We start from the raw sequence: 57,671 nt of genomic DNA, 5'->3' as shown, positions 1-57,671 counted from the left end.
GGAGCTTAACTTATTCAATGAACTTCTTATCGCAGCCAAGCAGCATGGCGTCTCGAAGATCATTTGCGAAGACGTGATATCGGATACGGCTTTAAGTTACCGCAAGCTGCTGCTGACCACCTATACGATGGCGTGGCGCTTGAAGGAGCAGCTCGGTAATCAAAAACGCGCAGCAGTCCTGCTGCCGAATGCGGCGGCACATGTCGTCACTTTGTTTTCATTGTTCCGATTAGGGATTACGCCGGCAATCTTGAACTACTCCTCAGGAAAGCAGGCCATGCTGGACGCATGCGAAACAGCTTCTGCGAAGGTGATCGTGACGTCCCGGGCTTTTATCGAGAAAGCGGGGCTTGCCGATTTTATCCAAAGCGCGGGCGGAGCTTACACCGTTATTTATCTTGAAGACGTTAAGATGAGCATTTCATATAAACATAGATGGTCAGGAATCCGCGACTATGTGACGAAGGCGAAAGGACCGGTCGGTGAGGAGAAAAATGAGGTCGTGCTGTTCACGTCAGGCAGTGAGAGCAAGCCGAAAGGGGTCGTGCTGACCCATCGTAATATTTTTGCCAATATTCAGCAGGCCAAGGCTGTGATTGCTTTCAATGCCTCCGATATTCTACTAGGGGCGATGCCGATGTTCCATTCCTTTGGATTAACGGCAGGGACGATGCTTCCGGTTCTTTCCGGCATGAAGATGGTGATGTATCCGAACCCGCTGCATTACAAAGTGATTCCGGAGATCGTGTATGACCGGAACATTACGATTTTGTTCGGAACATCGACGTTCCTGTCGGCCTATGCGAGAACCGCTCATGCTTACGATTTTGCTTGCTCGTTGAAATATGTCGTGGCTGGCGCCGAGAAGCTGAAAGAGGAAGTTCGTCAAATCTGGGCGGATAAATTCGGCATTCGGATTCTGGAGGGGTACGGAACGACCGAAACGGCACCTGTGATTTCGCTGAATACGCCGATGCACGTGAAGAAGGGAACGGTTGGCCGGGTGCTGCCTGGCATGGAGGTTCGAATCGAAAAGGTGGATGGCATCGAGCTTGGCGGCAATTTGCTTGTGAGAGGTCCCAATGTCATGAAAGGTTACTTGATTCACGGGCAGGGATTTGTCCCTGTACCGGAATGGTACAGCTGCGGGGATATTGTTCAGATCGATGAAGAAGGGTATGTGTCGATTCAGGGCCGGATGCAGTCCTTTGCCAAGATTGGCGGGGAAAAGGTGTCGCTGCCGATGGTCGAAGAGCTGGTATCCGCCTGCTTGGCGCCACAAGCGATGTGTGCAGCCATTTCTGTTCCGGATGCGCGAAAGGGAGAACGGATTGTGGTCTATCACAACAGCGGGGCGGAGCAGCTTCAGTCTCTTAGGGAAGCTATGAAACAGAAAGGCACCCCGGCCATTTATATACCTGCTGAGCTGCGTTATGTGGAGAAATTGCCGCTTCTGGGCAGCGGGAAAATTGACTATGCGACAATCAAACGCGGAGCAATAGGAGATCATTACGCATCATAAAGGAGAGAAACGTTATGAAAATGAAACCGCTTCAGACACTGTACTTGACGCAATTTCTTTCCGCTTTTGCCGACAACATGATACTTTTCATTACGCTGGCGATCATTAAACAAAATGTTTTACCCGACTATTATATCGGTGTTGTGCAGGCTTCTTTTCTCGTCGCGTTCGTCCTGCTTGCACCATTCGTCGGCGCTTTTGCCGATAAAAACTCCAAATCCCGCGTCCTTCTCATCGGAAATGCGATCAAAAGCATCGGCATTCTCGCCATGCTCCTGCACATCGACCCCGCTGTGAGCTATGGCATCGTCGGCATAGGGGCTGCAGTCTACTCGCCTGCCAAATACGGCATTCTACCTGCGCTTACGCATTCCGATCATGAGCTGCTGAGAGCAAACGCGCGTATGGAGGGCTACACGATCATGGCAATTCTGCTCGGTTCTGTCTGTGGCGGGATTTTGGCTAAAATGTCGCTTTCCGGCTCCATGATCGCCTGCCTCGCGCTGTACTTGATTTCTTTGCAAATGACGATGCAAATGCCAAAGCTGGAAGGAAATCCGTCCATCCGCTATGGCCGGGCAGCGAGAGCGTTCTTATCCGACTTGAAATTTTTGCTAAAAGACCGCGAAACCCGTTTCTCGCTCGTTGGCACAGGCTCATTCTGGATGACTTCCTCAGTCGTTCGTTTGGCGATCATTGCTTGGGTCCCGGCTCATCTTGGCATACATTCCGTCGATCAAATTTCTATGCTAGTCGCTGTAACCGGCGTAGGGATCATGATTGGTGCGCTAATGACGCCAAAACTCGTTCCCGCGAAACGCTATTATAATTCTTTTATATTTGGAATACTCATGATCTTCAGCATTTTGTTGTTCCCGCTCATTACCAATTTGTACGCAACGATAGGGCTGCTCCTTCTGGTAGGCTTCAGCGGCGGCGTGTTTATCGTACCTATGAATACCGTTCTGCAGGACCGGGGTCAGGGGATCGTGGGCGCCGGGAAAACAATTGCCATCCAAAATTTTGTGGAAAACGCCATGATGCTTGCAGGTGTGGGCATCTACACCCAAATTGCCAAAGACGGGTTATCTCCCGACCTGTCGATTACTGGAATTGCATGTATCTTAGCTATATTCGTAACGTATCTGATTGTACAACGGCAACGTTTGAAACTGTCCGTTTAACAAATTACGGTTATTGCCGCAGGCGTTAGCTCGACTTGCAGCGGAGTTGCTCCCGCAAATTCGCCATCCGCATGAATAAGCAAAGGCGTTTCCGTGCGCAGCGAGACCGACGTGCCCTTATAAAATGTAACGGCGGGATGCCGGGTATGTTTGCCTTGATAGACGGTGAAAAGGATAGGAAGCAGCCGGAAGCGCCCTATGCTTTGAATCACGACAATATCGAGGATGCCGTCGTAAGGCGAGGCGGAAGGGCATATTTGGATGGCGCCTCCGTAGAAAGGAATATTGGCGACGGCAGTCAGCCACATATGCGGCAGTTCATGAACCTTCCCATCCACCTCTAACCAAGCGGTGCAGGGCTTGTATGTTGCGAACACACGAAGAATCGTCAGGAAGTAGGATAGTTTGCCGAGGCCCAGGCGATTCAGAGTTTTTTTGTAGGCGGACTCGTTCGTTAGTTTGGCAACCATGCCATCGAAGCCCGCGCCGATGCTGTTTACGGCGATCCCGCCGTTCGCTGTGCGCAGGAGGTCGATTTGCACGCTGTTCGTCCCCTTCAAAGCGATGTTCAGCGCTTGGAGCGGGTGCTTGGGAATGCCGTAGGCTTTCGCAAAATCGTTGCCGGTCCCTGCAGGAATGACAGCAAGTCTGCTGTGTATTCCTGCTTTTTGCAGGTGCGCTAACCCTTGAGCCGCTTCATGTATTGTCCCATCCCCGCCGACGACGATCAGTATGTCAACCCGATGTTCTTGTATGATTGCGCTGGCGAGCTCTGCGGCTTCGCCGGCTTTTGTCGTTGCTTTGAACACATGGGGGATCTGATTCAGCTGTAGATACGCCTCGATTTCCTTCCAGATGTTAGCTCCTCTTCCATCACCAGAAAGTGGATTGACAATAAAACCTATCGATTGCATAGTAAAATATCCCCGATCCAGACCTAAAACGGCAGTTGTTTACTAGGAAAAAAGTTCGATATACATGCGGTTTTTGGCGAATTATGTCTTTACATAACGTTCACTTGTTTGTAAAATAAACCATAGGTAAATTAATTATTTCCATGTGAGGTAATCTAACGTTTGATTAGAGGATCTCCATTCGGGAGGAGCACGGGACATTGAAATTCAACACGATTTTGAATAGCAACATTTTAAAGAACACTAGAAATTTGAAAGCTAATCTGTCCGTCCTTCGAAACCTTAAACTTCGCTACAAACTACTCTTTATGAACTCAATTGCCATTTTATTTCTTCTGATTGTAGGTATTACGGGTTACTACTACATGGATAAGATGTCTGGCAATACTACTAGAATGTACGAGGAAAGTCTGTTATCTGTCAAATGGATTAATCAGCTTAAATCGAATCTTAATGAGACCCAATCTAATTTGCTGGAGATGATGCTTTCCGTTGATGTGAAGTACAAGGGCAAGCTGAAGGCTAAGCTGGATGAGAATAGCGCCACCAATCAGGAACTTGTCGCGAAGCTGGGAAGCATCCGGTTAACGGATGAGGAAAAGGCTGCCTTTCAAAGCTATGAAGAGTTGAATAAGAAGTACCGCGAGATCGTCACAACGACGATAGACCACGCTACGAAAAATAATCAAGTTGCCTATCAAGTGTACAACAATGAGGTATCGCCGCATAGTGCCAAAACCATAGAAGCACTCAATAAATTGGTGCAATTGAAAGAGTCCGCGGCAGAGAGTTTTCAGCTTACAAGCAGCAGAGACTCTGCGACCTCGCACTGGGTTATCGTCATGACGATAGCCGTTGCCATAATCATCATGACGGCCAATGCGCTGGCATTGAATATGATTATTACGACTCCGATTCGGAAATTACAGGAGCATATGGAGAAGGCGGCTAACGGTGATCTTTCCGTGAAAGGGGATTATCCTTATCGTGATGAGGTCGGCAAATTAACCGGATCCTTCAACAGCATGACTGAAAGCTTGCGCAGCTTGGTGGCTCAAATCGCTGATAATGCGCTGACACTTTCGGCAAGCTCCGAAGAGCTTTTGGCCAGCTCGGAGCAAAGCTCCCTTGCGGCCAAGCAGGTTGCGACATCCAGTCAGCAGCTTTCCGAGGATTTTGAGAAGCAGTTTGCCGGCGTGAATCAAGCCAACGAGGCTGTGCAGCAAATGCTGACAAGCACGAAGCTGATTGATGAATCTGCCCATGAAGTGGCTCATCTCGTCGGACAAGCCACGGCTGCTGCGCAGAACGGCAAACGATCCATCGTATCGATCGCAGGTCAGATGAACGAGATTTCCGATGCGGTGCAGGAAGTACATAGTGTCATTGAAGCGTTAGGGAAAAATGCTCATAAAATTGGCGAGATTGTCAATGTTATCAATGCGATTTCTACGCAAACCAATCTGCTGTCCTTGAATGCAGCAATTGAAGCTGCACGCGCCGGAGAAGCGGGCCGCGGATTCGCGGTCGTCGCCGGAGAGGTGCGCAAGCTTGCGGAGCAGTCCGCTTCGTCAGCGCGCAATATAACGAATCTGGTCTCCACGATTCAGAGACAGATCAACCACGCTGTAAGCTCCATGCAAGATGGAGCGGGCAAAGTGCAAGCCGGACTAACCATATCCGGCGAAGCGCAAGAATCGTTCATCCACATCGAAACCTCCGTTGACAAAGTCAACGTGAAGGTAGAGAGTGTGAACAAGAACATTCATCAACTTGTGGATGCCAATGTACGCATCGAACAAGTGATGAGCATCGTCAGCTCTGTTTCGGAAACAGGCATTTCCGTTAGTCAGGAGACATCCGCTGCAAGCCAGCAGCAAATGTCAACGACCGAGGAAATCGAGAACTCTGCCAAGTCATTGGCAGGACTTGCGGAGGAGCTGCAAATTTCGCTGCAGAAATTTACTGTGTAGAGTGGACCGCGGGCTTAGGCTCGCGGTTTTTTGTTGTTATAGTGTCCAGGGGCATGCTATAGGTCCGAACTCTTGACAACTTCACAATCTTCATGTATATTAGATAAATTGATTGAAATGAACCATATAAACACTTTAGACCAAACCTCATTTACCCCCATACGGACGATTAGCGAGTAGAAAGTAACCCCCTCTCCTTGTTTGTTATTTCTCCCAATGACGCAGTAAATTCAGCTCATTTTATGGTAAACCCGAGGCAGTGTCATCGTGTTTCGGCAGCAGGTGTTTGTTAAGCAATTCGTACTGGCGCGGTCATTGGAGCCGCAAGGATGGAAGAGAGGTAGGGCTTTCATTGTTTTGATTCCAACACATGAAATATGCTTTTTCATAGAGATCAATATATAGCAAGAGAAGTGCCGCTCATCTTTTAAAGTGCGTACAGTTGGCCTTTATCTATTGCTGGAAAATAAATCGTTCTCGTCCTGATTACAGGGCGGGGGCGATTTTTAATTTTCCGTACGATCATACATGAATAAATACGGGCATCCATGGTTCCATCGATGTATTTTCGATAAACTTTGTATGCAAGTCCTATGGAATGAGAGAAGGAGAAATGGTCATGCAGATGAAATTGTTTAAGTCATTGTGGGGGATGGAAGCGTACTCCTACCGAGAAGCAATCGCCAAAATAGCGGATGCCGGATTTTCAGGTGTAGAAGCGTCTGTTCCACGGGAGGAGCATCGGAAGGAGTTTGCACAGCTGCTGAAAGAGTACAATCTGGCGTATATCGCGCTTATTTCAACCTCCGAAAATCATGAGGACTCTTTCACGGCTAATCTCCATACGGCGGCCTTGCTGGACCCGATATTGGTTGTTTCCCACAGTGCCCGGGATTGTATGAGCGAGGAGCGTCAGCTGCAATTTTTCGAACATGCGATCGACGCAGAGAAGCAATATGGCATCCCTGTAGGCCATGAAACTCACCGGCACCGGGCCATGTTTACCCCATGGACAACGGCCAGACTGCTTCAAGCTATTCCTGATTTGAAAATAACGGCTGATTTCAGCCACTGGTGCTGTGTCTGTGAATCGCTCCTTGAGGATCAACAGGAGAATTTGCAGCTCGCCTTCGAGCGGACGATTCATATCCATGCGCGGGTAGGCTATGCACAAGGGCCGCAAGTTCCTCATCCGGACGCTCCTGAGTATAGGCGGGAGCTGGAGACGCATGAGATGTGGTGGGAACATATTTGGAAAGCCCGAATGAACAGAGGGTTCGCCTTTACAACGATAACGCCGGAATTCGGACCTCCAGGTTATATGCCTACGATCCCATTTTCGAATGAGCCTGTGTCCGATCTGTGGGAAGTATGCCTAAGCATGGCCGGCAGGCTTCGTAACAAGTTTGCTTGAATGTAAATACGGATTGTCACATACCCAAAACCTAGGCTGCCGCGTGCAGCCTTTTTGCTTCCCGTACGGTTATTTCTGGACGATTTCCCGCCTGATAAACTGGTGAAACCCATAATATTCCTTTACAATGAGAGCAACAAGATTAGGTGCAAAGGATGGATGAAATGGTTTGGAATATGAATTGGACGTTCCTGCTGCTGGCGATATTGTTCGAAACGGTAGGTACGACGGCAATGAAGATGTCAGCCGGATTTACGAAGATCGGTCCCGCGGTGGTGATGGGCATTTGCTATATTCTTTGCTTCACGCTGTTGACGCTGGCTTTGAAGCAGCTTGATGTTTCCTTGGCCTATGCCATTTGGTCGGGAGTTGGGACAGCGCTGATCACAATCATCGGCATTTGGTGGTTCAATGAGTCAGTATCTACGTTGAAGGTAATTTCCATTGTCCTGATCATTTTAGGCGTAATCGGCCTGCACATCAGCAGCAGCAGCGGAGATGAAAAGCAGTCTAACCCTGCACCGAAGCAAGATCTGCAATCCCAAGCTGCATTCAAAAAGGAGTGAAACCGATGAGCGAGCATCGATTTGATCTAGTAGCAGAGTGGACCGGCGGTTTGGACGGCACTGGCCGCATTCGGGCCGGCAACCTGGCTGCGGCGATTTCGGTGCCAAGCCAGTTGGACGGTCCCGGTATCGGCACGAACCCGGAGGAGCTGCTGCTGGGCGCGGCGGCAACTTGCTATCTCATCACGCTCGGCATGCTGCTGAAGCGTCAAGGGATTCTATCTCTGGAGCTGAAATCGGAGATATTCGTAGAAAACTCCCCGGCGATGAAGGTGAACCGCATCATCCACCGGCCGCAAATTTCAGTAGCAGCTCATACGCCTTCGGAGCAGTTGGATAAAATAAACAAAGCCGCCCATCGCGCAGAACAGACATGCATGATCAGCAAAGCTCTCAAAGGCAACGTGGAAGTTACGGTGGAACCCGTCATTCACTTCCATAACTGACTAGAGGATCTTATCCCCGCTGCATCCAAACCTATCCCTAGGTGACCCCAAGACACGTCATTTATAATGAAATAGAAGCGGTGAAAAGGCGCCAGCACGAGGATGGTGCCTGATTCGGTTTAGAAGGGGTTTGCCATACGTCGATGAATTTGAACAAAAAGGTGTTTATCGGGTTTTTATTTTTTATTATTATCCCTTTGTTCGTGCTCGGCACTGCTGTGTATACGGTATCGCAACAGCTGATTGAGAAGAAGTACGGCGATTTGACGGAAGTTACGCTGCAGGCGATTTCCCGCAACATTTATTACATGTTCAAGGAAGCGAATTATTTCTCTGACTTCTGGATGGTCAAGGACAGCATTCAAGGCATTTATCGAACGATCGACGAGGTCAGGCCGAATGAAGAAGCGCCCTCTTCGTATGATTTGAATACGTTTGATACGCTGCTGCGCGGCTCCATTTTGACTTATTCGCCGATCCAATCGGTCATGATCTATAACAATGCAGGCAAATCCTTCAGCGCGGGAAGAACGAGCGGAAATGTGCTGCCCTGGAAAACGCTGTCGAGCAGCACCGCTTTTGAGCATATAAAAGAACTGAACGGGAGCCCGATGTGGATCGGACCTTCTGAATATAAGGAGCTGGGCGCTGGGCGCGGGGAGTTTTATCAAGCGAGAATGGTCAAAGATTTCTGGACGATGGACAATCTCGGCTACATGCTGCTCAAATTCAGATTTAATGAGCTGGACCAAATTTTTAAATCCTTTAACACGAATGAAGAAAGCTCGAAGCGTTACTTGCTCGTAAATAAGAGCGGACTTATTTTCTATGACAATAAGCAGCATTTGGAAGGCGCCAACGTGCTTCAATTGCTGCAGGGCAAGCTGGATTTGCGGCAAGGCAATCAAAGCTTTCAAGCCAATTTTCAAAATGAAAAAAGTTTAGTTTCGCTCTATCATCTAAATATTAATCAGATGGGCGTACAGGATTGGAGTGTCGTGTCGATCACCTCATGGAAATACGTGGCCGGTGAAATTGAGACGATTATGAAGCTGGTCGCCGGGATTACGTTCGTCTGTTTGTTTTTTGCGCTGGTCTATAATTTAGTGTTCGTCCGCCGCATTGTGCAATTAATTTTGCGCATGCTCAATGCGATGAAAAAAGTAGAACGCGGAGACTTAACGACGCGCATGGAGGAAAGCGGCAAGGATGAAACAACGGCGCTAGCCAGAGGTTTTAACAGTCTTGTCGTGCGGGTCGAGGATCTTCTGGAAGAGGTCAAACGCCAGCAGGACCGCAAAAATAAGGCTGAGCTTATGCTGCTGCAGGCGCAGATCAAGCCCCATTTCCTGTTTAATACGCTGGAGTCCATCAATGTGCTCGCGATCCAAAACCAAGGCAAGAAAGTCAGTCAAATGGTATACCGGCTGGGCAATTTGCTGCGGATCGGGATGGAGAGCAGGGAAGAGATTTCGCTGAAGCAGGAGCTGGAGCATCTCAAAAGCTATCTGGAAATTCAAGAATTCCGCTTTGAAGATAAATTCCGCTATGACATTGAGGCGGATGCAGAGATTTTGGATTTCAGCATGTTAAAGCTCACCCTTCAACCGCTGGTAGAAAACGCTTTGCAGCACGGCTTTGAGCCTATCGACTATATGGGCGTTATTTCGATTAAAGTGGCCGATGAAGGCGAACGGATCGGATTGTACGTTTCGGATAACGGGGTAGGCATCTCCACCGAGAAATTAGCTAAGTTTCATTATAAAACAGAGCTGGAAACGCCTTTTCACGAGATATTGGGCGCCAACGTCAATGAAGAGCGAAGAGGACTTGGCGTCAGCAATGTAGCTGACCGCATACGCATTCAGTACGGTCCGCATTACGGCATGTTTATATGCAGTATGGAAGGACACGGAACGACGATAAAGATCGTGATTCCCAAAATAAAGGGGGCAGGCTTATGAGACTAAAGGCGATATTGGCCGATGATGAGCCTAACATTTTACGAAATCTGCAAGCGGTTATCCCGTGGGAAGAGCTGGAGATCGATATCGCAGGCACAGCAAAAAATGGGGTCGAAGCGCTGGAGTTGTGCAGCCTGCATGTGCCGGATTTGGTGATGAGCGATATTCGGATGCCCTTGATGGACGGGATTACGTTTGTTCAAAAGCTCCGTGAAATCAATGAGGCATGCAAAGTGTTGATGGTGACAGGCTATCAAGATTTCGAGTATGCGCGTTCGCTCATGCGGGTGGGGGTAAGTGATTATATATTAAAGCCGATTAACTATGAGGAGCTAGGCAATTGTATTCGTACGCTGGCAGGCGAAATCAGGGACTCCAAGGTTATGAAGCAGGAAGAGCAGCACAAGTGGGGCAAAATGAAAAATTTGGCCTACGAGAAAATCCTGCAGGATATTCTTATGAATTACTCCGAAATTTCCGCTTATTCGCTGCTTCCGATCGATAACAGGGACCTGGAAACGTTGAAGTATGGTTTCATCATGATCGATGTGGACGATTACTCGCAGAAATCGCTTCCTTGGTCGGAGCAAGAACGCAAACTGTGGAATTTCGCGGTCCGTAATGTTTTGCAAGATTCATTAGGGGATTACCAGGCTGAATTTTCCGTATTGCAGATGCGTGAAGGCGAATGGTGTTTGCTGATTCAATGGGACGATGCCGGCGACATGGAACAGGCCTGCAGGACCGGTGATGCCGGGGGGCAGTCCCGATTCTACGAAACAGCTCTTAAATTGCAAAAAGATGTCCGGGAATCCGTGAAGTTGAGCATTAGCGTCGGTTTCTTTCCGGATGCCGTCGGACTGCGCACACTCTCCGAAACGTACCGGAAGCTGCAGCGGTTCATGCAGCTGCATCTCGATAAGCAAGAATCCGTGCTGCCTTATAAGGAGTCCAAAGAGCCGTCGGATCCGAACAGTTCTTTATGGTATTTGGTCGAGGAGATTGTGACCGGTCTCAAGCAGTTGAATCGCAGCAAAACGGAGGATGCCTTAAACCGGCTAAAGCTGCTGCTGGAGGGCTTGCCAAGCAGCTCTTTTGCCAGAGCCTATCAAATGCTGCATTTTCTGATCCTCCATGTGCTTCGTGAATTGCGCGAGATGAATTCGCTCAATGTGCAGGAGGAGGAACAAGTTTGGAGCCTCCTCGACAAGAGCGAGAGCATCCCGCACCTGCATCAGGTCATGGTGCAGCTCGCAGCCATCGGACTGCAAGGCACCAACAAGAAGAAGAACAGCGAGCTGCTGATGACAGCAGCGAAGGAGTATATTCGAACGCACTATGCCAACGATTTCGGGGTTGATGATATTGCGAGCTTCCTCGGCATCTCTTCGAGCTATTTCAGCTTATTGTTTAAGCAGCAGTTCGGGGAAACCTTTGTCGAATACGTCACCAAGCACCGGATGGAGCTGGCCAAGTCGATGCTGCTGCACAGCGATAAGAGCATTACCGACATCGGAAAGTCGGTTGGTTATATCGAAAGGCGCTATTTTACAAAAGTATTCCAGAAGTTTACGGGCGAAATTCCGTCGGAATACCGGGAGAAGCGCATGAAGGCAAAGTAGAGAAGCCTAAGGGAGATCTAGGAAGATGAGAATAAGAACGTTGATCCAGGTAGCGGGGGTCGTGACCGCATCGTTCGTCCTGTCCGCTTGCAGCCGTATAAACCTAACCAATCCGAGCGGCGAAGCGCCCGGTCCCGGGGCTAAAGCAGAACCGGTCATGCTGACCATTCGTCACACGCAGGTCAAAGATACGCAGAAAAAGCGTTTGGCGATGCTGCAGGAGGTCGTGAAAAATACGGAGGCGAAGGTGCCGGGGCTGTCGATTACACTGGATGGTGTAGAGGACAAGGTGAATCGGTTTGAAAAGCTGCGGGCTGAGATGGCCACCGGCAATCCGCCGGAGATTTTCGACTTGTTCGGCGGAACGGATACGAAGGATTATGTCAAAGCGAACAGGCTGCTTGATCTGACGCCCATATTGAACGAACTGGGGTTAATGAATAAGTTCTACAGCTTTGAGGAATTTACAGTCGACGGCAAAATATATGGAATCCCGATGGCCGGATATGTCGAGGGCTTGTATTATAACAAAAAGATTTTGGCCGATCACCAAATCAAACCGCCTCAAACGTGGGAGGAGCTGCTTGCTGCTGCAGCCAAGCTGAAAGCTCAGAAAATAACGCCATTCGCGCTGGCGGCCAAAGATTCATGGGTCATTAACATGATGAGCAATACGATGTGGGTGCGCACGGCAGGGCCGAAGTCAGTCGAAGGCTTTCTGGACGGAAGCAAGCATTGGACGGACCCTGATGTTGTGGATGCTTTTGAGAAATACAATATGCTGGTGAAAAAAGGGTACTTCCAAGAGGGCAGCTTAGCCCTGTCCTATGCCGAGCAGCAAAACAAATTCAGCAGCGGCGAGACAGCTTTCATGTTTGACGGAAGCTGGGCCAATACGCCGCTGCTTGATCCGGAAAAGTCGGCCATTGTGAAGGACATAGGTTTCATGAGTTTCCCGGATATGGGCGGTCCAGGCGACGGCTATATCAATGGCGGTTGGTCTAACGCTTACGGCTTCTCGAAGAAAGCAACCCCGGCGCAGCTTGTTGCGATCAAGGAATTCATCAGGCAGATGTACACGGAAGAGATGCAAAAAAGACAGCTGGTCGAAGAAGGCATGCCGCCGGCCATGAAGCTGCAGGATACGAGCAATGTGAATCCGCTGATTATGCAAATTTTGGATGTGTTTGCAAGCAGTAAAGGGGCTTTCCCCGCCTTCGACTCGCGCATTCAAACGAAGGTCCGCGAGAAGCTGGAGCGCGGCATGCAGGAATTAGTCGGCGGAAGAACCGATCCTGTTACGCTGATGACGGAAATACAGAAGCAGCAGGATGCTTCGAATAAGGAAGAAACGCATACGAATTAGCAGGATGAACCGCATGCCTGAAAGATAAGCCATTTAAACAAAGGAGTGTGTCCGTTATGTTATCGTCATCCGGCAGCCTGCATCAACCGTTAACGCTGCGTCAAAAGGTCGGCCAATTGTTCGTTTGCGGCTTTGAATCACCGGAGCCTAATGCTGCGATTACGCAATTAATTGAGGATTATGGGCTTGGCGGCGTCATCTATTTCCGACGTAATGTGAAAGATGCGCACCAATTGGCCCGTTTGTCGGCAGAACTGCAAGAGATCAGTCATCGCAGCGGCGGACAGCCGTTATTTATTGCTGTGGATCAAGAAGGCGGTATGGTGTCACGGATTGAAAAGGGAGCCACGCTGCTGCCGGGAAATATGGCGCTTGGGGCTGCTTTTGCACCGGCGGGCGTCTATGCAAGCTCCAAAATCATGGGCAAGGAATTGCGCCAGATGGGCGTGAATATGAACTTTGCGCCATGCCTCGATATTAACAATAACCGCTTGAATCCGGTCATCGGCGTACGTTCTTATGGGGAGACGGCTGCGATCGTAGGCGATATGGGGACGCATGCCGTGAAAGGCTTGCAGGACATGGGCGTGATTGCGACGGTTAAGCATTTTCCGGGGCACGGGGATACATCTGAGGACTCGCATCATGATCTCCCGGTTGTTCCGCACAGCATGGAACGGCTCATGGAGCTTGAGCTGGCCCCTTTCATCAAAGCGATTGAAGGAGGCGTGGACGCGATTATGACCGCGCATGTCGTGTTCGCGGCCCTAGAACAAAACGGTGTCCCGTCCACGTTATCGTATCGCATTTTAACGGAGCTGCTGCGGGAGGAACTGGGGTTCAAAGGCCTCGTCGTCACGGACTGTCTGGAGATGAAGGCGATATCCGAAGGCATCGGAGTCGCAGAAGGCGCCGTGCGCGCCATTGAGGCCGGATCGGATCTTATTCTGGTTAGTCACAGGCTGGATCGCCAAGTGTCGGCCATAGAAGCGGTGATTGCAGCCGTTGAAAGCGGACGAATTCCGGAGTCACGTATTGATGAGTCGGTTCTGCGGGTAATGACCTATAAATGCAAAAGGGACATTCAGTACGATAAGCTTGAACCGATCCCGGAAGGCGCTATTTCAACGCCGGAGCATCAGTTTTTGGCGAAGGAGCTCAGTCGTAAAAGCATTACGCTGGTGAAGCATGAAGCTGGCAAGTTTCTGGATAGGAACGAGCCGACGCTCGTGATTTGGACGGAAGTGCAGACGGGCACGGAAATCGATGAGGTTGTGGACCGGCAGGGGACGCTGGGCAGCACGCTGTCTGCACTCTCGGGGAAGCCTGTTCAAGAATTGTACCTGGGACTGTACCCTTCGGAGTCGGAGGTTGCCGCGGCTCTTCAAGCAGCCGGGAGTGCGAAGCAGGTGGTCGTGGTAACGTACAATGCGGCGTTCTCGCCAGGACAGACGGCATTGGTCAAAGCGTTGGCCGGGAAAGAAGATTTGCATCTTATCGTAGCCGCCGGCCGCAACCCCTATGATTTGCTTGAATTTCCTGAGGTTAAGACGTATTTAGCCTGTTACGAAAATCGTCCGCTCGCGATGGTGTCCCTGGCGAATGTGCTGCTCGGGATTGAGAAACCGGTTGGGCGGCTGCCTGTCACTTTGTCGGAGCAGTATCCGGTCGGATGGAGACAGGAGGTATAAGGCAAGGATATTATGACTGGTCATATGACCTATTTCACTAGACGCTAAACCCCCTTTTTCGTTAAATTAGATGAGGTTAGTGCAACTTTTTTCTTCTTGTTACGTCAGGAAATAGTTACATTTTATGGATCTATTTTATTTTGCGAAGGGGTGTTTGTTTTGTCTAGAGTTATAGCCTCGGATGCGCCGACGATGCGCTCGTTTTTTGCCAATCGTTTCGTGCAATCCATTATGCTGTCCGGTCTTTTGTTGCAAATCGGAATCTGGATTCGTAACTTTGCGATTCTTCTTTATGTCACGGATATGACCAATAACGATCCTTACTCGGTTTCTTTAATTTCGGTGGCCGAGTTTGCGCCAATCTTCATTTTTTCCTTTATTGGCGGTGCTTTTGCGGACCGGTGGAGGCCCAAATTAACGATGGTTTGGTGCGATATCCTCAGTGCCGTTTCCGTGTTTGTCATTATGATTACCCTGTACTACGGCTCATGGAAGGCGATCTTCTTCGCTACGCTGGTCTCCTCCATCTTGTCCCAGTTCTCCCAACCGTCCGGGATGAAGCTGTTCAAGGTACATGTGCATGAATCCCAAATGCAGATGGGGATGTCATTGTTTCAATCCATGATGGCGATCTTCATGATCTTGGGGCCTATCATGGGCACTTTCGTCTACTATCGCTTCGGGATCGAAGTCGCTGTGGCCATCATGGGCGTGTGCTTCCTGCTTTCCGCACTTGCGCTGACGTTTCTTCCTGCGGATCGCAGAAATGAAGGAGACGCCGAGAAGCCATCCACGCACATTTTTGCTGAAATGGGTCAAGGATTTGAATATGTTCTGAAAAATAAAATGCTCGTCACCCTCGGCAGCTGCTTTGCCGTAGCAGGTTTGGCGATCGGTTTAATCTCCCCGCTGGGAATCTTCCTTGTGACGGAAAATCTGGGTTTGCCGAAAGATCATTTGCAATGGTTTATGGCGGCTAACGGCATTGCGATGATTCTCGGCGGCGGTATGACGATGGGCTTTTCCAAGAAAGTGTCGCCGCAAGCGCTGCTGATTGTCGGGATGTCTGTCAGTGTTGTAGCTTTTGCGGTCATGGGGTTAACCCATTTGGTATGGGTGGCGCTGTTGATGCAATTTTTCTCCGGGTTTGTCATGCCGGCTATTCAAATCGGGATCTCCACGATGATTCTCGGCAACACGGAGGAAGCGTTCGTCGGTCGAGTGAATGGGATTTTGAACCCGCTGTTCATGGGAGCGATGGTGCTTACGATGAGTTTGGCGGGAAGAATTAAGGCTTCATTCTCGCTGGAGTCCATTTATGTCACTTCGGCCGTTCTCTTCCTGATTGGCGTATTCATTATGCTGCCTACGTTGAAGTACAAAGCAAGTGCAGCGGCTCAGCCGAAGGCCGAGGAAGCGAATGCAAGCTAGGGTGTAGTGGATTATTTACAAATGGGACTGTCTCGGAGGGTCTAATCTGACCTTCACGGGCGGTCCCTATTTGTTTTGGGGGAGGTACCGGGCTCATCCTACTGCAAGCACGCGCGATTTCTGATAGGATTACGGTATGAGCATATAAAAGGTGAGTGATTCATGCTTCAGTTGCTTCAGTTGTTCGTGGATATGATGGAACGGGTGGGTTTCTTAATAGCGCTTGCGTTTGCTTTCTCCCGCAGCCGCTGGATGCGCAGTTACATGAGCTATCAAGGCGACAGGACGTATCAATGGCGTTTCCTGATCTTTTTTTCCGCTTATGCGATTCTTGCGACGTATTCGGGTGTGACCGTTTCCGACTATACGTACAGGCCGGCGCCTTGGATCGGCGAAGTTGCGCCGACGGCGGCGATCGCGAACGCGCGAACCGTTGGCGTTGTCATTGCCGGACTGCTCGGCGGCGTCAAGAGCGGGTTCATCGTCGGCGTCTTGGCAGGAGTTCATCGCTACAGCTTAGGGGGATTCGTTGCCGTTGCTTGTATGATCGCGCCCATTCTGCAAGGAATTTTGGCAGGGCTGTGCCGCAATGCATTCAAGAAGCGCTTCCGTCAAGTATCGTCGGTGCAGCTCGCTTTCTTGGTTGGCTTCATGGCCGAATCCGTGCAGATGCTGCTTATTCTTGCTTTAGCCAAGCCGTGGGATGATGCGGTTCAGCTGGTTTCGCTTATTGGCTTGCCGCAAACACTCGCAAACAGTGTCGGCGTTGCCTTGTATTTTGTGCTGTACAATACGATGGAGCGGGAAGAGGCGCGAATCGGTGATGAGCATGCCCGTAAAGCGCTGCAGATTGCGGATATGACAATGCCGCTATGGCGTCTGGAGTTCGATAAGGCCGTAGCGGAAATTGGAAAAGTGTTGAATGAGGAGATGAGGGCTGCCGGCGCATTTTTCAGTAAGGATGGGAAAGCGTGGGTAGTAGAAGGCAGAAAAACGCAGTATTGGACCGATCTGCTCATCCGTGTTCCGAATCGCCCGCTGGTCGGGCAGTTTCGCTTGTATTTCGAGCGGGAACAGGATGACAATCCGTCACGCAGACGAATGCTATCGTCCCTGGCGGAACTGCTCTCTCAGCAGTATGCGTTCGTCGAATCCGAGCGTCAGACGCAGCTGTTGGCGGATGCCGAGATTCGCTCGCTGCAGGCGCAAATGAATCCTCACTTCCTGTTTAATGTCCTGAACACGGTCAAATCCTTTATCCGCACGAAGCCGGAAGAGGCGCGTCAGATGGTCATGCACTTATCCAGATTTTTGCGCAAAAATATGAGCCATGGGAATCAGAGCCTCATCACCATACGTGATGAATACGAATTGGTGATGTCTTACCTCAGCTTGATCAAATCCCGCTTGGGGGATCAGATGGAATTTTACGCGGAGATCGATGAAAGGCTGCTGGATCATTCGATTCCTCCGTTTACGATCCAACCTCTGATTGAGAATGCCATTGTTCACGGTATTAAAAACAAGCCGGGCATCGGAATCATCAGGCTTACCGTGCAAGAGGAGCGCAACAATGGCATGTCTCGAACACGTATTACTGTAGAGGACAACGGAATCGGACTGGAAGCCGCCGAACTGGGCAGTCAAGGAGAGCACGCCGGCATGGCTATGCGGAATATCGAGCAGCGGTTGAATTATCATTACGGTAAAGAGCATCCGCTGGAAATCGTGAGCAAGCCGGGGGAAGGTACGATGATTACATTTTGGGTGAGGTGAATCGCGGGTGGGTTGGAATATTGTCATTGCGGACGATGAAGAGCCGGCTAGAGAAGAACTGATTTATTTGTTGGAAAACCATGCGGAGGTGGATAAGGTTACTGCGGCATCCGGCGGGATGGATGCAATCAAGAAGGTCAAAGAATTAGCGCCGGATGTCTTGTTTCTGGATATGGACATGCCGGATCTAAACGGGCTGCAGGTTGCCGAAATCGTAGGCGAAATCAATCCGCAGGTGAAAATCGTATTTTCCACAGCCTATGATCAATATGCCGTTCATGCGTTTAAGCTTCGCGCGTTTCACTATATGCTGAAGCCGTACGATGAAGAGGATATCGCCATGGTTTTCCGCGAGCTCCGCAAAATACAGTCTCACAGCGGCGCAGCGCCCGCAAGCGGGAGCCCTCTGCCATCCGTTAAGACAAGCGTAAAGCTTGCGCTGGAATTGGATGAGGGAATTATTTATGTATCGCCGAAAGATATCATATATATCAGTAAGGAGGTCAAGCATGTACAGGTTCACCTCTATGATAAGGCCTATATCGTCTCTTACACCTTATCGGAACTGGAGCAGAAGCTGGAGCCGTACGGTTTTTTCCGCTGCCACAAAAGCTATCTGGTCAACCTCGCGTCCATTTCCGAAATGAAGACTTGGGTGAACGGAGCGTACAATCTGCTCATGGAAGATGCCGGACGATGCACGATACCTGTAAGCCGAAATTATGTGAAGATGCTGCGTTTGAAACTCGAAATTTAACATCATGAGGCACGAAAATGGCATGTTGCGTTCCAAGTATTCCGCTTGTTTCTCAGACAAGCTATACTCATTGTAAGCGCTAACATTCATGTTCATTTTGGAGGGTGTTCACACACATGTTTCTTTTAAAAAACAAATTCGCTTCCTACGTAATTTGGGCGGTCATCGCCCTGCTCGGCGCGTCAGGCTTCGCCATGCTTGCGCTTTCGAGAGGCGAGAGCATTTCGGCGATATGGCTGATCGTTGCTGCCATTTGTACGTATTCGTTCGGGTACCGTTTCTACAGCCGTTTTATCGCCAAAAAGATCTATGAGCTGAATGACAACCGGGCAACCCCTGCCCACGTTCATAACGATTCCAAGGACTTCGTGCCGACGAATAAATATGTTTTGTTCGGTCATCATTTTGCTGCAATCGCAGGCGCAGGACCGCTTGTGGGTCCGATTCTGGCCGCGCAGATGGGGTACTTGCCAAGCATTCTCTGGATTATTATCGGGGCCGTTCTAGCGGGCTGCGTGCAGGACTTTGTGACCCTTGTCGGCTCCATGCGCCGTGACGGCAAGTCGCTTGGACAAATGGCCAAGGATGAAGTGGGCCGGTTCAGCGGAACGTTAGCCTCCATTGCAACGCTAGCGATCTTGATCATCATCGTGGCCGTTCTCGGGCTCGTTGTTGTGAAAGCGTTGGCCGAATCTCCGTGGGGCATGTTCACCATCGCCATGACGATGCCGATCGCCATATTCATGGGCTTTTACATGCGCTACATCCGTCCGGGCAAAGTGATCGAGGGCTCTATCATCGGCTTCGTTTTGTTGATGATCGTTTTGTGGTCAGGCCAGTATATTGCGGCAAGTCCGGCGCTGGCAGAAATGTTTACGTTCACCGCTCCGCAAATTGCGGTTTTAATGGTGGTTTACGGCCTTATCGCTTCCATTTTGCCCGTCTGGGTACTGCTTGCTCCGCGGGATTATTTAAGCTCATTTTTGAAAATCGGCGTTATCCTCCTACTCGCTGGCGGCATTATGGTTATTTTACCAGAGCTAAAAATGCCTGCCGTAACGAAGTTTATTGATGGAACCGGGCCTGTATTTTCGGGCAACTTGTTCCCGTTCTTGTTCATCACGATTGCGTGCGGCGCGGTTTCCGGGTTCCATTCGTTGATTTCATCCGGGACGACGCCCAAAATGATCGATAGAGAAAGCCATGCGCCGTTTATCGGCTTTGCCGGTATGGCCGCGGAATCCTTCGTCGCGGTTATGGCTTTGATTGCCGCTTGCTCCCTGGAGCCCGGCCTGTACTTCGCGATGAATTCTTCACCAGCGGTTATTGGAACCGATCCTGCAGCAGCCGCGGCCAAAATTTCATCCTGGGGCTTCACCTTAACCCCGGATCTGATTACAAGCACGGCCAAAGAAATCGGCGAAAAGACCATTCTCTCCCGCACGGGCGGAGCGCCAACGCTGGCGGTGGGGATGGCTGAAATTTTCTCTACTTTTTTAAGCGGCGCCAAAGCGTTCTGGTATCATTTCGCGATTTTGTTCGAAGCTGTCTTTATCTTGACTGCCGTGGATGCGGGGACGCGCGTCGGCCGATTTATGCTGCAGGATTTAGTCGGCAATTTCTATAAGCCTTTTGGGCAAACCAAAGATTTGAGATACAATTTCATTGCTTCGCTCATCGTTTGCTTGGCTTGGGGGTACTTTCTGTATCAGGGGGCTGTCGATCCGTTCGGCGGTATCAACTCTTTATGGGCGCTTTTTGGCATTGCCAATCAAATGCTGGCGGCCATTGCGCTAGCCGTAGCGGTTACGATTATGATCAAAATGGGCAAAGCCCGCTATGCCTGGGTTGGCATGATCCCCTTCGTGTTCCTGGCCGTGACTACGCTGACTGCGGGCTACCAAAAAGCATTTTCCGCAAACGCCAGCATCGGATTTTTAGCGGCAGCGAAAAAGTATCAAGAGGGCATCGATAAAGGACAAGTCATTGCGCCGGCCAAAAATATGGACGTCATGCACCAAATCGTAACGAACAACTATATCGATGCGGGGCTAACGATTTTCTTCGGCATCGTTGTTATTCTGATGATCATCATTTCGCTGCGCCTATGGTTCAACATTTTGATTCAGAAGCAAAAGCCTCAACTACAAGAATCGCCGTTCGTCCAATCCACATTCGGAGCGTGATATGTCTTGAGAGCGATCGCCAGCTTTACGGGCAAGGTAAATTCGACGATCAAAGTTATTTTCAATATTCCGGACTATGCCAAATATGTGAAGCACCAGCAGGAGTGCCATCCGGACGCCGTCCTTTTGACGGAGAAAGAGTTCTACCTGCATTCCCTGCATGAGCGTTATGAGAGCGGTAAAATCAACAGGTGCTGCTAATTGAAAAAACTCGATCCCCGCGGCAAATGAACCGTGAGATCGAGTTTTTTTATTTTACAAGAAACGGGCTCCGGCATCTTGGAAGGCTTCTTTCATTTCCGGGGTTATTTTGGAATCGCTAATAATTCCGGTCGTTTCCTGCACTTCGCCGATGACAAATAAAGAGCTCCGGCTAAACTTAGAATGGTCGGCAACGAGGAAAGTTTCCATCGATCGCTTCATCATCCGGCGGTTCGTCTCGGCTTCCAGCTCATTATAGATCATCATGCCGCGCGTTAGCGAAATGCCGTCTACGCCCATGAACGTTTTGCGGATGCTGAGGTTATCGAGTGTCGCATTGGCGAGTGGACCTGACAGCTCGAACGTTTGCGTGCGAATCACACCGCCTGTCAGAATGAGCTGCAGCCCTTGTGTGCCGATCAATTCATAGGCGATATTGACTGCATTGGTGATAACGGTGAGGTTCTTGAATTGGTTGAGCTTCTTGGCAATGAACGTCGTTGTCGTCCCGCCTGTTAAGCCGATGATATCGCCATCTTCAATATAGTTTAGCGCTTTGTCGGCGATTTCTTTCTTCTCTTCCGTACAGAGGTCCATTTTGTTGAAAAAGGGGACTTCCACCTTCAGGCTTTCCAGCACGGCGCCACCGAAGGTGCGGATGCAGCGTTTCTCTTGTTCTAAAATTTCAAGGTCCCGTCTAGCCGTTGCTTCGGATACGGCAAACTGCTGTACGATATCGGTCAAGGCGATGGAGCCTTTATCTTTAATGGCTTGCATAATGGCATCTCGGCGAATATCTGTCTTTCCCATGGAACCTCCTAAAAAGCTTTCCCTCAGGAAAGCTAGCTAACGATGTAAGTAACTCTTACGTCTATCTTATCATGTGGATGGATGAGCCGTCCATTAGGTGTCAGGCTCTGCGCGAAGCTCTTCGACAACGCTCCCCTGCTGAAAGGAATGGCCAAGCAGCAGCTTGATCAATTGTTCGGCTGTTGCCGCAGGAGATGCGAGCATGCCCCGATCTTTTACCGTTCTGAAAATGTCCGCTGAGCCAGCTGCGCCTTGGCTGGCATTTCTTGCTTCTTCTTGCAAGCCCGTATCGATCATGCCGGGCCAAACGGATACGATTTTGACGGAGTTAGGTTCATTGCCCTGTTCCAACCCCACGCTTTTTGAGAAAATATCCAGCCCGGCCTTAGCGGCACAATACACGCTCATACCAGGAAGAAGATGCTTGGCAGAGGCGGAGGAAATGTTCAAAATCCGCTTCTCGATCTGCAGATGGTCGGTAAAACGAATAAAACATGAGGTAAGCAGCATGGGAGCCAGCAGATTAACATGGAGATTAGTTATCAATGCTTGTGAGCCCGCCTCCTCGATGCGTGAAAATGGTGCCAGAACGGCGGCATTATTGATCAAGTAGATGCCTTCGGCATTTGTCACATCGATTTCGCGGCATATTTGTTCCATTAAAGCGTCAATGCCGTCGATGTTATTCAAATCATATTCGATGTAATGGAGGTGACTGCTCTTCGCCATTAGCGCGTCGTTCTTTCCTCTGGAAATACAGATCAGGCGGTGTTCCGGAGAAATGAGCTGAAGCGCCATGGCTTCGCCCAGACCACGGGATGTCCCGGTAATGATAAAATATTTCAATAGAATCAACTCCGTCATTATGATGGATTTGCCGATGAACCTGATGCGGTGAGCCTTAGACAGTAAAATCGTACTGTAATGACTATTTCTTTCGTCGCAAGAGAATGACAGTCCTTTATTTAAGGGGAATAGGCGGTGAGAGGGGCATAGCTAAACGTCAAAAGCCCCGGCCGCAAGCAGCCGGGGCATCCCAAACTTAATTTGCTACACGGTAGCAGCAGTCAAATCAAGCCATGCCAACTCCTGCGGAGTGAGCACAAGCTCCGCGCCGTCGCGGCATGAAAGCATTTCGGCTTCGCTGCGCGGGCCAATGAGCGCGCAAGCCGGGAACGGCTGGCTCAGCACATAGGCGAGCGCGATCTGGATCGCGGTTACGCCTTTTTCCTGCGCCAGCTGTTCCGCGCGGCGCAGCCGCGTCCAGTTCTCGTCGCTGTAGAAGACGCGGACGAGGTCGGCGTTGTCGAGCACGTCCGGCGAGTACCGGCCTGTGAAGAATCCGCGCGCCTGGGAAGACCAGGACAGCAGCGGCAGCTGCGCAGCTTCGTGCCAGCGCAGAGCTTCCTCGTCGACGGAGACGCAGCCGCTCCAGAACGGCTCTTTGGCTTTCGCGAGGCTGAGGTTCGGAGAGCTGAAGCTGAAGCCGATGAGGCCGTTCTTCGCGGCATAATCGTTCGCTTCCTGCAGACGCGCATGCGTCCAGTTGGAGCCGCCGAAAGCACGAATGCGTCCGGCTTCTACATGCTCGTTCAGCGCTTCCAGGATCACGCCGACCGGTATCGCCGGATCGTCCCGATGCAGCGCATAGAGGTCGATGTAGTCCGTGCGCAGCCGCTCGAGCGAGGTGAACAGGTCGCTGCGGATCGCTTCCGCATTCACGCGGGGACCGTGCTGATCATGGTGCGCGCCTTTGGTGAAAATGTTGATGTCGTCGCGGTTGCCCAGCTCATCCATCCAGATACCAAGCGCCTGCTCGCTTTCGCCGCCGCAGTAAATGAAGGCGGAGTCAATGGTATTGCCGCCAATCGCCAAGTAATGTCCAAGAATGTCGCTGACTTCCTGACCGTTATTCAGACGGAAAAAATCAGAGCCCATAATCAGTTTGGAAACCGGTTTATCTAAGCCTTTAATTTGAATATGTTTCATCGCGGTCATCCCAGCCTTTCGCATGGTCGTAGTGGTCGTTACAGAACAATTCGGGAGCGCTTTCTTGCTGATTCCAGACAAGCATCCAGCACTTTCATGTTAAGAGTGGCATCGCTCGCAGGAAAGTTCGGCTGCTTCTCGCCCCAAGCGGCGTAAGCGAGATCGTCGACCTCCAGCGCGTATTGATTAAGGAACGGGACGTTCTCTACCCGGCGCTCATTGCCGACATGGACGATGAACTGGCCGGATTCCTCGGTCGGGGTTACGTAGGCGGAAGGAACCTCAATGCGCCCTTTGGCGCCTACGATTTCAAGCGTATTGCGGAATCCCGCCCACATGCCGCAGTCAAACGTTAGCGCAACGCTGCCGCTGAACTCGACCAAGCCCGACATCATCATATCGACATCATCGTGTTCAGGGGAGAAGAACGCATGGGTCGTAACCGCCTCAGGCTCCCGGCCCAGAATCATTCTCGCAGCGGAGATCGGGTAGCAGCCTACGTCATAGAGCGAACCGCCGCCCCACTCACGTTTGTAGCGAACATTTTTGCTGTCGTCCGGGTTGCTGAACGTGAAGGCGCCATGGATACCGCGAAGGTCGCCGATTTCCCCGGATGCAATGATCTCTTTGATCCGTTCGTAGCGTGGGTGATGTCTGTACATGAACGCTTCCGCGAATTGTACGCCGGCTTGCTCGCAGGCTGCTACCATTTCTTCCGCTTCGGCAGCTGTCAGCGCAGCCGGTTTTTCGCAAAGCACATGCTTTCCGGCAGCGGCAGCGCGAATGGTCCATTCTTTATGCAGATGATTCGGCAGAGGGATGTACAAGGCATCGATATCCGGATCCGCAATTAATTCCTCATAACTGCCATAGGCGGTTGGAATACCCAGCTTTTCGGCAACTTCCTGAGATTTCTGCAAACTGCGGCTGGCTATAGCGCTTACAATTCCTGTTTTGGACTGCACAATTCCCGGAATACACGCCCGAATTGCAATCCCGGCACATCCTAAAATTCCCCAACGAAGCTTAGTCATGAGAGCATATCTCCTTCTAGTAAAATATTTGATAGCGGTATATTGTTATTATAAATCGAGTTATTTAAAATGAATATGATAATATATTGCATCTGATATCGGAATATTGTCATTAAGGGAAGGGGCGCGAGGGATGAGACGGCAAGTTATGCTGCCGAGGCTGCAGCAATCCTCGTATTTTATTTTTCCGGAATCGGTTGGCTGGTACCAAGATTATCCCGACCATTCCATTTACCGGCAAGAAGGCTATTATGAGACGTACAGCATCCATTTTATCCTTTCAGGCAAAGGGTATGTGGAGATCGAAGGAGAGCAGCATGTGCTTCAAAAAGGCGATGCTTTCCTGTACTTCCCGTTCCAAGAGCAGCGCTATTACTCCTCCAAAGAAGATCCTTGGGACGTTCGATGGGTTCATTTTTACGGGAATCATTTGAAGGAGTTTATGCTGGAAAAAGGCTTTCTGCGGACGTTGTGGACGCTCAAAAGATGGAGCGAACTGGAGGAAGCGTTTCATGAGCTGCTGCTGGAAGCGGAGGCCAATAACATTGTGAAGCCGACGAATCTTTCCACGTTAAGCTACAAAATTTTGAGTGAATTCATGAGCTACGCCGCGCCTTTAACGAGCAATCGGGGGGTGGAATCCGTGGACCGGATTCTGGCGATCCTTCCCACTATGCAGCAAAAAGCCTGCGAACCGTTCATCCTGGAAGAATGGGCGGAGCTCACAGGCGTAAGCACGTATTATTTCTGCAAATTGTTTCGCAAAGCGACTTCGATGACGCCGCTCTCTTTCATTACGCTATGCCGCATGCAGTTCGCAAAGCAGCGCCTCATTGAGAAGGAAAGCTTGCCGATCAAGGATATTGCTGTGCAAGCCGGTTATGCCAGCGCAAGCTATTTTAACCAGCGGTTTCAGGAGCATGAAGGGATGACGCCGAGCGAGTTTCGCAGCTTGTACGGCAAAGGTTTATTTGACTAGACGCGAGCGGATCGGTTCTCCGTCCCAGACGATTTCGGTCTTGGCTTGACGCTCTTTCACTTCCGGTTCCTCCAGCAGGAGGAAGAAGTTCTTCGTCGGCAAATCGCCGAGCCCGTGCTTAACGGAGAGCATGTCCAAAAAGGGGCGCATATTGTCGAGCTGGCCCGACATGTTGCTCGTGCCCTGCTGCGCAAACGCATAGAGGACGCTGGCAACCGGCGCACGCTTCACGCGGAATTGCTCGGCCGCTCGCAGGAAGAAATCCCAGTCCCAATAATGGAATACCTCGGTGTCAAAAGGTCCCAGAGCATCCATCAACTCAGGACGGAATATGCAGCCGGAGGAGAAGAAGGTCGAGAACCTGCGCATCGCCGGCACATCGAATTCATAGGCAAAAACGAACCGGTTCGTAATGGAGCGGGCCTCGTTCTCATACACATAATCGAAAATTTCAACGTCGGGATATACGAGATCGTAGCCTTCGATTTCTTGCAGCATCCGTTCGATATGGATCGGGAGCAGCAAATCGTCATCATCGCACAGCATGATGTAATCGCCTTTCACCTCTTGCAGACCGCGGTTTCGAGCGTGAACGTGCTTCAGGTTTTGCGGCATATTCACAATCTGGATGTCGAGTTCGGGATACAGATCCTGAATGAAATCTACCGCAGGTCCGGCATCGTTGACGATAATGATTTGCAAGTTTTTGTACGTTTGGCGGTATAATGATTCTGCAAGCTCAGCGAGCTCTATGCGGCGATTATACGTTGGAATAATAATGGACACCAAGGGTTGGTCAGACAACATGAAGCACCTCCGATTTATCATAAATAAAGCTTACCTCAAATGAGTAATACTTCTCAAATCCATTCGCTCAAGTTTTCTTTTACGTCAAACGCTAAGGAGGCTCTTGATGCTGCAAAGTTCGCATACCCCGATACGCACGCTTAATTTACTTTTATGGGAAAATGATCGTTATCTGAGCGCCTTAAAAGGGCAATTACAGGCTGTCCGGCTGCTAAGTCTGGACATCTTCGATACGCTCTTATTCCGGACTGTCGCGAATCCGTCTGATGTTTTTATCCAAATAGCTGAGCGGGCCCACCTGAAGGGCGGTCTCAAAGGCTCGATCACGCCATCGGCATTCAAAGAAATGCGCATGAGGGCCGAGCATAAAGCGCGTGAAAAGCAGGCCGCACAGACAGGCTTCGGCGAAGTCACGTTGGAGCAAATTTATGATGAAATGCCGGCCTCCATTGTGAACAGGGGCAAGCTGGTTCAGTTGGAAGTGGAAACCGAGGAGGATGTTTGCTATTTGAACCCTCATGTAGCTTCCTTGTTGTATGCCTGTAAAAAAGAGCAGATACCGGTAGCGCTGCTGTCGGATATGTATTTGTCGTCAGACCAGCTTCGGCGGATTCTTGGGTCCGCAGGTCTGGATCTGTCCAGTGTGGACACGCTGCTCGTATCTTCGGAGGAGCGGGAGGGCAAGTCATCGGGACATCTGTTTGCCAGACTCAAAGAGCTGTACCCGCAGATTGATGCATCGACGATCGTGCATATTGGCGACAATGCGGCCGCAGATGTGGAGGGAGCAGCGAAAGAGGGCGTTAGAGGACTGCACTATCCTGTCGTTCCCGAGCATTTCGATAGCGTGCATCACTGGGAATTTGTCAAACATGGCGATGTGCTACCGGCATGGAAGTCGCTGCGAAAGCTGGCTGCGGCCTCGGATATGGCTGCTAGCGACGGAGATCGGGAAGGCATGTTTTACCGTTTTGGCGCCGAAGTGCTGGGGCCATTTTTGCATACCCTATGCGAGTGGGTGCTTGATGTTTGCGTTCAAGAAGGCATCGCTTGCGTGAATCCGCTGATGAGAGAAGCGTATTTGCTGGCTCCGATGCTTGAGCATGCCGCACAGCAAAGAGGCGTAGAGCTTCAGGTGAAGCCCGTTTATGTGTCCAGGCAAGCGACTTTTATGGCGGGGCTGGAGCGTTTTGGCGAGGCGGAGCTTGCGTATTTGCTGGGCATTCACGGCTTGAAGGTGGGTGAGCTTTTCGAGGTTCTTGATATCGGTCTGGAAGAAGAAGAGCGTTTTAAAGGATTCCTAGTGGAAACGGTCGAAGCGTGCAGGCACATTTCCGGGGAGAGCGGCCAAACCATCTATGATAATCTGCGGAGTTATCTGCTTAGCGACTCCGTCCAAAGCAGACTCTTAGCGTCTATTGAGCGGCATCGGCAGCTCTTTGTAGGCTATTTGAGGCAGGAATTTGGCGCGCCGGAGCGGTTAGTGACGGTCGATATCGGATTTCAAGGAACGATTCAGGGAGCATTGGAAAAGATCGTGAGTCTCGCAGGATTGCAGCCGCAAATGACCCATTTACTCGCCGTCGGCGCCAATCGGCTGGATGAGCTTCGTCTGCAAGGGATGGATATTCGCAGCATGCTGCGTTCCGGCAGCGGCGGCAGCGAGGCGGGGAAGCGAATCGCGAGAACCCCGGCTTTTTTGGAGGAGCTGATGATGGGGAGTTTCGGCTCAACCCTTCGCTACGTCGCAGAGGAGTCCGGGCGCATTATTCCGGTACAAGCGCAGCTGCACAGAACGGATGAAGAATTTGCAAGCAAACAAGCCTGTCAAAAAGGAGCGCTTGCTTTTCAAAGCTACTATGCCTACCTGCTGCGGCAAAAAGAAGGACGGCTTAAGCGGGCGTCCGCCCAGCCTGAAGAGTGGAGCAAGCCGCTGCACCGCGTTCTTGCGATGCCGAAGCCGGAAGAGGCGGGCTTATTGGGAGATTTAACGCACCAGGACAATTTCTGCACGGAGTATATAGCCCCGATTTGCGGAGCAGTAGCCGAGAAATGGTACTTGGCGGGGCCGGAAGCTTTCCTCAACAGCTGCAATTATGCGCCGTCGGTTATGAATGTAAATTGGCCGCAAGGCATGGTGACCAGACGTTTTCCGTACTATTTGTATCATTATTATTTGCGGCACGGGGATAGCTTCGGCAGTCAGGCCATGATTTTCGATACCATTCAAAGGGTTAAAAGGGACGGCATCCGCTCTTTAACGCTGTATGGCTCCGGCGCATTTGCGGAGCAGGTGCTTAAAGCGGCCTGGTTTCATGGCTTGCATATTCCCTTTTGGATCGATCCGGCTGCAGGAACAGATACGGTGCCTTGGGGGAGGTTCGCCTACACGACATTGGAGCAAGTTAGGGTATTGTCAGAGGAACCTGGAAACGAGGCTCCCGCTTTTCTAATCGCTACGCTGTCCGAACTGGAAGCTTATCCGAAGCGAATTTTAAAAGCTTTTGAAGGTTCTATGGCAGCACCAAAGCTTTACGCCATACGTCCGTAATGAAAGCCCCTTTCAATTGAACTAAATTCATGGATGAAACATCTTATAGGTGGAATGTTTTGGCGAACCCATTTTTTGGTGAAAAAGGAAGGTGTACAAGGATGAAGCAAAAGCTGCTCAGCATGTTCCCGGTACTGTATCGTCTGCGAATTGCCCAATTAAGAATGGTGCGGCATTTGGTTAATTTGAATCCGTCGATTACGTATGCCAAGCATAGAGCGGCAAATTCGCTTCCCTATGCGTGCAAAAAGCATCAGTCCTTACTGCGGAGAAAGCTAGGCTCTTCCGACCCCCAACTGCAAGAGAATAAAATAACGAATTTGCGTCTCAGCGTTGCCCGTATGGATGGCATTATGATTCGGCCGGGGGAGACTTTTTCCTTCTGGAAATTAGTCGGCAAAACAACACCCGCTAAAGGCTACATCGAAGGCTTGCTGCTTTCGCAAGGCGGTGTGAAGCGGGGCGTCGGAGGAGGGATTTGCCAGCTGGGCAATCTGCTGTTTTGGATGGCGCTGCATACACCGCTTCAGGTGGTGGAACGGCATCATCACAGCTTTGATCCTTTTCCGGACGATCACCGGGTACTGCCTTTCGGGAGCGGAGCGAGCGTCTTTTACAATTACATTGATTTGCGGATCTACAATCCGACGAAGACGACCTTCCAGTTCCGGCTATGGTTGACGGATGAGCACTTGAAAGGCTCCGTTCACAGCGATGAGCCGCTTAGGCACGCGTATCACATCGAAGAAAGAAATCACCGTTTTCTGGAAAAGGAAGGCCGAACTTACCGGGAAAATGAAATATGGCGCAGAGTGATTGATAAAAGAACGGGAAACACTGCTACAGAGGAACAAATGATTCATAATTTTTCGGAAGTCAAATATGACTTGTTTGGAACGACATAAATTTTGCGGATGCGGAGGATGATGGCAAGTGTCAGGTGGAGAACAGAAGGAAATGTATGGCTACGTGGGTTCCTATACGAATGAGGATAATAAGACGGGGATTACGTTATTTAAGCTGGATCTGCAGAGCGGAGCAATCACCTTGTTGGATGCGTATACCGATTTGCCGAACGCCTCGTTTCTTGCGCTGAATGCGGAGCGGAGTGTCTTGTACGCGGTCAGCGAGACAGACTCGTATTTAGGCGGTTTCGGTGGCTCTGCCGCGGCTTATGCGATTGAAGCTGGCTCTTGGAAGCTGACGAAGTTGAACGAGCAGCCGACTGGCGGCTCGGCTCCATGCTACATTAGCCTGGATCAGACGAACCGTGCTGTATTTGTGGCTAATTATTCAAGCGGAAGCGTCACTTCTTATAAGATTGAAGCGGATGGAAGCCTGAGCGAGCCCACGCAGTTGGTAAAGCATGAGGGCACGTTAGGGCCGCGGGCGGATCGCCAGGAGCGCCCGCATGCGCATTCGATTGTGCCGGCGCCGGACAATCGGTATGCGATTTCAGCCGATCTGGGCCTTGATCGGCTGGTGGTGAGCCGCATTGACGCGGAGAACGGCACCCTTCAGCCGCATGGCGAAGCGGCGGTGAAGCCGGGCGCAGGCCCGCGGCATTTGGTTTACAGCGCGGACAGCCGGTACGTGTACGCGGTCGGTGAGCTGGACAGCACGGTGACGGTGCTGGCCTATGACGCGAGCGCGGGCACCTTGACCGCGCTGCAAAGCGTTTCGACGCTGCCGGAGGGCTTCAGCGGCGAAAACACATGCGCGGACATCCATCTCTCGGGAGATGGCCGGCATGTGTATGCCTCAAACCGCGGGCACGACAGTGTCGCGGTTTATGCCGTGGACGGACACAGCGGCACGCTGTCCGTCCAGGGTTGGCAGGCGACGCTGGGGCGGACGCCGCGGAACTTCGCCCTGTCGCCGCAGGGGGATTTCCTGCTTGCGGCGAATCAGGAATCGGACAGCATCACGGTATTCCGCGTAGACGCGGTGACGGGGATGCTGCAGGAAACCGGGCAAACGGCGGCGGTGCCGAAGCCGGTTTGCCTGAAATTTCTGTAGGCGGAGAGCAGAGAAGCGGGCTATGGAATTGTAACGGACCTCTGTGACGTTATTTTCGATACATTTGCTCGTCTATTTGTATAGCGGACACCAGAAGCGTTATTGCACCCAATAGCAGTTGAAAGCTCCGCTGCAAAGGGGAATAGCGGCTGTGGTGTCCGTTGGCCTTTTACAAGGACTCCAATTCATGAAATAAAGGTTTGTCGGTCCGTTAGTGAGCAGGCCGCTTTTTCAGCCTCGTCGAGGGGCTTTTTTTTGTGCGCAATACCATTGACTTCCTCCAAAGAGTTGCTAAAATAAATCATTGTATGCGCGTTTGTGAACGCGTGTTCACTATTATGCATAGAACAGGAAACCGCTATGGAAACCGTTAAGAAAATGACCTTATTCGGACTTGTTTGGCCGATAATGATTGAACTATTTCTGCAATTCATGATTGGTACCGCAGATACGCTGATGGTCAGCCGGATTTCGGACGACGCCGTTGCGGTTGTTGGGATCAGCAATCAATTTTTCCAAGCGGTCATTATGCTGTTCGTGCTGATCTCCAGCGGAGCTGGAATTGTCATTTCGCAGAAGCTCGGAGCTCGCAAAGAGGAAGAAGCGAGGAAAGTCGCTTCGATGGCTTTTACATTAACGCTGGGATTGGGCGTCGTTGTTTCCCTGCTGCTTTACTTCGGCGTTGATCTATTCGTCTATATGCTGCATGTGCCGGATTCTCTTCATGAGATGACGCGGCAATACATTCGGATTGTGGGCAGCGGAACGATTGTTATGGCGGCCGTTTTGACACTAAGCACCATTATTCGCAGTACGGGGAATACGAAGGGCACGATGCTTGTTGCGGTCGGTATGAATATCATTCATATAATCGGCAACTATGTATTTATTTTCGGAGCGCTCGGGCTGCCCAAATGGGGACTATTCGGTGTTTCGCTGTCCACCGTGGGAAGCCGTATGATCGCGCTGGTCGTGCTCTTTTATATTTTCCGTAAATCATTCTCCACCCTGATTAGTTGGAAGGAGCTGCGGATATTCCACTCGGGATTGCTGAAAGAGGTGGCGAAGGTTGGCCTGCCGATGGCGGTTAGTTCGGCTTCCTGGACCTTGTCGCAGGTGGTTTTATTTTCGATGGTAGCGACGATGGGCGCTGAGCAGCTTACGGCCCGCACCTACTTAAATACGATGGAATCCTTCTCTTTCCTGGCCGGTTGGTCCTTTGCGATGGCGATTCAAATTCAGGTTGCGCATTTATTTGGTGCCGGACAGTTGGAGAAAGCATACCGAAGTCTCTATAAGGCGTTATTTTGGGGCGAAGTGGTCGTGGTGGCAAATACGGTCTTATTATTCTTATTAGGCAAACATATCGTAGGCGCATTTACCGGCAACCACGAGATTATTACGATCGTCGTCGGGGTGATGGCTATGAATTTGATTTTGCAGCCGCTCAAAATGTGGAATATGCCGCTTAATAACGCGCTTAACGCCGTTGGAGACACCAAGTTTGTGATGTACGTGAGCATCGGCATCATGTGGATCGTAGCCGTAGGCGGCACTTATGTCTTCGGACTCAAATTCGGATGGCTGCTCCATGGTGTTTATACCGCTATGATTTTTGATGAGGCGATACGCGGCTTCCTCGTTCAACGGCGCTGGATGGCGCGGAAAAAGCTTCCCAAAGCGGTCGTTGCTGCGGGTACTGCGGGTACGACGAGCGTCCCTCTTTGATGGAACATATACGGCATGCCCTTTATTCGAAAAATCGAAAAGGGCGTTTTTTTTATGAAAAATTGGTTGCAGATGCAACTAATCAAGCGTATGATGAAATCGTGGCAAGTGCAACGGTTCGGTAATTCCCACCATTTTGCTCAAAAGAAAGGAGACAGAACGATGATTGATGCCCCCAACACCATTCCCAGGTGGATCTCGCTTCTATACCGGTATGGACAAATGTATATAGGCGAGCACTTGAAAGCTTACGATATCGGCAGAGGTCAGCATATTTTTCTGAATGCACTCTACAAAGAGGATGGTCTCACGCAGGAAGAACTGGCGGACTATTTGAAGATCGATAAAGGCACGACCGCGAAAGCGCTGAAAAAGCTGGAACACCAAGGCTATATTACCCGGACGGTCAGCGAAAGGGATAAGAGATGCAACGAAGTCCATTTGACCGAGAAGGCGCTTTTGATTAAAGATGACGTACGCAAAGTATTAACGGATTGGCGCGAGCGTTTGACCTACGGTTTATCCGAAGAGGAGAAGCAGTTAGCGTTGATCATTTTGGAGAAAATGGGCAATAATGCAGCCAGATTCGCAGAGGAGGCGTAGACGGATATGAACATGAGGGGAGCGAGCTCGGTTTTTATTAACCGGCACTTTCATGCGTTAACGCATCGCAATTATCGATACCTCTGGTTGGGACAGTGCGTATCGCTCGTTGGGACATGGATGCAAAATATCGGGCAGTCCTGGCTCGTTCTTACGATCACAGGCTCACCGCTCAAGCTAGGGTTTGTCGCGGCTTGTCAGTTTTTGCCCATCCTGTTGTTTTCCCTGTTTGCGGGTATTGTCGTCGATAAATTTCCCAAAAAGAACATTCTTTTGGTCACGCAGACCGTTTCCATGATTCTTGCTTTTACATTGGCAACGCTTGTTTTGACCGATACGGTGAAGTACGGCTACATTATCGTGCTGGCGATTTTGCTGGGGCTCAACAATACGCTCGATATGCCGACCAGGCAGGCTTTTAACATCGAAATCGTTGGCAAAGAAGATTTGATGAATGCGATTGCCCTTAATTCAACCACGTTCAATATGGCCAGGATTGTAGGGCCCTCCATTGGCGCGGTGATGATGGCTTGGCTTGGAGCGGGGTGGTGTTTTTTGCTCAACGGGTTTAGTTTCGTGGCGGTCTTGTACGGTTTGTTTCAAATTCAAGCTGCGCCCTATGTTCGCAAGAAGACCTCGCGCGACGGCATCATGAAGGAGATTAAAGACGGGATCGTATACATCGCAAGAGATCCTCTTCTGGCACAGACGGTTCTGCTCGTGACGGTGATCGGCACACTTGCGTTTAACTTCAATATTCTCATTCCGGTGTTCACGAAAAATGTGCTGCACTTGGGAGAGACCACATACGGCACCCTAATGTCATGTCTTGGCGTGGGTTCTTTTGCAGGGGCGCTGACGATGTCATTTCGCAGTAAACAAGGACCCAGTGTAAAAATTAGCATGATGGCAAGTCTGGTGGTTGCCGTCTGTCTGATTCTTAACGGGCTGAGCACGTCGGTTTGGGTTTGCGGCGCTCTGCTGGCTTTGACTGGATTTTTCAACATTATGTTTGCCACCAATAGCAATTCTAATCTTCAAATGCATGCCAAAGAGGAGTACCGCGCGCGGGTCATGAGTGTGTATTCGCTCGTATTTGCCGGTTCCACCCCGATTGGGAGCTTATTTGCCGGCTATATCGCAGACCGCTTCGGTGCGAATGGGGCCTTTGTCGGATGCGGCGTGATGACGGGCATTTTATGTTTGATGATTATTTGGAAATATCGAAAAGCCGCCGGTAAAAGGAGTTTAGGTCCAATTTAGGTAATTTATGGTTTGTCAATTAAGTATGTTTCCATTACAATATGTTATATTCATGTCGTTAATAGGGAGGAAATCTTGTGTTGGGATTTTTGAAAAGATGGATGCATTCGCCTAACCTTACGCCAAAACATAGACCAAATCAAGAACCTACGAACGCTGTGGATTATAAAACGATGGAAATAGACGTTGTCATCAAATGCTTTGTGTCAGATAAAGACAAGCCGTTTCGTGTTATTTTTAAAGTAGAGAAACAAGGCTCCTTCTTTTCCAAAGATATCTTCGTGCAAAATGTGGATGCGAAGACACCGTACGAGCTGGTTCATAATTTCTCCACGCTTGGTATGAATTATGAGGAGCTGAGCAAGTACGGAAGCACGGATTATGCGGAGTACAGTTTTGCTACTTTGGAAGAAGCCAAAAAGGTGAAAGATACGACGGTCGAGTACATCCGGTTTCTTATCCGTGAACATCAACAAGAGACACTTGCCAAAATTTCATAGTATATGTTTCAAAAGGAGCCAGCGATGCAATCGCTGGTTTCTTTTTGTGCGCCGCATGGCATGGCGATTAACTGGTGCTACGCTGTACTTTATACAACATAGAAGTGGTATCTGTCTACCAAACTGGCCTCCCATTGCACAATATACAACCATTTATCGCGAAATCGTGTGAATCTGCAGCTTTTAGCCCAAAATCGTTGTATAAAGTACAATATAGATATGCATTGAGTCCCAAATTAGGCTAAATGGTTGTATAAAATACAACATAGCATCGAAATTGTACTGGCAAGCACGATATGGCAAGCCCGAGATCCAGGCAACAAAAAAGCTTAGCCAGATCCTCATAAAGGATCTGATTAAGCTTTGTTTGCCGCCAGGAGCAGGTGCTCCTGAGCCTTGGCGATTATTTCGCTTCCGTTTTGTGCTGCTGCAAGAGCTCCTTCAAACGATGCTGGCGAAGTTTGGTAACCGAAATGAATTTGGAGTCTGCGCCTTTGATCTCGAAAAATACTTTGCCCTCTTGAATCTGAACAATTTTTTTCGTGTTCACATAGCAATCTGTATTCACCTTGAAAAAAGCGCCGCCCGTTGTAATCTCTATAATCTGCTCCGTGGACATCCGTTTTTTAATGTGAAAATTTTTCCCATGAAAAGAGACCAGCCCATGCTCTCCGACTCGGAAGTACATAATATCGCTTTCCAATACGAAATTTTCATAGCTGTTTCTAGTTTCGAGCGCTACGTTCATTTTATTATCCCCCTTCTAAAATGATAACGCTTACAATTGAGAACGTCTTCATGATACCACATTTTGCCGGATATTAAAAGGGTTTTACATGTAAAAACGGACCCCCTCACAAAGAGGGGAATCCGTATATTTCCCAGGCAATGGTTAGATGGCAATCGAAATTGTGAAGGTTGTTTCAGTTTCTGTGGAGGTGACCTGAACGGTTCCGCCATATTTGCCGACAAGCTGTTTCACGATGCTCAAACCTAATCCCGCATGAAGATCATCGGTGTTCTTGGTCGAGAAGCCGGGCTCAAATATACGTTGGAGGACATCGCTTGCAATCGGTTCCCCATTATTAATCACATGGAAAATGAGCGAGCCGCCTTTCACATAGCCAACGAGACGAACTAACTTATCTCCTTCGATCTTAGACGCAGAGACGGCATCAAACGCGTTATCAATGAGGTTTGAGATGATACGAACCAAATCGGTTGCTTTTACCGCACCCAAAGGAACTTCCTTCAGATTGGCAACCTCATGCTCAAACGTAATTTTACGTTCAACGGCTCCAATCACCTTGGATTGAACAATGGCTGATAAGGCCGGCACATTGATTTGGATAATATCGTTCAATGCGGTCGTTTCACCGATGATCTCTGAGGTATAACGACTCAGCTCCTCGTACTCTTTGAGATGTACAAGAGATTGAATGGTCGCCACATGGTTGTTGAAATCGTGCCGCTGCTCTTTCATAGAGCGAAACAGCGACCCGATATGGTCGACGTACACTTCTTGAATGCTTTCCGCGGTTGCTTCGCGATTGCGATTAATGAAGCGTATGCTCACAATGACAAGAATGAATGCAATAATGGCCGTTGTCCCGATCAGAAGCAGGAGATTCATTTGCTGCTGCTCAATGGAATGCTGAACTTTCTCATAATCGGCTGTAAGTCCAATGACGACAGGGATGTCCAATTGGAGCGGGATGAACATTTTGAGATACGTTTTACCATTCATGTTGGTCAGCAGCTGCTGGGTTTGATTGGATTGCAGGACCGACTCCACCATATTTTGATCCCTAGTATCCTTCATCGTGTATGTACCAAATAAAATTTCCCGGTCGGTGAACCAGGTATAGCCTTCTTTCTTGAACTGCTCCTGCTTGCCAAGGAAGATTGGCGTGTTAAAGACGGCAATTTCTTGGACGCCGTGGTCTGTGTAGCCATGAATCATTTCATTGATAACGGCATCGACGCCGGTTTCCCGCCGATAATCGCGGAAAAACGTATCGTGGACATAAGGGTCAAGGATGTAGTTGGTACGTCCATCATAGTAATACCCCCATTTATCCACATATTGCGGATCTGACATAGAGGTGTTCATCGGCCCTGACCAATAATACGGCAGCGCTTGGCCGCTTTTGACATTCGTTTCCTTCGTATCGAGCAGTTGATTGAAAGCCTTGAACCAGTCCCGGCTCCAGTTTTTGGTGCTCATATTGATTTCCTTGGGTTCCGAGGATTTGTAGCCAATGATGTCATCGCCGCTTCGCTTCATGAGCGTAATATGGTCCACCATCAACTCTTTGCTGAGAACGACAAGTTCCTCATTGGTTACTTTTTCAATATCAGGATCGAGCCGGTACTGGGCGGCTAGAGAGGCTGTCCGCAAATTTTGCCCGATCAGATTTTCAACATATTTCTCACCCGATTTGGAATGCTTGATGGAGATGGCGACGTTATCGGCAATCAGCTCGAGCTTGGTTTTAAGCTCCGATGTCAACATTCTCTTCGTGTACGTGTAGAATACGCTGTCGGTTAGTAGTACAATAATTAACGAAATCATGAGGATATAGAGCGAGGAACGCAGTTGGATTTTTGGCTTAGGTTTGTGTGGTTTATTCATGTTGTCCTCCTAAAATGTCAACTTTCTAAAGCTATCATATTACAAATTCACTAGGAATGGCGCGTTTATTTGAAGACAAATACGGAGGCGGTTTTTATGAAATTAACATTTTTGGGGTGCGGCGACGGCTTTAGCGTTGAGCAGGGCCATAATAGCGCAATCCTTGCGTTTGCCGGTACGAATCTGTGCATCGACTTTCCGGAGTCAAACCATGTTAGTTTGCATCAGATGGGGATGAAGCTCAACGAGGTGGAGCATATTTTCGTGACCCATTTGCATGAGGATCATGTGAACGGCTTGCAAAAGCTGGCCTTGTTTCACCGGGTATATCCCGGTAAAGCGAAGCCGAAGCTGTATGTACCTGCAGGGCTTCGGGACGATTTATGGCAAATTTTACGCCATGGATTGGAATTGACTACACGGGGAAAACGCGTATTTGAAGACTATTTCGACGTGGAATGCGTGGAGGATGCGTTTGAAGTCGCGGGTGTGCGCTTCGAGCTCGTTCGGACGCAGCATGTACCGGAAATGCTTAGTTATGGCCTGCTGTGCAAGCCGTATTTCTATTTTAGCGGGGATACGCGGTTAGATGAAACATACATAAGCGAGGTTGCCGGAGCAGTAGAGACGATCTTCCATGAATGTCATATGCAGCATGACCAGCTGCCATCGCATACGTCACTGGAGGAACTGCGAGCGCTGCCGGAAACAATTCAAGAAAAGACGCTGCTGATGCATTATGTGGACGATTATGTGCGGGCTGAAGCGCGCGACCCGTTTCATGCCCGGCATAAGCTTCGTTTAGCAGAGCCATTGCGGGGATATGAGTGGTAGAACGGCGGGGGCGTGGCTCCCGCGCTTTAGCGGACCTCATCGCCGTTAAACGAGTCAAATTGCCTGTTTAGCAGTAATAACGGACTCCAGCGCCGCTAACCTGCTGTAACAGATGCGGATTTCACTCAGAATATGTGAATAGCAGCGCTGATGTCCGTTAGATTTCACGAAATCTTAGATCGTGCGAATAGCGGCAGCTCAGTCCATAAGACGTTCTTTGCAGCGCGCTTGCTCTTGCAGCTCCGCTAGCTTGCCATTGCACGCCTTGCTTCAAACGCTTACTCCAACAACGACTTCTCGATAATGGTCGTAGAAAGCTGCCTCAGCACCATTGAAACGCCTCCATGGGCAACGCCCAGCTCGCCTAAATCGGAGCAGTAGATCTCCAAATTCTGAAGAAAGCGCTCGGGAATCATTTCGCGCAGCGTGTTCCAGATGGAGTTAATGAGCGCAGGGCCGAGCAGCGCAAGAAGCCCGCCAATGCAGATGACCCTTGGGTTGTAGGCATTGATAACGTTCGCCAGGCCGATGCCTTGGTAATGGCCAAGCTCATGCACGGCACTTGTAAATTTGCAATCACCGCGCTCAATGCCTTCCACAATGTCTGCGAACGACAGCTCTTGCGGGGTTGTGTCCAAAAGTTCGTACAGCGCTTTGATAGAAGCGTACATCTCCCAACAGCCTCTGCTGCCGCAGGTGCATTTCTTGCCATTCATATGGATGGTGGAATGCCCGAGTCTCCCCGCTGTTCCCGTCGTACCGGTGAACATTTCTCCTTTGCTGTAAACGCCGACGGATAATCCCCAAGAACTGGTGACATACACGAGATGATCCGCCGATTTGGCCCCACCAAAATGGACTTCGCCCATCGCCCCCGCATAAGGTGCAGGGTTCACATGAATGGTAAGCCCGGGAACTCGTTTGGCGATTTCGTTCCGCAAGGGGAAATCATTCCACTCCTGCAGGTTCGCGCTGAAATCTACCACATCCGTCCGTATATTGTAGTAGCCGGGAATAACAATGCCGACCCCTACAATGCCTAGCTGGCGATGCGCGTGGTCGTTCTCTAAATCTTTCAAAATCGTCGATATCGCTTCCACGAAAAAGAAGGGATCTTTGCTTTGAAGCGGAACAATCATGCTGTCCAGCTTTTTGCCGAGCAGATCTGTGACGAGCACGGTGAATTGGTTAATTTCAACATCAACCCCCACGCAGATGCCGGCTTTCTCATTCAAATCGACCAGCGTAGGCGGGCGCCCTCTCGAGGTACCCGTCGTACCGAGTTCAACGACAAAACCTTTCTGCACGAATAGATCGACACAGCTGGAGACGGTCATCTTATTAAGGCCTGTCAGAGAGGCGATTTTAGCCCGAGATAATGGACGGTATTTCAGAATCGTAGAGATGGCATGTTCCATATTTATTTTTTTAACAAGATCATAATTTCCGATCGGTCCGTTAGAACGCATGTTGATCACAACCTTACTTCAGTACAGGATACTCATTTAGTATGAATGATATACAAAATAATCCTTCATGTCAAAAAAAATATTGGGAGAAACCCTAAATTACCGTGCATTTATTTAGTATAAGTTATATACTAAATACAAAGGGTTTGAAAGCGTTTTATAATTTAAAATGCACTGTGTCGGCTAAAATAAGGGGGGGATGGATTTTTCAAAAGGGTAAAAAACTCATTGTTGACAGATTCCCAAATAGACATTAAATTAATATCAACTAAGCCGAGTTAATTACTTGGTATTACGTTTATACTAAATAAGTTCAAAGGGAGTGTTCTGTTTATGAAAAGAATGAGACTCATGAGTTATTTGCTGATAGGCCTGCTTCTCTTGTCCGCATGCTCCTCTCAGACAAAAAGCACCACAGCAACCCCAGCCAGCGATACCAAAGCAGCCCCTGCCACACAAAAGCCGGAAGAGATCGCAGGTGAAATCTCGTTCTGGTCCTGGTCCCCGGAAGATAACGTTTGGCAAACCTTAATCAAAGCTTTTAATGAGAAATACCCAAAAATCAAAGTGAATTATGTTCGTACGCCATCGGCTGACTACGACAAGAAGATCCAAGTTGCCATTCAAGGTGGCGAGGTTCCGGATGTCATGGCGTTTTCCAACGGTCCGATGATCAAAAACTATTCGCCTGTACTTGAGCCGTTAGCGCCATTGGCGGAGAAATCGCTAGGGAAAGATTGGCAGAAGCTGTTCAAATCTACGCCGTTGGAATCGTCCAAGAAAAACGATTATAAGACGATACCGACAGGGGTCGCGGTTACGCCGTTCCTTTCTTATGATGTAGATTTGTTCAAGAAAGTAGGCGCAGAGCCGCCTAAGACGTATGACGAACTGAAACAAGTCGTGAAAAAATTTGAGGACGCCAAATTGCCTGGCATTGTGCCGCGTTTAGGGTTTGCAGGTGGCAAAAGCGCAACCGTAACGGACGTCTTCTATACCCTCGTCAACCAAATTGCGCCGGGTAAATTATACGAAGCGGATGCGGGGAAAGCGAAGTTTACCGATCCGGCGTTCATTCAGGCGACGAATGCTTTCAAGCAATTTTACACGGATCATCTCTTCCAAGACGGCAACCTGACGACCAAATTCGATCCGGATCTTCGCGATATGTATGAGCAAAAGAGACAGCTTCCAATGATTCTTGTAGGCGCATGGATTATGACCGACGTAGCGAACAAGGATGGCTTGAAAATTGGCGACCGCACCTTCGGACTCGTGCCTATGCCGACGATTGCCGGCGGTCAAACAAGTGTCCTCATTAACGGCGATGTACCGCTCGGTATTAGTAAAGATTCGAAGCATAAAGAGGCTGCCTGGAGATTCGTGGAATTCATGGCTACGGGCGAGTACCAGACGATTCTGAGCAAGGCGCTGCAGTTCCTTCCCGTGAAAGAAGGGCTGTCCATGGATAAATCCAATCTCAAAACGGATATTGAGAAGCAATCGGTTGATGTGGTTCTGAACGCACTTACGAAACAAGCAGGAGGTATCCGCTTCTTGGACAATGCCTCCATCGAACAGGCGATTTTTGCTAATTTGCAAAAAGTGGCGACTGGAGCGGCTACCCCGGAGCAAGCGATGGCCGAGGTACAGAAAGCTTCGGATGCCGTGAAACGCTAATCGGAAGGAGGAGATGACCGTGAAAAAGAAAGCGATGTTAGCCGTGAGCAGCTTGCTCGTGGCGTCGGTGCTGTCCGTTTCGGCCTTTCCCGCCAGCGCTGGCGCGATAACGCCGGATGAATATGTACAATTAGGTTTTGGCTTCTTCCCTCACTATGGACTAAACACATACACCGGTACGGCCGGCGGCGAAGGGAACCCGCAAAACTTTCCTTCTACGCTTTTTGCGCCGACGGATTTTGATGCGAATCAATGGGTAGCCGCAGCGAAAGACGCCGGTATGGACTACGTGATTGCGGTGGCCAAACACCGGTACGGCTGGGCGGCTTGGGATAGCGCGTATACGACCTACGATATAGCGACGAGCTCTGCGCCGAACCTCGATATCGTCAAAGCGATTTCCGATGCCTGCGCGACGTACGGTTTGAAGTTCGCCATCTATTTTAATGCGGATGACAGGTACCATTTTCCGAATGGTGTCATGGGGAACAGCGCGTACATCGATTTTGCAAAAAATGAACTGACCGAGCTGCTGACGAATTACGGGGAAGTAATTGCGGTATGGTTCGATCATGCCAAAGCCATCAATAACAGCCAAGCAGCGCAGTTGGAAGCCCATGTGAAGTCGATACAGCCGGACACGCTCGTCTTTTTCCATGATGATAATAAAGCGGCCGATTCCGATGTGCATGTGACCGAATTAGTGAACGGGGACCCGCCGGTTGGCAATAGCACGCCTTGGGAAGAAGCTTGGACCCTGTATACGGACTATTGGTCCTATAAGAATAATGAAGCGCCGACGGCGCCGTGGAGCAGCGCAGCGTATACAGCGAACAAGGTGCATTACTACAACAAGCGGTATGCTTCATTTGCAGTCAGCGTTCCTCCAGGTCCTAATGGGAAAATCTCTCAAGCAGGGCTCGACTTGATGCATAGCATCGGGCAGATTCCGCGCTGGAGACAAACCGATGACAGAAGTCCGCTCATTACATACACCGGCACCTGGGCTGATCAAAGCAACTCCAGCTATTTCAAAAGCACGGATCGGAACACGGGGCAAGCCGGTGCTTCGGCCGAATACACATTTACAGGCACGGGCATCAGGCTCATTACGAAAAAGAATTCATCGACAGGCATCTTTGATGTTTATATCGATGGCAATAAAGTAGCGACCTATGATTCCTATGCGTCATCGCCGGTCTTTGATGTAACGGCTTACGAAACAACGTCGCTCACGAACGCCACGCACACAATCAAAATGGTCGCCACCGGCACCAAGAATCCCAATTCTAGCGGCACCAACGTCAATCTGGATTTGTTCGAGTACTTGGGAACTCCGGTGCAAACCCAAACGGATACGATTGTCGATGATACGAATGCAGCCATCACCTATAGCGGCGCTTGGAATCATATTTCCCGGGCGACCAGTTATGACGGCACGATTTCTTACAGCTCCACGCAGGATGCGTATGCCGAGTACGCTTTTAACGGAACGGGCGTTAAGCTGTATACCCAAAAAGGAGCAGGCGGAGGCAAATTCGATATTTACGTAGACGGCGTGCTGCAAACGACATTCGACTCCTATGCGGCCTCGCAGCAAAATAAGGTGCTGGCTTTGGATAAGCAGGATTTGGCAGCCGGCAATCATACGATTAAATTAGTCGTGAAGCATACGAAAAATGCGAATTCGAATAATTATTTCGCTCATTTGGACTACATTTCGTTTCATTAATTAAGCTTACGTTCACGAAGACGGGAACCTCGGTCATCATTAGCTGAGGTTCCTCCACCCGTGACGGTTGTGAGGAGGAGCCAAGTGGATATCGGGCTATCGACAACGAAACCTGCAGCAGCCAAATCGAAAAAGAAAAAACGAGGACGTTTCACCGGATTGTACTTCGCTCTGCCATTGCTTGTTTTTGTCTCGGTGTTCACGTTTTTTGGCATTTTTTATAATATCTACATCGGTTTCTTTGAATGGTCGGGCATTGGAAGCAAAGTGTTTATCGGTCTCGACAATTATGTGAATCTGTTTCATGATCCTAATTTCTATCAGGCGCTTGGCAATACGTTCTATTTTCTGGTGATGACCATTCCGCTGTCGATGGCGCTTGGACTCCTGCTTGCCACCCTGCTGAACGGCGTTTGGGGAGCAGAGGGCCTGTTTAAATCGATCTTCTTTTTGCCGCATGTCATTGCGGTTGTCACCGTAGGCACGACTTTCGCCGGCATTTATGAGCCGAATTTCGGCTTGCTCAATACGATGCTGCGGTTTACCGGGTTGGAAAGCTGGACGCATTCCTGGCTGTCCGAGCCAGCTTCGGCGCTGAATGCGATTGCTGCCGTTTACATTTTTGCCAACACCGGATTTTACATGTTGATTTACTACACCAGTTTGTTAACTATTGACCAGGAAATATTCGAAGCGGCAAAAATCGATGGCGCCGGGGTGATGAGGCAGTTTCGCCATATTATTTTCCCGATGCTTAGCGGTACGCACATCACCTTGCTCATTCTGGGCATTATTCATGCGCTCAAAGTGTTCGACCTGATTTGGATTATGACAGAAGGCGGTCCGGGAGGAGAGACGGAACTTATCTCTACTTTCTTATTCCGGGAGTCTCTGCTCAAATATAAAACGGGATACAGCGGAGCGGTCTCTGTTGTTCTGCTGCTCATCGCCTTCGGCTATACGGCGTTCCAACTGCGCGTTTATAACAAGGTGAGGAGGTAAACAAGATGTTCGGTCGCATGCAACTGTCTGAGAAAATCACGATGAATGTTCTCCTCCTCATCTTGGGAGCTGTCTGGGTGATTCCCATGGTTTATCTGGTGATGTACTCGTTTGAGGGCGAAGGGTGGGGAAATTATCAGGCTGTCGTAAGTCTGGAACTGTTTCCGCATTTTCTGATCAACAGCTTTATTGTGTCGGCTTCAGTAGTTCTGCTGCTGCTTATCGTTGTTTCTTTAGCGGCGTTTGGCTTTAGCAAGCTGAGATTTCCCGGAGATTCCGCTGTCTTTGCGATCTGTTTGATCGGTCTGATGATCCCTCCCGTGGCGATGCTCGTCCCTTTGTTTCAAACGATCAAATCGTTTCATTGGATGAATACGTATCTGTCTTTAATCGGTCCGGAGGTCGCGATGAGCATTCCTTTTTCATTGCTTCTGGCCCGTAATGCCTTCGACGAGGTGCCTGGCGAGCTTTTGGAAGCAGCGGAGATTGACGGTTCGAATGCCTGGGGAAGATTTGTGCATGTGATGCTGCCTTTAGCCATCCCGGTGCTGACGACCATTGGCATCTTGGCTTTCCTGAATTCGTGGAACCAGTACGTGCTGCCGCTTGTTTTCATTAGCAAGGAAACGATGCTGACCGTGACCATGGCTCCCAAATTTTTCATAAAAGAATATACCTCCGATTACCATAAAGTGTTCGCAGCGCTTGTACTGATTACGATACCGGTTGTGATTTTGTATATTTTCGGTCAAAAGTACATGCAGCGCGGTTTGACGAGCGGCGCCATCAAATAAAAGCCGGATTCTGGAGGTTAACATGAGAGAACACGAAGCTCGGGGCAAGAAGCCGAATCTCGTATTTATAATTGCGGACGATCATCGATTCGACGGGATTGGCGCTTATGGAAATCAGATCGTGCAAACACCTGTTCTGGACGGGCTGGTGGCTGAAGGCGTTAAATTTGCCTCCATCTACACGATGGGGGGACAGACCGCTGCACTCTGTGTGCCCAGTCGCGCCTGTCTCTTGACGGGGACGAATGTTTTTCGCGCGACGGTGACGGAGGAAGAAGTTAGTCTGGAAGAGACGGAAAATCCGCAGCTGTGGGCGATTAACCCTTCCTGTCCCACATGGCCTGAGGTGTACCGAAGGGAGGGGTACCGGACATTCGGCACCGGCAAGTGGCACAATGGCAAAGGGAGCTTTGCGAGGTGCTTCTCGGACGGAGCGAACATTTTCTTTGGCGGCATGGGAGAGCACATTGGGCTGCCCATACATGACTATGACCCCAAAGGGATTTATGATCCGGATCAAGCCGCCACGAGCGAAAAGTTTTCTACGGAGCTTTTTGCAGAGGCAGCTGTCGATTTCATCGAGCAGTATCAGGAAGAGGAGCCGTTCGTATTGTATGTTGCGTTTACGGCGCCGCACGATCCTAGGACTCCGCCTCAAGCGTATTTAGACCGGTATCCGAGAGAGGATATGCCGCTTCCCGGCAATTTCATGCCGGAGCATCCCTTCGACAATGGCGAATTGCATGTGCGTGACGAGCATTTGGCTTCCTTTCCGCGCAAGCCCGAAGAAATTCGCCGGCATTTGGCTGAGTATTACAGCATGATCACGCATATGGATGAGCAAATTGGCCGCATTGTGCAAGCTTTGGAGGCGACGAATCAGCGAGAGCAGACGATTATCGTGTATACGGCGGATCATGGCATCGCTTTGGGGCAGCATGGGCTTATGGGCAAGCAAAGCTTATATGAACACAGCCTTCATATCCCGCTTATTATGCAAGGCCCCGGCTTGCCGAAAGGCAGGGAAGTGAGCGGGCTTGGCTGTCAGATCGATATATTTCCGACCTTGTGCGAACTGACCGGAACGCCGGTGCCGCGAACGGTTGAGGGCAAGAGCATGGTGCGAATGATTTCCGGCGAGGCCATGGCTGCAAGGAAGAACGTATTTGCCGCCTATAAAAATGTTCAGCGCATGGTAAGCGACGGACGCTGGAAACTAATCCGCTATTTCCGCAGCGGAGAAGCGGGTACGAACCGGACGCAGCTGTTCGATTTATATAACGATCCAGGGGAAACCTGCGATCTGGCGTCGGATCCTGCAATGCTGGAACAGCTGCAGCGAATGGAACATGAGCTGTTAGCGTGGCAGCAAAGCGTCGAAGATCCGATTCTTCATGAAAGGGGGAAAAAGGATGAGCCGTCCTAATATTCTGTTTCTGTTTCCGGACACGCACCGGGGAGATTGGATGCCTTATGCGCCTGCCGCTTTGGCTGATTTGGGCATGGAGGCACTGCCGCTGCGTATGCCCCATATCGAAGCTTTGATGAAGCAGGGCGTCACCTTTACGAAGGCGGTGACGTCTTCTCCGTTGTGTGCGCCGGCAAGGGCCTGTCTGGCATCGGGACTGCGGTATAACAAGCCGGAGGTGGCCGGCAATCATGAGAACTATTCCCTGTCTCGGAAAACGTTCTATTCCGAATTAAAGGATAACGGCTACCGTGTCGGCGGCGTAGGCAAGTTCGACCTGCACAAAGCCACCCATTGGTGGGGGCTGGAAGGCTGGATTGATGAACTAAGCCAGCTCGGTTATACAGATGCGATCGATAACGCGGGCAAAATCGATGCGATCATTTCGGGCAAAGAGTCTCCGAAGGACCCTTATATGAGCTATCTGTACAAGGAAGGCTTGGCGGATATTCACTTGAAGGATATGACAGATCGCGGTCAGCGCACGGATGCTACGGATCTGCCGGATGAGGCCTATTGCGATAATTGGCTGACGCGAAACGGCCTTCAACTGCTGGAGGCGTTTCCCGCAGATCAGCCGTGGTTTCTCATGGTTAACTTCGTCGGTCCGCATGAACCGTGGGACATTACCCACCGGATGAAAGCCGAGTGGGAGCACGTTTCATTCACAGAGCCGAACAGCAGCAGCGTTGCGGAAGAAACGTGGAACCGGATTCGGCAAAATTATGCCGCCATGCTGGCAAACATCGACCGAAATATCGGTCTGCTTCTAGATGCCGTAAAACGCAGAGGCGACTTGGACAATACCGTGATCATTTACGCATCGGATCATGGGGATATGCTCGGGGATTTCGATCAGTTCGGCAAATGCAAGCCGGAGCGCGGTTCCGTACACATTCCGCTGGTCATTAGCGGTCCTAGCATCCGGAAAGGACAGTACAGCGATGCGCTTGTTGAATTGCAGGATTTGGCAAGCACCATTCTGGATCTGGCGGATCTTTCGATGGAAGAAGCGGAGGATTCGATTTCTTTGAAAAGCGTGCTGCGAGGGGAGGCTAAGAGCCCTTTGCGCGAGGTGCAGATATCCGGCTTGGACGATGGCCCGCAGCATCCGAGTTCCTGGCGGATGGCTTGCGACGGGGAATGGAAGCTCATTGTCGAGCGAGACCGGGGGGACCGATTGTACCATGTGCAAAGCGACCCGTGGGAGAACCGAAATGTGGCGGCGGAGTATCCAGAAGTGACGGCCAGGCTGAAGGATGCGCTTCAGAGGGTGTGACGGAACGAGCATGAAACCTAGTACGAGACCAGCACGAGACTAGCATGAGACTAGCATGAGACTAGTAGGATTAATAGACGTCAACGAACCATAATCATAAGGGCTGATCTTCAAACAGTATGTTCTGTTTGAGGATAGCTCTTTTTTTCGTTGTGCTGCACTTTCGATTTTTGTACAAAGAGAACTACAGGGCGCTATTTGGAGGAAACAGGCTAATTTCAAGGTGTAGAGGAACCTGTAGGGTCTAATTTTCCCTATTTCATACATTTATGCGTTGAAATGTTAAAATAGAGGATCGTAGTGCCCTTCGAGCGGCAAGAATGCTCATTTTTAAAAAAATAAAGGATCGTAGTTCCCACTTGCCCTACAAGCCACGCCCAAGGGGTGATTTTGCACATAATTACTGCTATCATTGTCATAATAGTGTAAGGGATTTTACTGAAAGGCGGAGGTCGACATGTCCATAACACCGATAAACGTGCTGATCATTGACGATGAATTGCCGTTACGACAAGAGCTCCGATCCATGCCATGGGCTTCGTTCGGAGCTGAGCTGGTCGGAGAAGCGGAGAATGGGGAAGAGGCGCTCGAGCTATGCGAAACCTTGGAACCGGATCTGGTTATCTCGGATATTACGATGCCGGTCATGGATGGATTGGAATTGTTTCGCAGGGTTAAAAAAAGATTTCCGCTCATCCAATTCGTGCTGTTAACCTGTCACAGCGATTTTCATTATGCGCAAGAAGCGCTGAAGCTGGGGGCCTTGGACTATTTTACGAAGCTTTCGTTTGACGAAGGGGATATGAAGACAGCCGTTGAAAAGGCGAGAGCGGCGATCCGGCGTGAAATCGATCTAAGAGATTATGAACAGGAGCGGACGCGCCGGGAATTATCCAATCCGCCTAAGTCAGGAACGCCGGACGAACGGAAGATTCGAAAAGAAGTCCATCAAGCTCAAAAGATCGTAGAGACGAAGCTGGGTGAGCCGATTACGCTGACCTCCGTTGCGGATGAGGTTGGGCTGAGCTCGTACTACCTCAGCCGTCTGTTCCGGGAAGAGACCGGGGAATCGTTCAATGATTACGTGACCCGGCTGCGCATGGAAAAGGCTATGCAGCTGCTGCAAAACACGCAGCTTAAAGTGTACGAAGTCGCCGAACAGGTAGGTATTCCGAGTTACCGTTATTTCTCGCAGCTTTTCCGGAATTGGACCGGAGTAGCGCCAACCGATTATAAAAAGGGCTGATGACAAAATGAAAGCGCTTATCTCATGGTTTGGCAGTTGGAGCATGGTGGCCAAACATTTTCTTTTTTTGTCCCTGGGGACGCTGCTGCTGTTAGGGGGGCTTGGCTGGATCAACTTGCGGGAAGCGGAGGATTTGTTCCGCAAGCAGGTCGTTTCGGACGCCCAAATTATCATTGACCGGACCAATCTGTACATGAATGCTTATTTGGATAATGTGCAAAATATTCTTATGCTCATCTCTACCCGTGAAGACCTGTTGAACGCAGGCAAGGAGAAGGAAGCAGCGGACGTTCTGCGCTCTTATGCCAATATGAACAGCACGCTGTATAAGTCGCTCTATTTGGTTCGGGAAGAAGATGGCCACATCATTTCCAATTCGCAAACGACTTTTGAAATCGTCGGCAACCCGCATATTCCCATGCTGCTTACGAAAGCCAAGCAAACCTACGGGATGTTTATTACCGAGCCTTATCAATCCCCAATGTCGGGTAAAACAGTCGCCTTCGTGCTGCCAATCCAATCCACTTCGACGAATTCCTTAAAAGGGATCGCTGTCGTAGAGATTGATCTCGTTCAATTAACGAATCTGATCGCTCAATTCATGAATACGAAAAATCAAACTTTCGCGATCATCACCAATAAAAAGAATGTTGTCCATGCCTTTGATGCCACACTCCCTCTGAACTCATACCGGCTACTCCCTTACAACATGTCTGTGTTCCCGCCGGAGCTGGATGCAAGCTTTGTGGACAAAGTGTCGGAACTTCCGCAGGGAGCTTCGGAAATAGGAGGCCCGCAAGGCGATCTGGTTGCTGTGAAGTCGGGGATGAACAAGCTTGGCTGGTATTTTATCGCCTTCTATGAGAATAGCTTTTTCTATCAAAATATTCGCAGCTTGTATAGAAATTTCAGCACAGCGGGCGTTTTCTGGATATTCCTTGTTTTAGCGAGCACTTATATGATAAGCCGGTATATTACGCTGCCCGTTCGTACATTGGTTGCAAAGATGGACCGGGTTCGCGATGTGGAAGTGCTTCACATGATCCACGCCACCGGAAATGATGAAATCGGCCGTTTGACGCGAAGTTATAACGCCATGATGGAGCGGATTCATCATCTGCTGCAGGAAACGAAGGAAGCGGAACGCCGCAAGAAGCATTTCGAGCTGAAAATGCTGCAGAGTCAAATCGCCCCTCATTTTTTGTACAACACTCTCGCTTGCATTAGCTCTTTGGCCAAGCAGCACAAAATTCAAGAGGTTCGGGAAACGATCAAGACGCTTGTTGGCTTGTTGTCATTCAGCTTTGATAAAAGCACGGAATTCGTCACCTTGGCGGACGAGCTGGAAGGACTGCGCATGTACGCGTACATTCAGAAGGTACGATACGGCGATAAATTCACGATGGAGATCGACGCCTCTGCTGAGTCGCTATCTAAAACAATTTTGAAGCTAACTTTGCAGCCGCTTGTGGAAAATGCGATTTTCCATGGCATTGTTCCGCTCAAGCGTGAGGGAACGATCCGCATTCGGACGAAGTGCGTGAAGGGAAAATTGATCGTTACGATCAGAGACAACGGGCTCGGGATGGCCCCGGAGGTTGTGAACAGCCTGTTTGGAGATCGGCACCAAGCGCCGAGCAAACACAGATTCACCGGAATCGGATTTAAGAACGTTCACGAACGAATCGGGCTCCATTTCGGAGTGGAATATGGACTGTCCATTCACTCTTTGCCGGATGTCGGCACGCTAATTCGCATCGAGCTTCCGGCTGTTGAACATGAAATTGCAGAAAAAATGTAATAAAGCGTTTGCAAAAATTCGGACATTTTCGCAGGATCACTGTATATTTTCCAAAGAAAGCGCTTGCTATACTTAACTCAACCCGTTAGGAAGCGAGTGATCAGATGGAAAAGAGGTGGTCTCATGGAACAGCAAGTCGTCGTTGGGCAGAAGACAAAAGCGGGGAGCAAGGCAGGGGAATCGAAGATTAGATTATCTGCGAAGCAGGTTTGGGCTTTCCGGGCTTTTTATCTCATGCTTTTGCCCGGCGTCATTTATTTCGTTATTTTCCGCTATATTCCGATGTATGGTGTGATTATTGCGTTTAAGGATTTTCAAATATTGGATGGCATTCTCGGCAGTGGTTGGGCTGATCCATGGTACAAGCATTTTCAAACGTTTTTTGAGTCCCCCTATTTCGGACAGCTCATGGTCAACACTTTTGTCATCAGCATATATAAGCTGCTCTTTGGCATGGCCCCGCCAATTGTGATGGCGCTGCTGCTCAATGAGTGCAGGCTGCGCTGGTTCAAAACCGTCGTACAGACGCTAACGTACATGCCGCATTTCTTATCATGGGTTATTATTTACGGGATCTTAATCGCACTTCTTTCGCAAAACTCCGGCATTGTTAACCGTTTCATCGAAGATGCCGGGGGACAATCGATCCCCTTCATGACATCGGTGGATTATTTCCGGACCATTCTGGTAAGCTCGGAAGTTTGGAAAGATCTCGGCTGGGGCGCGATCATCTACTTGGCTGCGATGACGGCGATCGATCCGACGTTGTACGAGGCAGCCCGCGTGGACGGCGCAAGCCGGCTAAGGATGATTTGGCACATTACACTGCCTGGCATTCGGAATGTCATTGTGCTGCTGCTCATTTTAAAGCTGGGTCATATTATGGATGCAGGCTTCGATCAAATTTATATTTTGTATAACATTCAAGTTTATCAAGTTGCGGATATTTTGGATACCTGGGTGTTCCGGACGGGACTGCAGCAATTAAACTTCTCTCTGGGGGCAGCCGTAGGATTGTTCAAATCGGTGATCGGCCTCGTGCTGGTGCTCGGTTCCAATCATTTATCTAAGAAGTGGGGTGATGGCATATGGTAAGAGGCTGGGAGGACCGGATCGTGAATACGATCGTCGTTGCCATTCTCGGGCTTGCTGCGCTGGCGGCCATCGTACCGCTCATGTATGTCGTAGCCGTGTCCATCACACCTTTCTCCGAGGTGCTGAAGAACGGGGGCTTCATCCTCATCCCGAAGTCCATCACTTTTAGCGCTTATCACAAGCTTTTCACCGAAACGAATATTCCAAAAGCTTTCTGGGTGACGATCTTCATCACCGTCGTCGGTACGATTGTGAACCTGATATTGACTTCCTTGATGGCTTATCCGCTTAGCCGGCGCAATCTCCCGGGCAGAAGCTACTTCCTCTTGATGGTCGTCTTTACGATGCTGTTCAGCGGGGGACTTATTCCGACCTATTTGGTTGTGAAATCCTTGGGACTTTTGGATTCCGTCTGGTCGATGATTTTACCGAATGCGATTTGGAGCTTTAATATTTTGATTATGAAAAGCTTTTTTGAAAGTCTGCCTGAAGAGTTGTTTGAATCGGCCCGGATGGATGGAGCGAAGGAATTCCGGATTTTATGGCAAATAGTATTGCCGCTCTCTGTTCCGTCTATGCTTACAATAGGGTTGTTCTACATGGTCGGTCACTGGAACGAATTTTTCCAAGCGATTATGTATGTAACGGACCGCAATTTGTTTCCTTTGCAGGTTGTTATTCGCGAAATTTTGATGCTGACCCAGCAACCGCTGGAAAATGCCGAAAATATGCTTCCTACCGAAACGATGCAAATGGCGTCAGTTGTCGCTGCAAGCTTGCCGATCATTCTCGTGTATCCGTTCATTCAAAAGCATTTCACCAAAGGAATGCTGATGGGCTCCGTCAAAGGTTGATCCCGTTCGTTGAATGGATCGGGACTGCAGCCTGGTTCGTTCCGCTACGGCGACAATAGAAGCAACTTTATTTTTTAAAAGAAAGAAGGGGTATCTATGAAAAAGAAATTGCTCGTGCCAATTCTTCTCGCCATGACTTTCGCCGGAGGAACGCTCATTGCCGGCTGCGGGGGAGCACCTGCTGCGAATAAGCCTGCCGATAAAGCTGCGGAGAGCGGCAAACCGGCGGCCGGCTCCAAACCGGTCAAGCTTGACATTATCGAAACGGGCAGCGGTCTTCCTTCTCCTGATCAGGACATTATTAAGCAAGAGCTGGATAAGGCGCTGGGCACGGATCTCAATCTAACCGTGTATGCATCGAACGATGATTACAAAAATCAGTTAAACGTGCGCATGTCATCTGCGAACTTCCCGGATCTATTTGCCGTAGACCGTCAGCAATTAAAGCAATTTGCGGATCAAGGCCTATTGCTTGATCTCACGCCCTATTTGGATAAGCTTAAGACGGTAAAAGATTTTATTGGAGAAGACAGCTTGAAGAAAGGGATGCTGAACGGCAAGACGTATGCCATTGCCAAGTCACCGCAGGTTCCCTACAACACGTATTGGATTCGTCAGGATTGGCTGGATAAGCTGAATCTCAAGGTCCCTACGACACCGGAAGAAATGCTGGAAGTTTCGAAAGCGTTCACAGAGAAAGATCCGGACGGCAATGGGAAAAAAGATACGTATGGTCTCACAGGCGGTAAATTGGGTGCGTTTGACACCATTTTCGGTGCCTATGGCGTAGGTATGGATGGCGGCGTACCGACAATCTACGTGAAAGACAATAAAATGGTGAACTCGCTGTATGATCCCGGGATGAAGGATGCCCTCGCCTTTGTACAGAAAATGATTGCTTCCGGTTCGGTGGATCCTGAGATTTTGGCCAACTCGGGCCTGCAGCATCAGCAAAAGGCGATAAAAGGGCAGGCAGGCATCGTTTACCTGGATTGGCCGAATATGACGAAAGATCAGTTTGTCGAGCAAATGAAAGCGGTGAATCCGAATGCAAAATGGGTGCAGGTCGACGCCTTGAAAGGTCCCGGCGGCAAATATGCGAGCGCCTATGACATCGGTAAGGCAGCAGGCATGTATGCCGTGCCGAAGTCGCTTGAGAAAAATCCGGAGAAGCTGCAGAAGGTCATCGACTTGCTGAATTATGTTTCCTCGAAGGATGGTTCTTTGTTGGTGCAGTACGGGGTGAAAGGCAAGCACTATAACCTCGATGGCAGTAAAGTTGTTCCGACGGATCTGATGGGCAAAGAGGGTGGTTATTTCTGGCTGTATCAATTCGCCGGCCGTCCGGAAACGGAATATTTGGCTGTGAAATTCGGTCCGCAGGCTAAATTTATGGAATTCGCAAGCAAGCAGCCGCACATTGACGCCTTGGCCGGATTTGTTGATATGCCGAGCGGCTATAACGCCGCAGACGCGAGTCGCTACATTGAAGAAGAATTCTCCAAATTCTTGTACGGCAAGCGTCCGCTCAGCGACTATGACAACTTCCTCAAAACATTGGAAGGCTCGATGAATTATAAGTCTTACTTGGACGCAGCGGAGAAAAGAATTAAAGAGCTCGGATATTTGAAGTAAAATGAGCGGAAGGAAGGAGATAAGGGCTTCCTTCCCTCCTTTTAAATGACTATTTACACGTGTAAATACAGACAATATAATGACATTAAATCTTATTTTAAAAAGGAGCGATTTACCATGACTCAACAAACTTTGGATATTCCTGCATTGATGCAACAATTTCACGAGGACGGTTATTTAATTCTGCCGGGTATTTTGTCCGAAGAGAAGGTTAACCGGCTGAATGCCGCCATTGACCGCATTGTCGCGGAAGAACCGGAATCTTTGGCTTACAACATTTATAACAGCGTAGAGCGTGACGATGAAATTGCCTCGCTGATCGATGAGCCGACGCTGCTGCCGCTGATGGTGAATTTGCTTGGCTATAACATTCAGCTGCATATCTCGCATTTGACAATTCGGAAGCCGAATCCGAACGATGTGAAGACCGAGTCGCACAGCTTCATTAATTGGCATCAAGACGGACCGCATCCGCAGTTTCCTCAACAAAACGGACTTACCTCTACGTATTACATCAAAACGTGCTACATTCTGAGCGACATGTCGCAGCCGGACCGCGGCAATACGAAAATTATCCCAGGCTCGCACAACAAGCCGTTTCATCCGGAGAGTCAGGATGTCCGCGGCCAGGTGCCGGGAGAAGTGCAGGTCTGCGGGAAGCCGGGCGATGTGTTCATTTTCCCGCAAAACCTATGGCATGCCGGTGCGCCAAACAAGTCCGAATTTACACGCCGCCAGTTGTTCCTGGGCTATAGTCCTATCTGGATGAGACCGATTGACTACACTACCGCTTCCGAGCAGCTTTTGGAGAACGCTTCGCCTTACCGGAAGCAATTATTAGGCGTTATTGATGAGAATCCATTTAAATTTTATGTTCCGCATGAGTCTATGGTACCATTAAAGGAGCTGCATAGGCAGAATGCTGGAAATAGTGTCTACAAGTAAGCTCACAGGAAGAGGTGATCGTCTTGATAGCGTCGGCAAGACTGGAAGGAAAGATCGCTCTGGTGACCGGAGCGTCCCGCGGACTGGGTCGTCATATTGCAGCTGCACTTGCGGCGACAGGTGCCCGTGTAGCGGTCAATTATGCAAACAGCGATCAGGATGCGGAGGAGACGGTGCGCCGAATAACGGATGCGGGGGGCCATGCCGCAGCATTTCGCGCAAATGTTACGAGTGAGCCGGAAGTAACTGAGCTCATCGATCGTGTGGAGCGGCACTTTGGCAGGAGCATTGATATTCTGGTCAATAACGCAACCGGCCCTCAGCCCATGGTATCGATCGAAGAGAGCACTTGGCAAACTTACTTGGATCAGTTAGAGTTTTTTGTGAAGGCTCCTTTGCTTCTGGCGAAGGCCGTGCTCCCGGGCATGAAGCGTGGTGGAGAAGGAAGCATCATTCATATCGGCAGCGAAGTCGTACAAATCGGCAATGCGAATTTCTCCAGCTATGTGACGGCTAAATCCTCCATGGTAGGCATGACGCGATCATGGGCCAGTGAGCTGGGACCTCATGGCATTCGGGTGAATTTGATCGCTCCCGGGTGGATTCCCGTTGAGCGGCATGAAGGCATCAGCACGGAAGGCTACAGTGCCGGTGTGCCTTTAGGGCGAGTCGGAGAGCCGGCTGATATCGCCAACGCCGTCGTTTTCTTAGCATCTCCGGAGTCTGCTTTTATTACAGGACAGTGTCTCTCGGTTAACGGCGGCAATACGTTCGGTATTTGATTCGAAATCTGGTTTGGGTGGAAGCATATGGTAAGCAGAAAAGATGTTGCCGACCGCGCGGGAGTTTCCTCTGCGGTCGTCTCCTACGTATTGAATAATCGGGAGATTGTGAAGGAAGAGACGAGGCAGAAAGTGCTGGAAGCTATTCGCGAGCTTGGCTATCAACCTAATCAGCTGGCTCGAAGCTTGAAAACGAAAAAAACAAACCAAATTGCCGTGCTGATCAACTATCTCGGGAACCCTTTCGAGGCGGGGCTATTGATAAGCATTGAACATCACGCGAAAGCCAGAGGATACTTTGTTTTCTTCCAAACCTACAGCGAAGAGGAAGAAGAACAGCTCAAGAGCCTGTTTATGGGCAGAGTGGACGGGATCCTGTTGCTCGGACAATCGCTGAAACAGCAAGTTGTGAAGCATTTTCAATCGCTGGATATTCCGATTGCATCGGTTTTGAAGCCGGCTGGACCGGAACTGAGTATCCCTTATTTGGATGTGGACTGGGAAGCTGAGATGGTCGCATTGGTCCGTCATTTGCAGCAGCAAGGCCATACGCGAATTGGCTTCATGGGCAGCGGAGAAGTCATGCACCATTATGAAGTCAGACTGCAGGCGTTCATTCATGCGTTGGAGGCAGCAGGCTGTACGTGGCATGCGGAGGATTTATTGGTTGGCGGCGGCAGGTTCGAGACGGCCGAGCGAACGCTTTATTCCGTTTTGAGCAGCCGTACGGTTGGCTTTACCGCATTGGTCTGCGCCAATGATTTGATGGCCGCGGGCTGTCTCGCCGCTTGCCGCAAAGCGGGTGTCGGGGTGCCGGGGCAGCTGGCGTTGGCAGGTTGCGAGGATATTCTAATGTCCTCGCAAACCGACCCGCCGCTAACGGCCATCCATTATCCCCGTCCGCAACTGGGCGAAGCCGCTATGAAGCTGCTGCTGGATACCATTGAAGGAAAGGCAGCGCAGCGTCCTTTGTTTTCAGGGGAATTGGTCGTAAGGCAATCTACGGAACATTAATAGACCGTCAGGGTGATTTTTTCTCCCTGGCGGTTTTTTTTCTACAGCGGAATAATTATACAACTGAAGGTTTTCACCCCCTGTTTATCGAAGTAATAAGGTAACTATTA

At 49.9% G+C, this 57,671-nt stretch carries 47 protein-coding genes (1 of these 47 running past the window's edge); 38 read left to right on the top strand and 9 right to left on the bottom strand.

Annotated features, from left to right (window positions below):
• Nucleotides 1-1,522 carry the 3' portion of an AMP-binding protein gene (locus tag AC3WRW_RS07785; RefSeq protein WP_492545778.1) on the top strand. 638 nt of this gene lie to the left of the window's left edge, so 1,522 of the gene's 2,160 nt are visible here — the last part of the coding sequence; the start codon falls outside the window, past its left edge; its stop codon occupies nucleotides 1,520-1,522.
• Between the two features lie 14 nt (nucleotides 1,523-1,536).
• Nucleotides 1,537-2,706 carry a lysophospholipid transporter LplT gene (gene lplT / locus AC3WRW_RS07780; protein WP_492545777.1) on the top strand — a complete coding sequence of 390 codons (1,170 nt, stop codon included), beginning with the start codon at nucleotides 1,537-1,539 and terminating at the stop codon, nucleotides 2,704-2,706.
• Here the strand turns inward: lplT and AC3WRW_RS07775 are convergent.
• Nucleotides 2,703-3,620 carry a diacylglycerol/lipid kinase family protein gene (locus AC3WRW_RS07775; RefSeq protein WP_492545776.1) on the bottom strand — a complete coding sequence of 306 codons (918 nt, stop codon included), beginning with the start codon at nucleotides 3,618-3,620 and terminating at the stop codon, nucleotides 2,703-2,705. The two genes, lplT and AC3WRW_RS07775, sit on opposite strands and share 4 nt — an antisense overlap.
• A gap of 200 nt (nucleotides 3,621-3,820) precedes the next feature.
• On the opposite strand from AC3WRW_RS07775, the gene AC3WRW_RS07770 reads away from it, so the two are divergent.
• The 13 genes from AC3WRW_RS07770 (at nucleotide 3,821) to AC3WRW_RS07710 (ending at nucleotide 21,013) form a co-directional block, all read left to right on the top strand.
• On the top strand, nucleotides 3,821-5,593 hold the full coding sequence (locus AC3WRW_RS07770) for a methyl-accepting chemotaxis protein (RefSeq protein WP_492545775.1): 1,773 nt from the start codon (nucleotides 3,821-3,823) through the stop codon (nucleotides 5,591-5,593).
• 619 nt (nucleotides 5,594-6,212) lie between these two features.
• Nucleotides 6,213-7,007: a sugar phosphate isomerase/epimerase family protein gene (locus AC3WRW_RS07765; protein WP_492545774.1), complete on the top strand. Its 795-nt coding sequence runs from the start codon at nucleotides 6,213-6,215 to the stop codon at nucleotides 7,005-7,007.
• Between the two features lie 155 nt (nucleotides 7,008-7,162).
• Nucleotides 7,163-7,573 (top strand): DMT family transporter, encoded by a 411-nt coding sequence (locus AC3WRW_RS07760; RefSeq protein ID WP_492545773.1) that lies wholly within the window; start codon nucleotides 7,163-7,165, stop codon nucleotides 7,571-7,573.
• Nucleotides 7,574-7,578: 5 nt separating this feature from the next.
• Nucleotides 7,579-8,019 (top strand): OsmC family protein, encoded by a 441-nt coding sequence (locus tag AC3WRW_RS07755; RefSeq protein ID WP_492545772.1) that lies wholly within the window; start codon nucleotides 7,579-7,581, stop codon nucleotides 8,017-8,019.
• Between the two features lie 143 nt (nucleotides 8,020-8,162).
• On the top strand, nucleotides 8,163-9,983 hold the full coding sequence (locus AC3WRW_RS07750; RefSeq protein WP_492545771.1) for a sensor histidine kinase: 1,821 nt from the start codon (nucleotides 8,163-8,165) through the stop codon (nucleotides 9,981-9,983).
• Nucleotides 9,980-11,605, top strand: coding sequence for a response regulator (locus AC3WRW_RS07745; protein WP_492545770.1), 1,626 nt, complete (start codon nucleotides 9,980-9,982; stop codon nucleotides 11,603-11,605). The genes AC3WRW_RS07750 and AC3WRW_RS07745 overlap by 4 nt, the downstream gene beginning before the upstream one ends.
• 25 nt (nucleotides 11,606-11,630) lie before the next feature.
• Nucleotides 11,631-12,971 (top strand): extracellular solute-binding protein, encoded by a 1,341-nt coding sequence (locus tag AC3WRW_RS07740; protein WP_492545769.1) that lies wholly within the window; start codon nucleotides 11,631-11,633, stop codon nucleotides 12,969-12,971.
• Nucleotides 12,972-13,027: 56 nt separating this feature from the next.
• A complete protein-coding gene (nagZ, locus tag AC3WRW_RS07735) occupies nucleotides 13,028-14,662 on the top strand; it encodes a beta-N-acetylhexosaminidase (protein ID WP_492545768.1) in 1,635 nt (544 codons plus the stop codon).
• Nucleotides 14,663-14,854: 192 nt separating this feature from the next.
• On the top strand, nucleotides 14,855-16,093 hold the full coding sequence (locus AC3WRW_RS07730) for an MFS transporter (protein ID WP_492545895.1): 1,239 nt from the start codon (nucleotides 14,855-14,857) through the stop codon (nucleotides 16,091-16,093).
• 162 nt (nucleotides 16,094-16,255) lie between these two features.
• Nucleotides 16,256-17,869, top strand: a complete 1,614-nt coding sequence (locus AC3WRW_RS07725; protein WP_492545767.1) for a LytS/YhcK type 5TM receptor domain-containing protein — start codon at nucleotides 16,256-16,258, stop codon at nucleotides 17,867-17,869.
• Between the two features lie 7 nt (nucleotides 17,870-17,876).
• On the top strand, nucleotides 17,877-18,626 hold the full coding sequence (locus AC3WRW_RS07720; RefSeq protein ID WP_492545766.1) for a LytR/AlgR family response regulator transcription factor: 750 nt from the start codon (nucleotides 17,877-17,879) through the stop codon (nucleotides 18,624-18,626).
• Nucleotides 18,627-18,742: 116 nt separating this feature from the next.
• Nucleotides 18,743-20,812 carry a carbon starvation CstA family protein gene (locus AC3WRW_RS07715; RefSeq protein WP_492545765.1) on the top strand — a complete coding sequence of 690 codons (2,070 nt, stop codon included), beginning with the start codon at nucleotides 18,743-18,745 and terminating at the stop codon, nucleotides 20,810-20,812.
• Between the two features lie 6 nt (nucleotides 20,813-20,818).
• Nucleotides 20,819-21,013: a CstA-like transporter-associated (seleno)protein gene (locus AC3WRW_RS07710; RefSeq protein ID WP_492545764.1), complete on the top strand. Its 195-nt coding sequence runs from the start codon at nucleotides 20,819-20,821 to the stop codon at nucleotides 21,011-21,013.
• A gap of 54 nt (nucleotides 21,014-21,067) precedes the next feature.
• Here the strand turns inward: AC3WRW_RS07710 and AC3WRW_RS07705 are convergent, their stop codons facing one another.
• From AC3WRW_RS07705 to AC3WRW_RS07690, 4 genes are all read right to left on the bottom strand, one after another.
• Nucleotides 21,068-21,823: a DeoR/GlpR family DNA-binding transcription regulator gene (locus AC3WRW_RS07705; protein ID WP_492545763.1), complete on the bottom strand. Its 756-nt coding sequence runs from the start codon at nucleotides 21,821-21,823 to the stop codon at nucleotides 21,068-21,070.
• A gap of 93 nt (nucleotides 21,824-21,916) precedes the next feature.
• On the bottom strand, nucleotides 21,917-22,687 hold the full coding sequence (locus AC3WRW_RS07700; RefSeq protein ID WP_492545762.1) for an SDR family NAD(P)-dependent oxidoreductase: 771 nt from the start codon (nucleotides 22,685-22,687) through the stop codon (nucleotides 21,917-21,919).
• A 186-nt stretch (nucleotides 22,688-22,873) separates the two neighbouring features.
• The gene (locus AC3WRW_RS07695; protein WP_492545761.1) at nucleotides 22,874-23,812 is read right to left on the bottom strand and encodes an aldo/keto reductase; all 939 of its coding nucleotides are present in this window, start codon (nucleotides 23,810-23,812) and stop codon (nucleotides 22,874-22,876) included.
• A 38-nt stretch (nucleotides 23,813-23,850) separates the two neighbouring features.
• A complete protein-coding gene (locus tag AC3WRW_RS07690; protein WP_492545760.1) occupies nucleotides 23,851-24,846 on the bottom strand; it encodes a Gfo/Idh/MocA family protein in 996 nt (331 codons plus the stop codon).
• A gap of 133 nt (nucleotides 24,847-24,979) precedes the next feature.
• On the opposite strand from AC3WRW_RS07690, the gene AC3WRW_RS07685 reads away from it, so the two are divergent.
• Nucleotides 24,980-25,825 (top strand): helix-turn-helix transcriptional regulator, encoded by an 846-nt coding sequence (locus AC3WRW_RS07685; RefSeq protein WP_492545759.1) that lies wholly within the window; start codon nucleotides 24,980-24,982, stop codon nucleotides 25,823-25,825.
• Here AC3WRW_RS07685 and AC3WRW_RS07680 read toward each other — a convergent pair.
• Entirely contained in the window at nucleotides 25,814-26,632 is an 819-nt protein-coding gene (locus AC3WRW_RS07680) for a glycosyltransferase family 2 protein (RefSeq protein WP_492545758.1), read from the bottom strand. The genes AC3WRW_RS07685 and AC3WRW_RS07680 overlap by 12 nt on opposite strands.
• A 106-nt stretch (nucleotides 26,633-26,738) precedes the next feature.
• Between AC3WRW_RS07680 and AC3WRW_RS07675 the strand changes: the two genes are divergently transcribed.
• The 7 genes from AC3WRW_RS07675 to AC3WRW_RS07645 all read left to right on the top strand — a co-directional run bounded on the left by AC3WRW_RS07675 (nucleotide 26,739) and on the right by AC3WRW_RS07645 (nucleotide 35,296).
• Nucleotides 26,739-29,183, top strand: coding sequence for an HAD family hydrolase (locus AC3WRW_RS07675; protein WP_492545757.1), 2,445 nt, complete (start codon nucleotides 26,739-26,741; stop codon nucleotides 29,181-29,183).
• A gap of 101 nt (nucleotides 29,184-29,284) precedes the next feature.
• The gene (locus AC3WRW_RS07670; protein ID WP_492545756.1) at nucleotides 29,285-30,088 is read left to right on the top strand and encodes a VanW family protein; all 804 of its coding nucleotides are present in this window, start codon (nucleotides 29,285-29,287) and stop codon (nucleotides 30,086-30,088) included.
• Between the two features lie 28 nt (nucleotides 30,089-30,116).
• The gene (locus AC3WRW_RS07665) at nucleotides 30,117-31,202 is read left to right on the top strand and encodes a lactonase family protein (protein ID WP_492545755.1); all 1,086 of its coding nucleotides are present in this window, start codon (nucleotides 30,117-30,119) and stop codon (nucleotides 31,200-31,202) included.
• A 360-nt stretch (nucleotides 31,203-31,562) separates the two neighbouring features.
• Entirely contained in the window at nucleotides 31,563-32,930 is a 1,368-nt protein-coding gene (locus AC3WRW_RS07660) for an MATE family efflux transporter (RefSeq protein ID WP_492545754.1), read from the top strand.
• A gap of 162 nt (nucleotides 32,931-33,092) precedes the next feature.
• On the top strand, nucleotides 33,093-33,533 hold the full coding sequence (locus tag AC3WRW_RS07655) for a MarR family winged helix-turn-helix transcriptional regulator (RefSeq protein ID WP_492545753.1): 441 nt from the start codon (nucleotides 33,093-33,095) through the stop codon (nucleotides 33,531-33,533).
• A 6-nt stretch (nucleotides 33,534-33,539) separates the two neighbouring features.
• On the top strand, nucleotides 33,540-34,796 hold the full coding sequence (locus AC3WRW_RS07650) for an MFS transporter (RefSeq protein ID WP_492545752.1): 1,257 nt from the start codon (nucleotides 33,540-33,542) through the stop codon (nucleotides 34,794-34,796).
• 80 nt (nucleotides 34,797-34,876) lie between these two features.
• Nucleotides 34,877-35,296: a hypothetical protein gene (locus AC3WRW_RS07645; protein ID WP_492545751.1), complete on the top strand. Its 420-nt coding sequence runs from the start codon at nucleotides 34,877-34,879 to the stop codon at nucleotides 35,294-35,296.
• A 403-nt stretch (nucleotides 35,297-35,699) separates the two neighbouring features.
• Here the strand turns inward: AC3WRW_RS07645 and AC3WRW_RS07640 are convergent, their stop codons facing one another.
• Together AC3WRW_RS07640 and AC3WRW_RS07635 are read right to left on the bottom strand one after the other, a co-directional pair.
• On the bottom strand, nucleotides 35,700-36,044 hold the full coding sequence (locus tag AC3WRW_RS07640; RefSeq protein WP_492545750.1) for a LytTR family transcriptional regulator DNA-binding domain-containing protein: 345 nt from the start codon (nucleotides 36,042-36,044) through the stop codon (nucleotides 35,700-35,702).
• A 144-nt stretch (nucleotides 36,045-36,188) separates the two neighbouring features.
• Entirely contained in the window at nucleotides 36,189-37,931 is a 1,743-nt protein-coding gene (locus AC3WRW_RS07635; RefSeq protein WP_492545749.1) for a sensor histidine kinase, read from the bottom strand.
• A 96-nt stretch (nucleotides 37,932-38,027) separates the two neighbouring features.
• Here AC3WRW_RS07635 and AC3WRW_RS07630 point away from each other — a divergent pair, with 96 nt between their 5' ends.
• Nucleotides 38,028-38,765, top strand: coding sequence for an MBL fold metallo-hydrolase (locus tag AC3WRW_RS07630; protein ID WP_492545748.1), 738 nt, complete (start codon nucleotides 38,028-38,030; stop codon nucleotides 38,763-38,765).
• Nucleotides 38,766-39,043: 278 nt separating this feature from the next.
• Here AC3WRW_RS07630 and AC3WRW_RS07625 read toward each other — a convergent pair whose 3' ends face one another.
• On the bottom strand, nucleotides 39,044-40,234 hold the full coding sequence (locus AC3WRW_RS07625; RefSeq protein ID WP_492545747.1) for an ROK family protein: 1,191 nt from the start codon (nucleotides 40,232-40,234) through the stop codon (nucleotides 39,044-39,046).
• A 333-nt stretch (nucleotides 40,235-40,567) separates the two neighbouring features.
• Between AC3WRW_RS07625 and AC3WRW_RS07620 the strand changes: the two genes are divergently transcribed.
• The 14 genes from AC3WRW_RS07620 to AC3WRW_RS07555 all read left to right on the top strand — a co-directional run bounded on the left by AC3WRW_RS07620 (nucleotide 40,568) and on the right by AC3WRW_RS07555 (nucleotide 57,561).
• Nucleotides 40,568-41,914 carry an ABC transporter substrate-binding protein gene (locus AC3WRW_RS07620; protein WP_492545746.1) on the top strand — a complete coding sequence of 449 codons (1,347 nt, stop codon included), beginning with the start codon at nucleotides 40,568-40,570 and terminating at the stop codon, nucleotides 41,912-41,914.
• 19 nt (nucleotides 41,915-41,933) lie between these two features.
• A complete protein-coding gene (locus tag AC3WRW_RS07615; protein WP_492545745.1) occupies nucleotides 41,934-43,646 on the top strand; it encodes an alpha-L-fucosidase in 1,713 nt (570 codons plus the stop codon).
• Nucleotides 43,647-43,730: 84 nt separating this feature from the next.
• Nucleotides 43,731-44,648, top strand: a complete 918-nt coding sequence (locus tag AC3WRW_RS07610) for a carbohydrate ABC transporter permease (RefSeq protein WP_492545744.1) — start codon at nucleotides 43,731-43,733, stop codon at nucleotides 44,646-44,648.
• Between the two features lie 5 nt (nucleotides 44,649-44,653).
• Nucleotides 44,654-45,442: a carbohydrate ABC transporter permease gene (locus AC3WRW_RS07605; protein WP_492545743.1), complete on the top strand. Its 789-nt coding sequence runs from the start codon at nucleotides 44,654-44,656 to the stop codon at nucleotides 45,440-45,442.
• 22 nt (nucleotides 45,443-45,464) lie between these two features.
• Nucleotides 45,465-46,868, top strand: coding sequence for a sulfatase family protein (locus AC3WRW_RS07600; RefSeq protein WP_492545742.1), 1,404 nt, complete (start codon nucleotides 45,465-45,467; stop codon nucleotides 46,866-46,868).
• A complete protein-coding gene (locus tag AC3WRW_RS07595; protein WP_492545741.1) occupies nucleotides 46,855-48,189 on the top strand; it encodes a sulfatase family protein in 1,335 nt (444 codons plus the stop codon). Before AC3WRW_RS07600 ends, AC3WRW_RS07595 begins: the two co-directional genes overlap by 14 nt.
• Nucleotides 48,190-48,646: 457 nt before the next feature.
• Nucleotides 48,647-49,435, top strand: a complete 789-nt coding sequence (locus AC3WRW_RS07590; RefSeq protein ID WP_492545740.1) for a response regulator transcription factor — start codon at nucleotides 48,647-48,649, stop codon at nucleotides 49,433-49,435.
• Between the two features lie 7 nt (nucleotides 49,436-49,442).
• Nucleotides 49,443-51,236 carry a sensor histidine kinase gene (locus AC3WRW_RS07585; protein WP_492545739.1) on the top strand — a complete coding sequence of 598 codons (1,794 nt, stop codon included), beginning with the start codon at nucleotides 49,443-49,445 and terminating at the stop codon, nucleotides 51,234-51,236.
• Between the two features lie 234 nt (nucleotides 51,237-51,470).
• Nucleotides 51,471-52,331, top strand: a complete 861-nt coding sequence (locus tag AC3WRW_RS07580; RefSeq protein WP_492545894.1) for an ABC transporter permease — start codon at nucleotides 51,471-51,473, stop codon at nucleotides 52,329-52,331.
• Nucleotides 52,325-53,185 (top strand): carbohydrate ABC transporter permease, encoded by an 861-nt coding sequence (locus AC3WRW_RS07575; RefSeq protein ID WP_492545738.1) that lies wholly within the window; start codon nucleotides 52,325-52,327, stop codon nucleotides 53,183-53,185. Before AC3WRW_RS07580 ends, AC3WRW_RS07575 begins: the two co-directional genes overlap by 7 nt.
• Nucleotides 53,186-53,281: 96 nt before the next feature.
• Nucleotides 53,282-54,820, top strand: a complete 1,539-nt coding sequence (locus tag AC3WRW_RS07570) for an extracellular solute-binding protein (protein WP_492545737.1) — start codon at nucleotides 53,282-53,284, stop codon at nucleotides 54,818-54,820.
• A 117-nt stretch (nucleotides 54,821-54,937) separates the two neighbouring features.
• On the top strand, nucleotides 54,938-55,765 hold the full coding sequence (locus tag AC3WRW_RS07565; RefSeq protein ID WP_492545736.1) for a phytanoyl-CoA dioxygenase family protein: 828 nt from the start codon (nucleotides 54,938-54,940) through the stop codon (nucleotides 55,763-55,765).
• Nucleotides 55,766-55,788: 23 nt separating this feature from the next.
• Complete coding sequence (locus AC3WRW_RS07560; RefSeq protein ID WP_492545735.1) at nucleotides 55,789-56,547, top strand: SDR family oxidoreductase; 759 nt, start codon at nucleotides 55,789-55,791, stop codon at nucleotides 56,545-56,547.
• A gap of 27 nt (nucleotides 56,548-56,574) precedes the next feature.
• Nucleotides 56,575-57,561 carry a LacI family DNA-binding transcriptional regulator gene (locus tag AC3WRW_RS07555; protein WP_492545734.1) on the top strand — a complete coding sequence of 329 codons (987 nt, stop codon included), beginning with the start codon at nucleotides 56,575-56,577 and terminating at the stop codon, nucleotides 57,559-57,561.
• Nucleotides 57,562-57,671: the final 110 nt, after the last annotated feature.

It is taken from the genome of Paenibacillus sp. FW126-R14, assembly GCF_058789495.1.
Note: the sequence above shows the minus strand (reverse complement) of the source record. Positions and strands in the feature narration are given on the sequence as shown.

Bases quoted from the DNA above. Each gene is read 5' to 3' on its own strand.
- lplT (WP_492545777.1), top strand. From the start codon at position 1,537: ATGAAAATGAAACCGCTTCAGACACTGTACTTGACGCAATTTCTTTCC.
- AC3WRW_RS07775 (WP_492545776.1), bottom strand. From the start codon at position 3,620: ATGCAATCGATAGGTTTTATTGTCAATCCACTTTCTGGTGATGGAAGA.
- AC3WRW_RS07765 (WP_492545774.1), top strand. From the start codon at position 6,213: ATGCAGATGAAATTGTTTAAGTCATTGTGGGGGATGGAAGCGTACTCC.
- AC3WRW_RS07760 (WP_492545773.1), top strand. From the start codon at position 7,163: ATGGATGAAATGGTTTGGAATATGAATTGGACGTTCCTGCTGCTGGCG.
- AC3WRW_RS07755 (WP_492545772.1), top strand. From the start codon at position 7,579: ATGAGCGAGCATCGATTTGATCTAGTAGCAGAGTGGACCGGCGGTTTG.
- AC3WRW_RS07750 (WP_492545771.1), top strand. From the start codon at position 8,163: ATGAATTTGAACAAAAAGGTGTTTATCGGGTTTTTATTTTTTATTATT.
- AC3WRW_RS07745 (WP_492545770.1), top strand. From the start codon at position 9,980: ATGAGACTAAAGGCGATATTGGCCGATGATGAGCCTAACATTTTACGA.
- AC3WRW_RS07740 (WP_492545769.1), top strand. From the start codon at position 11,631: ATGAGAATAAGAACGTTGATCCAGGTAGCGGGGGTCGTGACCGCATCG.
- nagZ (WP_492545768.1), top strand. From the start codon at position 13,028: ATGTTATCGTCATCCGGCAGCCTGCATCAACCGTTAACGCTGCGTCAA.
- AC3WRW_RS07730 (WP_492545895.1), top strand. From the start codon at position 14,855: ATGCGCTCGTTTTTTGCCAATCGTTTCGTGCAATCCATTATGCTGTCC.
- AC3WRW_RS07725 (WP_492545767.1), top strand. From the start codon at position 16,256: ATGCTTCAGTTGCTTCAGTTGTTCGTGGATATGATGGAACGGGTGGGT.
- AC3WRW_RS07715 (WP_492545765.1), top strand. From the start codon at position 18,743: ATGTTTCTTTTAAAAAACAAATTCGCTTCCTACGTAATTTGGGCGGTC.
- AC3WRW_RS07705 (WP_492545763.1), bottom strand. From the start codon at position 21,823: ATGGGAAAGACAGATATTCGCCGAGATGCCATTATGCAAGCCATTAAA.
- AC3WRW_RS07700 (WP_492545762.1), bottom strand. From the start codon at position 22,687: ATGACGGAGTTGATTCTATTGAAATATTTTATCATTACCGGGACATCC.
- AC3WRW_RS07695 (WP_492545761.1), bottom strand. From the start codon at position 23,812: ATGAAACATATTCAAATTAAAGGCTTAGATAAACCGGTTTCCAAACTG.
- AC3WRW_RS07690 (WP_492545760.1), bottom strand. From the start codon at position 24,846: ATGACTAAGCTTCGTTGGGGAATTTTAGGATGTGCCGGGATTGCAATT.
- AC3WRW_RS07685 (WP_492545759.1), top strand. From the start codon at position 24,980: ATGAGACGGCAAGTTATGCTGCCGAGGCTGCAGCAATCCTCGTATTTT.
- AC3WRW_RS07680 (WP_492545758.1), bottom strand. From the start codon at position 26,632: ATGTTGTCTGACCAACCCTTGGTGTCCATTATTATTCCAACGTATAAT.
- AC3WRW_RS07675 (WP_492545757.1), top strand. From the start codon at position 26,739: ATGCTGCAAAGTTCGCATACCCCGATACGCACGCTTAATTTACTTTTA.
- AC3WRW_RS07670 (WP_492545756.1), top strand. From the start codon at position 29,285: ATGAAGCAAAAGCTGCTCAGCATGTTCCCGGTACTGTATCGTCTGCGA.
- AC3WRW_RS07660 (WP_492545754.1), top strand. From the start codon at position 31,563: ATGGAAACCGTTAAGAAAATGACCTTATTCGGACTTGTTTGGCCGATA.
- AC3WRW_RS07655 (WP_492545753.1), top strand. From the start codon at position 33,093: ATGATTGATGCCCCCAACACCATTCCCAGGTGGATCTCGCTTCTATAC.
- AC3WRW_RS07650 (WP_492545752.1), top strand. From the start codon at position 33,540: ATGAACATGAGGGGAGCGAGCTCGGTTTTTATTAACCGGCACTTTCAT.
- AC3WRW_RS07640 (WP_492545750.1), bottom strand. From the start codon at position 36,044: ATGAACGTAGCGCTCGAAACTAGAAACAGCTATGAAAATTTCGTATTG.
- AC3WRW_RS07635 (WP_492545749.1), bottom strand. From the start codon at position 37,931: ATGAATAAACCACACAAACCTAAGCCAAAAATCCAACTGCGTTCCTCG.
- AC3WRW_RS07630 (WP_492545748.1), top strand. From the start codon at position 38,028: ATGAAATTAACATTTTTGGGGTGCGGCGACGGCTTTAGCGTTGAGCAG.
- AC3WRW_RS07625 (WP_492545747.1), bottom strand. From the start codon at position 40,234: ATGCGTTCTAACGGACCGATCGGAAATTATGATCTTGTTAAAAAAATA.
- AC3WRW_RS07620 (WP_492545746.1), top strand. From the start codon at position 40,568: ATGAAAAGAATGAGACTCATGAGTTATTTGCTGATAGGCCTGCTTCTC.
- AC3WRW_RS07605 (WP_492545743.1), top strand. From the start codon at position 44,654: ATGTTCGGTCGCATGCAACTGTCTGAGAAAATCACGATGAATGTTCTC.
- AC3WRW_RS07600 (WP_492545742.1), top strand. From the start codon at position 45,465: ATGAGAGAACACGAAGCTCGGGGCAAGAAGCCGAATCTCGTATTTATA.
- AC3WRW_RS07595 (WP_492545741.1), top strand. From the start codon at position 46,855: ATGAGCCGTCCTAATATTCTGTTTCTGTTTCCGGACACGCACCGGGGA.
- AC3WRW_RS07590 (WP_492545740.1), top strand. From the start codon at position 48,647: ATGTCCATAACACCGATAAACGTGCTGATCATTGACGATGAATTGCCG.
- AC3WRW_RS07585 (WP_492545739.1), top strand. From the start codon at position 49,443: ATGAAAGCGCTTATCTCATGGTTTGGCAGTTGGAGCATGGTGGCCAAA.
- AC3WRW_RS07580 (WP_492545894.1), top strand. From the start codon at position 51,471: ATGCTTTTGCCCGGCGTCATTTATTTCGTTATTTTCCGCTATATTCCG.
- AC3WRW_RS07575 (WP_492545738.1), top strand. From the start codon at position 52,325: ATGGTAAGAGGCTGGGAGGACCGGATCGTGAATACGATCGTCGTTGCC.
- AC3WRW_RS07570 (WP_492545737.1), top strand. From the start codon at position 53,282: ATGAAAAAGAAATTGCTCGTGCCAATTCTTCTCGCCATGACTTTCGCC.
- AC3WRW_RS07565 (WP_492545736.1), top strand. From the start codon at position 54,938: ATGACTCAACAAACTTTGGATATTCCTGCATTGATGCAACAATTTCAC.
- AC3WRW_RS07555 (WP_492545734.1), top strand. From the start codon at position 56,575: ATGGTAAGCAGAAAAGATGTTGCCGACCGCGCGGGAGTTTCCTCTGCG.